This window comes from Leptospira yasudae, from assembly GCF_003545925.1.
Lineage (GTDB): Bacteria > Spirochaetota > Leptospiria > Leptospirales > Leptospiraceae > Leptospira > Leptospira yasudae.
Genome location: NZ_QHCU01000002.1, coordinates 229,872 through 287,542 on the forward strand (window position 1 = coordinate 229,872; position 57,671 = coordinate 287,542).

Below are 57,671 nucleotides of genomic sequence, written 5' to 3' on the forward strand. Positions count from 1 at the left end.
TTGTAAATTATCTTCTCATTGTGCGATGTTATCCGCTCTCGACACTGAAATTATAACTTCGGAAAGAAAGAAAAGTCTGGAATCGATGATCGCAAGCCTTGATAATCCACATAGAGTCACACGGAGAGATAGAATTTCAAAATGAAAGTGACGCATTCTTATCTGGAATTTGATTCCATTGAAGACCTGATCGATTTTACGAAAGAATTCGAAACGGGATCGATGATTCGTTTTCTTTCCCCGATCGAAGACAATTCGGGAAACGTTCTCGTAAAGGAAGAAGTGCAGGTAAAAGAGTCCGCGCTCGCCCGGCTGAAGGACATCAAAGGACAATATACTCCTAAATTCGAAGTAAAGTTAAACAAAGAACTCGTAGAACAGATACAGAATATTCTCGCGATCAAGATCGTAAATCAGCTCAAGATTTCGGAAATGAAATTCCTGAAATTCATGTATGAGAATACTACTTATAACTACAAAGGCATCATCCGAAATTCTCTTCTTTCCAAAAAGATCGTTCTTGCTCTTTTAAAAGTATATAATCAAAATATAAACTTCTTTCGATATATCAGCGAGCTGGGGCTTTTGACCCTCGGAATCGTCATGATCCCCGATACGATGAAATTTCGTCTTCTTCGAAGATACGCCTTTACCGCCGGAATTCTGATGGATATTCCGCGGATCAATGCGGACCGATTCACGAAACTTCCCGCAGAAGACAGCGAAAAAGTCCGCGTTGCTCAAAAGTGTTCCGATATATTACAAAAATTGGATCTTGTTGAATTCAGTTACAGCGCGATTTCCAGCCACATGCCGCTCGGAATGATGGATAACCCCGATAGACCGATTTCGATCGATAAGTCGGGTCAAGAGAATCCGGACGAAGCTTTTTTTGACGATATCATTTCGAACGACGGAGAAAGCGATTCGAAAGAAAACGATAAATCCCGAGAAGACGCAATTCCCGAAAAATCCTACGACTTTTTCCAGGCGCTCTTAACAGACGCTCTGAAATTGGCGCGTTACATCGCAAACGTCAGCCACAATGCGGCTGACAAGGATTATGTTATGGAAGAGTTAGTGTATTACATAGCATACAACACTTCCAAAAAATATTTCGACGAACTTCTCGCAAATCCTCTGGTTTCAATTTTTAAAGAATTCGAAGTCAACGTAAAACGAATGAGAAAGATCGCGGAAGTGGAGATGAAATGTATGTATCCTCCGTCCGCCTGGGCGTATCCGAAGCCGAAATCCAGTCAGGTTCTTTGCAAAAATAAGGTTTGGGGTTGCCCGAACATCGTTATGGGTTGGGACATTCACGTAATTACTGCCCAGGAAGCGTTCGGCTGGGTCGGAACAAGTCTTCCGATCGATAATTATCCGAAATGCAAGCTGGAAGAAGAATTGGATTCGATTCACGTCGAACCGGAAAAATCGAAGAAAACCTGAATTATCCTTTGATTTAGGGCATTTTTTCTGGAAATTAGTTTTATCTGTGGTATAACTAAATCTGAATTCTTGCAATTTTTTTCTTGTAAGCCTGTTGTTTAGAATGCAATCTTTTTACAGTTCGGGGGTTAATATGAATCGTTCTCTATGGATTGCGGTGACTTGCGTATTTTTTACGTTATCCATCGCTTGTAGCACTAATAAATCATCCGGTACGGACCAAGTAAAGACCGAGTCTGATACGGCAGCAGCGAGAATCGTATGGGTTCTCGGTGATGTAAAAATTCTTTCCGATGCCGGTGAGAAAAAAGCCGAACTCGGAACCGCGCTTGCTTCCACCGACCGCGTTGTAACCGGATCCAACGGCGGAGCGGAGATCATGGTTGCGGACAGCGGTATTATTAAGATGTCCAAAAATTCCGACATCGAGATTTCCACTCTCATGAATCCTAATGGATCGGACACAAACGTTCAAGTGAACTACGGAAAAATCGTGACCATGGTCAAAAAAGGTCAGAAAAGCACCGAGTTTACCGTTTCTACTCCGACCGCACTTGCAGGTGTTAGAGGAACTTCTTTCTTAACTTCCGTAGAAAGTCCAGAAGGATCCAAAATCAACTGTGCAAAAGAAAATTGCACCGTTCGTTTTGCCGTGATCGAAGGAACAATCGCGGTTTCTAAAAAGGGAGAATCATCCGAAGTCATTCTCAGCAAGAATCGCGAACTTAGAATCGAGAAGAATCAAAAACTTACGGACAAGTTGATTCGTTCTCTTCAAAAAGATTCTTTAACCGAAATGAAGGAGCTGATCGTTCTTCATAAAAACGAAACCTTCGAATACGGAAAACTTGTGGAAGAACTGAAATCTTCCAGCGAAGAACTGAAAATTTTGAGCCAATCCGGTTCCGTCGAAGAGGCGAAAGCCGAACTTCAAAAGCGTGAAGCGAATCGCAACAACGCCGATGAAGTGACAAAGACCGCTAAGGCAGTCAATGAAACCAAATACGTTCAACAAGACGTACAAAAGGAAAAGCTGAAATTAAACCCGAAAGAAACTTTCTAAGTTTCAGCCCACCCTGAACACCGCATAAACCGGGGAAATTTCCCCGGTTTTTTTATTTTTAGCCGGATCATCGAAAATTACGGATGATCGATCCCCCGAAAGTTTTTATAATGGATTTCTCATTCAACTAGGTGGAAAATTATTGACTCCTATGAAATTTATTTTTAACCCAAAACGACTCTTCGTATTCTATATTCTATTCTTATTAATCCTTATAGATTGTTCTTCCGTTCAAAAAATCGAAAATTTCAATTCCGTTTTGCAGGAGCCCGTCTTCAAAGCCCTCAAAGAGGAAGAGGCGATGTTGGGAGGAAGCTCCGATACGGACTATAAGATCCGTAAAACGGGGAACGCCGTTCCTATTTTCGCGTTAGCTCCCATTAACGTCCCTAAAGAGATGGATGCGAAACTCGCTTCGTTTTTGAGCGACGAGGTTCGTTTGATCTGGGCCAAAGTAAAAGGCAAGCAAGCGCGCATAACGGATGCGTCCTGGAAGAATTCTTCCCTGCTTTCTCAAGAACTGAAACGTTTGAACGTCGACGCGGTGATCAAAACCGATATCCGCGAAGTTTCCGGAAAGTGGGCCGTAACTCAAAAAATCACCGACCCGGTTAAGGAAATCGTATACGGAACCGTAGACGCTTCCTTTCAACCTCCTCAGATGCAGGATGATCTTCAGGCCAATCAAGTTTATTATCTGAAACACGGTTCGGGAGTTCTCGCGCTGGATCCGAAGTCTTCTTTGGTCCCGATTTGGGAAAAATCTTTGAGTTCCGGCGAGATCGATTCTATCCTTAAGAAATCGATTCAAGGTTATCTTTCTTTCAGCGCCTCTTCCGCGGATACGGAAGTTACGTTTCAAGGTGAGAAGATCGGAATCGCTTCGTTTCGCAATTATCCTTTACCGGAAGGTTTGCAACAGATTCAAATCACCCGTCCCGGACAAAAGGATATCGTCAAATCTTTGCAGATTCGTTCGGGACAAACCGTTTCCATTTATCAAGAATGGAAAGAAGATAGAACTCTCGGCGGCTTGAGAATTTTGAGTTTTCCGGAAGCGCTTCAAGTCGCGTTAGACGGCTTTCGAACCGGAGAAACTCCGTTTTACAGAAGTAACCTCTCTCCAGGCGCGATGCAGCTAGAACTGGTGCGTGATACCGAAAACGGTCCTCTCGTTTATTACGAAGGACAATTGATCGTCGAAGCGGATAAGATCACCGAAATTGCGTTGCCCTATAAAACGGACAATCTTGTTTCCGAACCCGAATTCTGGAAACTTTCCGGGGAAAAAGGATTTCAGGCATTTTCCGGAAAAGCATTAGATTTTCAGAATGTTTCTTCCTCTTTGCCTCCGGGTTGGTACGGAGTTTTCTCGGCTCCGTTCGTTCCGGAAAATCTCGAACTGGAAGGAATTCTTCCGATCAGTTCCGAATTGGATTCCGGAATTGTTGCGATCTCGTTTCACACTCCGAAAAAGACGATCAGTCTGGAATACGAAAAGGAACGATTGAGCGTTTATTCCTTTCCTTCCACCGGAAATAACGTAGGAACCTATAAATTCAAACAAGAAACGAAAGAAGACGGGCGCCCCTTCCGAATCGTAACGGATACGAAAGAAGGAATCATTCGGTTGTATCTGGGTTATTCCAAAGTTCTGGAAGATAAGTTCGAGCCGAACGGCGGCGTCTGGAGAATTTCCGTTCTCACCCGAGGAGAAAAGTTTTCGAAACGTTCTCCACTTAGAAACCTCAAGATCGAATACAAGGGATACAAATGAAAGGTCTGAATTCCATGAAAAAGAATGTCGTATTAATTTCCATTCTCGTCCTGATCGGCGGACAATTCACCGTCAACTGTTTGAGCAAGGATTTCCGCAAGTCTCAGACGCAGGATTCCATTTTAGAAAAGGATTCCGCGGCCCGCGAAAAACTCAAACGAGTATCAAAGATTTTGAATGAAGGAAATTCCTTTTTTCAAAAAGGAAACTTCGAGCGATCTCTTGAAAAAGCGAACCTCGCCATAAACACGTATCCAACCGCGCCCGGTTATTATCTCGCCGGGATTTCCGAATATAAACTCGGTAAAAATCAGGACGCGCTCGTTTCACTTAAAAAAGGAACCGAGGTCGATCCCGAAAACGAACAGATTCTTCTTACGTTAGGAATCATTTATACTGCGGAAGGAAAGAACGAGGACGCGATCGAAGTCTACGGAAAATTGGAATCCCTTCCCGTTAAAGAGAAATACAATTATTCCTTTAAGAAGGCGGTTCTTTTAAAGAATCAAGGTAAGTTCGAACAATCGTATGCGACTTTGAAAAAGATTCCGGTAAAGGAATTCGCGTTTCCCGCTCAATTAAATATGCAGCTCGGTGATGCGGCGGTTCAGCTTAAAAAATACGAAGAAGCCGAAGTTTATTTCGAAGAAGCAAGAAAGAATGATCCTGAGTTGTTGTCCGCGAAAAAATCCGCTTCTGTGACCCGAGTCGCTTCGGCTTTGGAAAACGGAAATCAAGCGATGAGAAAGAAGAATTATAAGGAAGCCGCTTCTCATTTTCAAAGCGCGGTTCAAAACGATCCGAAAAACCCTGCGCCGTATATCTTTCTTGGAAACGCAAGAATTCTTACCGGCGAATACGAAGCCGCATTGAAGTCTTTCGAAACTTCTCTCGCGCTTAAGCCGGATTATCAGGAAGCGATTTCCGGAATCGCCGCGGTACATTACAAAACCGGTAACTATCGAAAATCCGTTTCCGTTTTGGAAAAGGCGATCTCCGTATTTCCGAACAATGCGGTTTATCAAAATCAGATGGGTTTGAACATGAAGGCTCTCGGCGAACCCGCAAAGGCCCTCGTTTATTTTACAAGAGCCCAGGAACTTGATCCTGCGTTCGCGGAACCGGTGGCAAACTTGGTCTTTCTTTTAATCGCGGAAAATCGTTATAAAGCGGCGAGAAGGGAAGTCGAATCGTTAAAATCCGAAACCGATAAAAAACAAATCCTCGCGTTCATCGACGTTTCCGAACAAATCTATGAAGGGGATCGGCATCTCCGAAAAGGCGATTTCAAAGGAGCAAAATCCTTCTACGAAAAAGCGAAGAAGGCTTCCGCGGAAGAACCTTCCGTTTACAACGCGTTCGGACGATTGTATTTCGTGTCCGGCGAACCGAAGTCTTCGGAGGAGAATTTTAAAAAAGCTCTTTCCATCGATAAACAGAACATTCCCGCTCTTCAAGGATTGATTCGTCTTTATTCTTCCCAAAAGAATCAAACGCTTGCAAATCAATACACGAAAGAACTAGAAAATTTAACCGGTAACGATCCCTCTGCGGCGATCGTTTTAGGAAGAACATACGAGGATAAAAAAGAATACGAAAAGGCCGAAACGGTTTATAAAAATCTTCAGAAAAAATTTCCGACCAACGAAGCGGTCAACTTCCGTCTTGCGATGTTGTATTATAAGATTTCTCTCGAAGAAAACGAAAAGAGCAATCACGACGCGGCCTTGAATTGGATCGGAAAAGCGGAGAAGCTGTCCAAAGATATTCCCGAAATCGCGGAAACAAGAAAGACGATTCAGGAAAACCAAAAATTCGCGATCGTAATTCCGACCATTCAAAAGGCAAACCGGGCCTTCGATTCGCATCAATACGAAAAAGCGATTCCTCTTTATCAGGAAGCGTTCCAAAAAACCGGAAAACTTACTTTGTATATTAAGATTGCTGAATGTTATTTGGCCCTCGGAAACGAAGAAAAAGGGATTTCCATGCTGGAAAATCCGCCTCAGGGAACCCGTAATATTCAGACAAGAGAAGCGATCAATGCGTTCTTGCTCCGAAAAGGGGAGATCGACAAAGCGGAAGAAGGATTTAAGGAGATTCTCTCCAAAAAACCGGATTCCTATTACAGCCATTATCAGATGGGAATCATTCATCTTCAAAGAAAGAAATACGAAGCTTCGATCGATTCGTTTGATCGATCTCTTCTGTTGAACACCGACTTCGTTGCGGCGAGAATCGGAAAGGGAATTTCCACTTATCATTCCGGAAACAAAAAACTCGCTAAGGAAGAATTTGAAACCGCGATGCAGCAGGATTCCGAAAACGAGCTCGCGCCGTACAACATCGGGATCATTTTGTTCAACGATAATCTTTACAACGAGGCGATCACGATCTTCAAAGAGATCATCCAGAAAAATCCGGAATTCTCTGACGCTCATTATCAGATCTCTTATATCTATTACAAACGCGGCGATCTCGAGCAGGCGGAAAAAGAAATCCGTAAAGCTCTCGATCTAGAAAGAAACGAAAGAAATCTTTTTGCTTTGATCCGAATCCTTTCCGAACAAAAAACGAAGATGGCAAATCCTACGTTTAAAAAGGAAGTTCTGGATTTAGGAAGAGAACTCGCGGAAAAATTCCCGGCTTCCCCACACGCCACACAAGCCGAACGATTGGTGATTGCAGACGAAGATACTCCGGTCATTCTTCAATCCTACCAAAGCAGAGGAAAACTGATCGGAGTTCCGTTGTTAATCAACAATTCCGTAATCTTGAATTACGGCACCAGCGTGGAATCTTTGGATAAGGACCGCGGCGTTCGTCACTGGAGAATTCAAACTTCCGTTCCTTATAAATTCCTTCTCGTGGACAAACGTTTGATCGGAATTTCCGAAAAGAAAATCGAAGTAATGGATTTAAAGACCGGAATCATTTTGAGAGACGTGAAGCTACCCGGCGGTGAAGTCAAAAAGGCGAATCTTTCCGGTGAAAACATTTTAGTCGAAGTCGTTTCCGGAAAAACTTCCAAGATTTATAGTTACTCGGATCAACTTGAGTTGAACGGTTCGATCGCTTTCGAAGGAACGTTCTGGTCGGCTATCAAATCAGGAGCATTGTTCTCGGTAACTCAAAAAGACGGAATCCAAGCACAAGTATATGATTCTTCCTTAAAGGACTTGAACGCAAAAAAGATTTCTCAAAAAGGAAGCGGAGAACTCCGTTATCTCGGTTCGTATGAAACGGGACTTTTCTTTCTTTCCGGTAAGAAGATCGTTTCCATTGATAACGACAAGGTTTCTTCGATCGATCTACCGAGCGAAAATGCTTCTCAGTTTGTAGTTCGTTCTCCGTATCTTTGGTTCCATGCGGGCAAGCAGGTCTATCGGATCGAATCCGGTTCGCTCAAAGTGACTTCGTTTACGGTGGAAGCGGCGGACATCGAAGGGATTCTTCCGGGTAAAAAAGACGACGGGATCGTTCTTTTCAAATCGGGCAAAGCGATTCGTTACGGAATCGACGGCAAACCGATTTGGACTTATCCTCTCAAAGACGAGGAAGGTAAGGTTTATTCTTTGGTGTATCGTTAAAACGTTAAGCGAAGAATTTCGATTTTACCGAGCGCCGGATTTTCCTTTGGAAAGTTCGGCGTTTTCTTTTGTAAGCGGGATGCGTTTATCGTTCCGAAGTTTTTACGAACTTACTTTTCCGACCCGCGTCTTACGGTTTGTTGGAAATTATTTTTTGATGAGAATCTGGTCGATGTAATAGATTCTTTTTCCTTCTTCCCGTTTCTTTCTTTCAAAGTGAGAAACCGGAATTTCACTCCGTTCCAATCTTAGTTCCGCCGTTTCCGGGCGGAAAAGGTCCGAGTCGCGGAAAAGCCGGATGGCCTTTCTTGCGTACGGACCGTAGTCGGTGGCAAAGGAAAACTTGCCTCCTTCCGGAAGAAGGATTCGAAGCGATTCCAAGAATTTTGCGTTCATCGTTCTTTTCTTATGATGTCTTCGTTTGGGCCAAGGATCGGGGAAGTTCAGAAGAATTTCGGAAAACGTGTTTTCTTCAAACACGTCTTCCAGAAACCAATTGAAGTTAACGCAGAGAATTTTCACGTTTTCGAGGGAGTGCTTTTCGATTCCGCGTATCGTATGACGGATTCGATCGAATTTCTTCTCCATCAAAACGAAACCGGTGTCCGGTCTTTGACGCGCCAGAGAGATTGCGACTTCTCCCCAACCCGAACCCAGCTCTAAAAAATATGTCTCGAACTCTTTTGAGAATAAATTTTCTTTTTTCAGTTTCCTTACAGGGCTAGCTTGCAAAAAATATTCCGAAGCGAAAGGAATACCGCCTGCGATCGACCAAAGTTTTTGTTCGAGATCTTGGATCATGGTTTATCGTCAGAGAATTTTACACATTTTGTTTGTCTAATATAATACAGTGAAAGTAAAACTATACGGCGTACGGGGTTCACTCCCCACCCCACTGAGCGAATCGGAATACAGGGAAAAAATCCTCAAAATTCTGAAAGCGGCCCATACTGCAATCAAACAGCAAAACGGAAAGTTTTCAGAGGAAGAGTTCCTAAATTCACTCGATCCGTCTTTATCACGCACCGTGGGGGGAAACACCACATGCGTTTATATCCAAGCTCGATCCGGAGATCGTTATATCATCGATTGCGGTTCCGGAATCCGTCAATTGGGTAACGATCTCCTTGCGGAAGGATTGAAGCCCGGAGATAAGATTCATATCCTGATCACTCACACACACTGGGATCACATCCAAGGTTGGATGTTCTTTAAACCCGCATATTTTCCCGGCGTCGACATCCACTTTTATTCTACCATCCCCAATCTTCAGGAACGCTTCGAAAGACAACAGAATGAGGAAAATTTTCCTCTTCCTCTCTCGGGGATGATGTCCAAAAAAACGTTTCATCTTCTCGAAAAGAATCAAAGCGCTCAGATCGGCGCCGTTCGAATCACTCCGTTTCTTTTGAGACATCCGGGGAATTGCACCGGATTTCGATTCGAAGAGGATGGTAAGAGTTTTCTATTCTGCACGGATGTGGAAGTTCAAGAACCTGACTTGGAAGAATTTCAAGATCTCAAAAAGTCCTTCGGCAGGACGGACATGTTAATTATAGACGCTCAATACAGCTCTGAAGAAGCTGAAAAAAAAGTGGGTTGGGGTCATACTTCCGGAAAAGTCGCCGTTCGCTGCGGAGAAATTTTGGAAGTGGAACGCTTGGTGCTTACGCATCATGAACCCGATCACAAAGACGAAGACATTCTTAGAATCTTTCATCAGGAATCGGGCGCTTCCGTTAAGATGCAAGTTTTGTTGGGACGAGAAAACGATTCGTTTTCTCTCTAAAGACTTTCCGGTTTTTTTAGATCGTTTCGTATTTAAGAATTCTTCTAAAGAGAATTAGACTGTGTTATTCGGCACTTTCGTAAAAATTTTCTTTTCTTTCATTTTATTTGAGTTATGCTGGATCGGCTATGCACACAGAGATGGGACAACAAAAAAAGAATGCGAGCGATGCGTTGGATGATAAACGTTTTTATAAACGTTTTCGGAAGAACAACCTAGTGAAGATGGTTCTTGGTAAGAATGAGATATTGGGAAATCTCGAAGACATAAGTATGATTGGAGCTTCGATCAGTTCTAGGGAAGAAATTCTTCTCGGTGAACGCATTAGATTTATGTCTCCAATACTTTCCGTAGAAATCGAAGCGGATATTATCCGAAGGGATTTGATTCAAGAGAAGTATAAATACGGACTCGTATTTCACGATCTTTCGGATGCTGCCATCGTTGAAATTTTAAACAAGATCGCTTGTACGGATTAAACGGGTTTATTACGATTTCTTTATCTATTTTTTCCGAAGAATCGAAACGATTTTAGAAATATTTTATATACTACCCTTAACTTAGGTATGTACAAGCCGACACTAGTAGTAGAATGAGAATCGGCGGAGAACATAGAATGCAGCTCGGAATTCCCCGAGATGAATCTTTGCATTATATCGGTCACGGACAACTCGAAAGTTCTCCCGCGTCCACTTCCGTTCTTCACGTAATCTCGCACGAACTCGGTCACGTAGCCGAATTTCGCTCCGAAGCGATGAGAGACCGGGCTGAAATTCGTTCGTTGGATATGAAGATCCATTACGAATTTCGAAACGGAAAACTCGTCGCGGTTTCCGGTGAAACTCAGGCGGTCACCGCAAAGAAGTCCGAAGAAACTCCCCGGAAAAACGAAATCTCCCCACCTCAGGAAGAATCACCGGAGGAAAAGGACGCCGTTCAGAAAGAAGAAAAAGCCGACGCTTCCAAGACTCGTTTGGAAGATAAGGAAAAACAGATTCTTTCCGAAATCCGCAGAATCGAATCCGAACTCAAGACGTTTGAAACGGAGAATCAAGGCGCCGAACAAGAAAAAGACTTCGATTCCACCCGTAAAACGGAACTAGAAGAAAGAAAAAGAAAACTCGAAATGGCGCTCAATCAGGAAAAATTGAAGTCGATTTTAGAGGATACGATGGAGACGTTCCAGGAGTTGGTGGATAAACAAACTCAAATGAGTTTACGAATTTTGAATGCGAATTCTTCCGATAAACTCGGAAACCTTTTCGACGCGAAGGCCTGATTTTATTTAAGAGATTTCCTCGATCCGTTCCGTATAACTTTCCGACGTAGTTCCGACCGCACTAATCAAAGAATCCACGATTTTTCTCAGTTCGAGCAAACCCTTTCCGGACTTATTCGATACAAGAACCGTTTCGAGCATCGGATATAATTCGTGAATATTCTTCATTTTCTTTCTTAGTTTGGAAAGATCGCTTTGATTGAGTTTATCGATCTTCGTTCTTACTAAAACGGGTTTGATGTTCCGTTCAAAACAAGTTCCGATTAATTCCAGCTCCTCTTCGGGAAGTTCTCTTTGCGAATCACAAACCAAGAACAAACATTTTAGATCTTTTGCGAGATTCAGATAATCCATCAAAAGATCCATCATCGCTTCGTGATCTTTGTGGGAGTTTGCGGAATAACCGAACCCGGGTAAGTCGACAAGATAAACGGAATGATTTACGAAAAAGAAATTCAGTAATTTTGTTTTACCGGGAGTGGAAGAAACTTTTGCGAGGGATTTTCTTTCAAGAATCGCGTTGAGCAAAGAAGATTTGCCCGCGTTGGAACGGCCTGCGAACGCGATTTGCGGAACCCCTTTGGCGGGAATCTTGTTCGCTTCTCCGTAAGACGCGCTGAATTCTACGTCTTTGAAGAATGGTTCGTCCTTTTTTTGAGGATCCTCACTCATCATCCGGGCTCCAGAAGGTCAGGTAAAATCTCAACTTCTCTGTCTGCTACGATATCGCTTATCCTAGTATCCCAAAGACTCAGACAGATCACATCAACTTTCCCTTCCCCGTAAAGAATGGGTAGCATTTTTCTAACCGGAACGGGAATCTCTTTCTGTCTAAAAATTTCTGAAATTTCTATACTCATCCCGTTTTTGCGAATTTTGGCCCCGGGAGGGCATAAATCGGGAATCAATCCGGGAGGAATCTTTTTCTGATTTCCGTTCCATCGGAGAATCATCTCTTTCGGCTCGAATCGGAATTCCTTTAACGCTAACGAATTTTTAGGAATGATATACAAATCGGAGGAAGTAGATTTCCAAAACCACGCTTCCTTATTTTCGATTCCGAAAGAATTCTCCCGTTGAAGACAATGAGTAAGATCCTCGAAAAAATTTCGAGTGATCGGATGTAGATCCAACGAACGCAGATAACGGTCGATGAAAAATTTTCTTTCTCTTTGTGAAAGATCGTTTAAAACCCAGATATCGATTTTCAAAAAAGAAGGAATCTTTTGCGGACTTGTTTCGGCTTCTTTCGGAAAAAGTTTCGCCGCAGGTTTTTCCATCCGATGAAAGTTCTTATAAATCCGATCCGGATCGGCTCCTTCGCTTAACAATAACGGAACGATATCGTTCCGAATTCTGTTTCTAAGATATTCGTTGCTTTGATTGGATTCGTCCTCGAACACGGGCCAAAATTCCGTTCGTAACACGGTTTTGATTTCTTCTTTCGTAAACGCGAATAGAGGTCTGAATCGATTCTTCTCGTACCAACCCAAGGTGCGCAAGGAACTCCAACCGCCTCCGCGGATCAGATTCAACAGAATCGTTTCCAAATAGTCGTTCGAATGGTGGCCGGTAACGATATAACCTTCGTAACGATCCGAAATTCGTTTCAGATCCTTATAACGAAAAGCCCTTCCGGTTTCTTCGAGCGTCTTTCCTAACTTACGCGATAAGAGAGGAACGTTTTTTTTTTTAAAGATTCTCGGAAACGGAAAAGTGGTTTCCGCATATTCAAGAATTCGTTTTTCCTGTTCCAGATTGAAACGGATCGAATGATCCAAATGATAGATGCAAGGTGCGGGAATTTTTTTTTCGACCCAAAGCCAAAAGTAAAAATGAAGTAAAAGGGAAGAATCCTTTCCGCCGGAATACGAAAGAATTGCGGGGCGGGACAGAATCATTTCTTGAAAGGGAAGAATTCTTTCCCATACGGTTTCAAAAATTTTTCGAGTGGATTCGGAGATCTTATCTCTCATGGCAATTCGCAAATGCAGGTTTAACGGATCCTCCGGATTGCTGCAAGAGTAATATCGTCCATCTGTTCTTGGTTTCCCGTAAATTTACGGATCTCGGAAACGATTCCATCCAACATCGCCTGCAAAGGTTCGGTTTGAAAACGGAGAATGGAATTCTTAAATCGTTCCGCTTCGAACTGGATTCCGTCCCGATCGGAAGCTTCTAAAACTCCGTCCGTACACATGATTAAAAGATCGCCCGGCTGCATTCTAAATTGGTTTAGATTTTCGAATTTGGAAACGTCCGGATCGATTCCCAATATGATACCGCCCGTCGCAATCTCTTCGATTTTTTTGGAGGCCGCGCGATAGAGATATAGATTTCCTTGCCCGGCGCCGCTGAACGCAAAGTCGTTTCGGTTCATTTCCCATTTGATGACGGTCATCGACATGAATCGGGGGGAAGGGGAATCGTTGTAATTCTGAAAGATATAAGTGTTTACCGTATTGACGATATCCCAAGGACTTACTTTTTTTCGAACGAGAGAATGGATTATGGTTCTTACGGTTGCCATGACGATTCCCGCAGGAACTCCCTTGCCGCTTACGTCGCCGATACAGATCACCGTTTCTGTGTTAAACGGGTCGGTTATAAAATCGTAGTAATCCCCTCCGACTCCTCTGGCGGTTACCATCGTTCCCGCGAATTCGTATCCGGGATGTTCGGGCATTTTGCGGGGAAGAAGCGATCTCTGGAGTTCCTTCGCGATTTCGATTTCCTTATCAAGTCTTTCCTTTTGCGCCCTTTGATCGAAGAGGTGATAGTTTTGGATCGAGATTCCCGCTTGAATCGAAAACGCATTCAAAACTTCTAATTCTTCAGCGTTGAATTGAAGTCCTTTTCTTTTTCCGAGAATGACTACGATGTCCGATTTGTCCGTATGAACCACGGGAAGAATTGCGAGATTCAATCCCCACATTCCGAATTTTTCGAGTTCGGGAAAGTCGGAGGATAGGGCGAGTTTGGATTCGGTAAGTTCGAAAACCTCTTTGAGAAAGAATTCGTATCGATCCATAGGAAGGGACATTTCTCCGGGAATCGGTTCCAATTCTTTTCTTGTGATTCTTTTTTTGAGCGCTTCAGCCGATTCTTTTTCTTCAGAAGTCGTTTGGATACGGACCTTAAACGTGGATTGTCTTGCTAAATCGACATCCATTCTAATTTCAGGACTCGTAATATTCCCCGTAAGAAAATGACCGAACAAAGTATGATTGTCTTTGTTCCATTCGAAGAGAGAATAAAGATCGTTTTCCGAAAACTCGGTCAAAGACAAAAGGATGACGCGAAAAATTTCCACCTTGTATTTGAATCCTAAAGAGGAGAGTCGCAGCGCCGCGGAATGGAGCGATCGAAAATTGCGGGATTGAGTTTGCGAGACCTCGAATAAGATTCGGTTCTTTAAAGTGACGGCGAACTGAGCCGCGATCAATTCCAGAAAATACCGGTCATTCTCCGCTTTCTCGGGATCGTCCGTTTTATAATCGACGGAGATGATTCCTAAAACTTCTCCGTTGAGATGGATCGGAATCGCAAGAGAAGCGACAGTTCGGTTCAGCCGCGCGTATTGTTTGAAGTGTTTGTGTTTTTGATCGGCGAACCGGTAATAAATCGATCTGCAGTTTTCGATACATTCGGTCAAAGCTCCGTTGTCTTCTCCCTTTTTGATTTCGAAATGAAGAGCGACTTTGGAGAGGGAAGTTTTCTGATTCTTGACCGACATCACGGTCATACGATCCAGCTTCGGTTCGTAAATCATCACGCTCACGCCCGGAATTCCGAGTTTGTAAAAGGCGAGAGAAGTAAAACTTTCCAACAGGTGATTTAGATTCGGACTCGTATTGAAAAGAGAAAGAAATTCGAGCAAAACCTCGTTGCTGAATCTCGTATCCGTTGGGGGTTGCAGTCTTGGATTCTTCCTTTTTTCTAAAATCCATTCTCGGCCGCAGGATCTGCAAAAAAAACGACCCCCATGAAACATTCCGTCCGGAGTTTTAAATTCTGAGCAGAATGCACAGGTCATACGCGTAAAATTATAAAGAATATGGTTTGTACTGATACAAAATTATTTAGGATTTTCTTTAAAATTCACTTCTTTCCATACAGAAAGGCCAAATTCAGCAAGGGACGGAATCTTATGAAATCAAATCCGTCATAGGTACGGATTTGATAGGTATAAATGATTATCAGCACTTCTTAAAAAAACGTTCCAAAAATAAGCGAAAAATAAAAATTAGATTGACCCCAAAAGTATCAAATCGCAAAAATTTTAAGCATGTCAGGATATGTGAAGCCAAGTCCATTAAGATCTATACAAGAAGTTGCAACCGCTATGAATTCAACGTTAGATCCGGATAAACTTCTGGATTTGATTCTAGAGCGTTGTATTCAGATTTGCGAAGTTGGTTCGGGCTCTCTGATGCTGATCAACGAGAAAGAAAATGTTTTGGATATCGTTACCTTCCGGGGAATGAATCCATCGATCCGTACGAAAGTAAAACTCAAGGTTGGGGAAGGAATTACCGGAATCGTGGCCGCTTCCGGAGAAGGGATGATCGTCAGTGACGTAACTGCGAACCCGCATTATATTTCCATTAAGGACGATATCATGTCCGAACTCGCGGTTCCGATGATTGTGGAAGACGTCGTGATCGGGGTGATCTCCTTGGATTCGAGCCGGAAAGGCGCCTTCAACGATGAACACTTGGAAATCATTTCAACGCTTGCCAATCAGGCCGCGCAGATTTTCAAGAACCTACAGATTTTCAGACAACTTGAACAGAAGAATAAAATTCAACAGGTGTTGATCGATATTTCCAGAACCGTGACTTCCACTTTGGTTCTTCAGGAAATTTTCGAAGACATTATGGATCGACTTGAAAAATCCCTGAACTTGGAAAGGGGAAGTATCGTTCTTTTCGAACCCGAAAAGGCGATTTTAAAACTGGAAGCCGCTTCCGGTTTGACCGCCGAAGAAATGGAGAAGGGCGTTTATCTTCCCGGAGAAGGAATCACCGGCAAGGTTTTTGAAACGGGCGAACCGATCATCGTGGAATCGATCGCGAACGACGAAAACTTTTTGAACCGCGTCGGAAACGCCGCGCACTTTAAGAACAATCCGGAGAACGTTAGCTTTCTCGCGGCGCCGATCAAATCGGATACGGACGTTCTGGGGGTCGTAAGCGTTTACTTCGTTCATAAGAAATACATAGATTTAAAAACTTATTTAGACTTTTTACAAGTAGTCGCTTCGGTGATCTATCAGGCGATCCGGATTCAAAAGCTGATCGACGAAGAAAAGAGGGAAATCTCGAGAGAAAACGTTCTTCTCAAACGCGAATTGAAGAATAAATACAAGTTCGGTTCGTTGATCGGTAAATCCAAACCGATGGAAAAACTTTTCGAGATGATTCATCTGGTTTCCGATTCCCGTGCTTCTGTTTTAATCACGGGAGAATCCGGTACCGGTAAGGAGATGATCGCGTCCGCGATTCATTACAATTCTTCCCGCGCCGATAAGCCGTTTATCAAGATCAACTGCGCTGCGATTCCGGAGAACTTACTGGAAAGCGAACTTTTCGGTCACAAGAAAGGTTCCTTTACCGGAGCCGTTGCCGACAAAAAAGGAAAGTTCGAGATGGCCGATACGGGAACGATCTTTCTGGACGAGATCGGTGAGATGGATCTGAATCTTCAGTCCAAGCTTTTGCGGGTTCTTCAGGAAAAGGAAATCGAAGCGGTGGGTTCCGTTAAACCGAAGAAGATCGACGTAAGAATTATCGCCGCTACGAATGCGAATTTGGAAGAGTTGATCACCGAGAAAAAATTCAGACCGGATCTTTTTTACAGACTCAATGTAGTCAATATGGTGACTCCGCCTCTTCGTGAAAGGGCCGATGATATTCCTCTTTTGATCAATCACTTCATCGCGAAATATGCGGAAGAGAACGGTAAAAAGATCACCGGAATCACGAGAGAAGCGCATAAACTTTTGATGAACTACAGTTGGCCGGGTAACGTTCGGGAACTGGAAAACGTGATCGAACGTGCGGTGGTTCTTTCTCAATTGGAGATGCTCGACATTCAGGACTTTTCCGAAATCAATGGACGACTTCTTTACGGTGACGAGGAATTCGATCCTGAATCGGGCGATTCCGAAACGTCGGTCGAAATCGCGAACTCACGATTCTCTTCTTCGCATTTGGACGCTTTGGACGGAAGAGCGATCGAAGTCGTGGTTGGGGAAGTGGAAGCACGTTTGATCAAATACGCGATGAAGAAGTTCAAATATACGAAAACCAGAGTGGCAAAGTTTTTGGGAATCAACCGAAATACTTTGGATAAGAAGATCAAGGATCTGAAGATCGATTATTGAACCTTCGTTAAAAACCGTCGAGTTCCGACAAGAAGACAAGATTCTGGGCGACTTCCGGGGATTTTCTGTTATAGGAAAATTTGTTCGAATATTTCCCACGAAGCCCGCCACCACCACCCAATTCGGGTGGGGGCCGCCTTTGTTTTACGGAAGATTTGTCGGAGCTTTGATAGGTTTATGTCGCTCTGCTCTACCTTTCTTCTACGACAAAAAATAAGTATGAAATTCTTCAAAAACGTCTAAGAATAGTATTTCGGTCCATGGAATGCAGCTCGAACCAGATCGAATTTTCGACATTCTTCCTTTCCATTTTTTGATCGATCGAAGATCGTTTTCAAAATACTTTTTTCTAAAAAATATAAACCCGATTAGGTGAACTAGATGATCGAAACTGCGGATAAAAAACAAACTCTCAATACTCACAACTTTTACAAATATCTTCCTGCGCTGTCTTCCTTTCAGGAAATCATAGAACCTTCGAATTATTTCACCGTTCCCGACGATTGGAATCTTGTGATCACCGATGTCGTGAATTCCACCGATGCGATCCGCAACGGAAACTACAAGGACGTAAACATTGCGGGCGGCGTTACGGCAATGGCGGTTTCGAATCTGATGGGGGATATGGATTATCCGTTTTTATTCGGAGGGGACGGAATGACTCTTCTTCTTCCGGATAGCGTTCTTCCGGGGGTAAAAGATATTCTTTTTTCGATCCGTGAGTTGGTTAAAAACAATTTCGGATTAAAACTCAGAGCCGGAATCGTAAACGTAGGCGAGTTAAAAAGAAACGGAAAAGAATTAAAACTTTGTAAACTAAAGATCTCCGATTTTTACAATCAGGCGATCTTGACCGGAAACGCATTGGAAGCCGCCGAACGTTTCGTAAAGAACGACGATTCCACGAATCCTTATATCATTCCTCTCGGTCATAAAACGAAAATCAAACCGGACTTTACGGGTTTCACATGCCGTTGGCAGGATATTCCTAGCCACAGAGGGGAAACGGTTTCCTTCATCATTAAAACGAATTCACCCACGGTTGCGGGCGATCAGGAATTGTTGAAAATCATATTAGATAAAATAAATGTTCTTTTGGGGAACGACTCGGAGATTCATCCTTTAAAGGAAGAGGACATCAAGGTGGACTTTTCCGGAAAGTATTTTGATAAGGAAGCGACGGTTCACGCCGGAAACCGGAAAGGCTTTTTCCATTTCTTAAGAATGCTGAAGATTAAGATCGAAGGATTTGCGGTGAACCTCGCTATCAACACGCAATGGAAGTTCGGTCCGAAAGTCAACGGAATGGAACTAAGAGAATTAAGAAAATCGCAAGTGATTGCGTCCGATTTCCGCAAATACGACGGAACCTTGAAGATGGTGGTCGCATGCGATTCGAATTCCAGAGAATTATTTTTGAAATTTTTGGAAGATCTGCATCGGGAAGGAAAACTATTCTACGGGTTTCACGTTTCGGATCGTGCATTGATGACCTGCGCTTTACACGAAGGATCGGTTCGAGAAGTGCATTTCGTAGATTCGGCGGACGGAGGTTACGCTCTTGCCGCCGTTCAACTCAAAGAGCAGATCAAAAATTCAAGAAGCTGATCCGAGTTTGATCGTCCAGTTATCGTCGAAGAGTTTGTAATTGCAGGTCAGCTCTTCTCCTTTGAGAATCAATCGAGTCGCGCTGTCCTGTCCCATCGGGTTCGTTTCATCGCCCGTAAAATCCTCTTTCGTATTCGGATCGTCGCTGTGGTTCATAAACTTCGAATTATCGGAACAATAATACCAATTGCCGTTCGTTTGATACGAATACGTGCGGAACATTTCTTGAACGGAAGGAGGAAGAGAATTCAGCTCTTGATCGGTTAGAACCCAGACCGTCTTCGGATGATATTTCCAAATCAATTCTCCTTTTTGAATATCACGTCCGGCAAAGAGACCGAAGCCTCCGATCGGAGAATTGTCGATGTATGTGGGAACTAAGAGCATTGGAAAGAATGTAAATTAGCCGGGAAAAAAATTGCAAGTAAGAAACGAAATTCCTTAGAGAACCATCGCTTGTTGTTCCGGCTCGGGAACGGAAAATCTTTCCAGCTTACCGTTGCGCATTTGAAAGACTTGATCCGCTTCTCGAATCGTGGAAAGTCTGTGCGTAACGGAAATCACGGTTCTTCCCTCGCGCAACAGCGAAAGAGTTTTCATGATTCTCGCTTCGGTGACCGGATCCAAGGAGGAAGTAGCTTCATCCAAAAGAAGAATCTGCGGATTTCTAAGGAACGCCCTTGCGATCGCGATTCTTTGTCTTTCTCCGCCGGAAAGCTTGGTGCCGCGATCACCCGCGTTCGTTTCGTAACCCATCGGCAGGGAAAGAATCATCTCATGGATCTCCGCCCGTTTGGCGGCTTCGATCACTTCTTCCAATGTCGCGCTCGGTTTACCGATACGGATGTTCTCGAAGATGGTCGTATTAAAAAGAAACGTTTCTTGGAACACGACTCCCACAAGCGATCGAACCGAACTTCTGGACAAAGAATTCAAATCCGTTCCGTCGAACAAAATTCTTCCTTCATTCGGCTGGACCATTCCCAAAAGAAGTTTGATGAACGTGCTCTTTCCCACGCCGGAACCGCCCACGATTGCGGTATAACTTCCCTTCGGAATCGTAAGAGAAATATCGCTTAAATTCTTAGAGCGTCCTTTGTAACGGAAATGAACATTCTCGAAATGGATCGCTTCCTTCAATTCGGGAATCGAAGATTCTTCCGGGTCGGATTCGAATACGGGAGCGCGCAGCAATTCTAAGATTCGTTTTGCCGAACCGCTCGCGTGGTTCAACGCGGGAAGATATTGCGAAAGATACAATAAAGAATAACTCAAATTCAGGAAAGGCGGTAAAAACGCAGCCAAGGTCCCGATGCTAAGCGCATTATGATATGCGAATGTTGTTCCCACGAGCAACAGAATTCCCTGTAGCAAAAGAATTCCCGAACCGGCGGATCGTTCCAAATACGAATTCGTCAAACCGAGTCGCAAAGAAACTTGAAATAACTTCTCGCAGTTGTTCTTAAACCGAGTGAAGAAATAATCCCCGAGGTCGTATGCGCGGATCAGGTTTTGCGCGGAGATGGATTCTTCCACCAAACTGAGTACTTGCGCTTCTTCTAATTTTCTAGTGTAGCTGATCTCGGTCGATTTTCTGGATAAGAATCCGGGACCTAAAAAGCTGATCGGCCAAATCAACAACGCAATGAGCGCCAACTTCCAATCCAAAAGAAAAAGAAGAATGGTTCCGAAGATCGCTTCCAGCAAAGGCCCGAGTCCCCAAGGTATAAACGCAAGAAGCGCGTGTTCCAAAGAGGCAAGGTCGTTGAAAAATCGGGAAAGAATATCTCCCAGTTTATTATTCGAGAAAAAATCCAAACTCAACCGATCCAAATGTTCGTACATCTGTAAACGAAGGTCTTGGATGATTCTCGCGGAAGCCCAGTTATAAAGATAATCGCGTACGGTTCCGAGAATAGCGAAGGTGATCGTTCCGATCGCGAGATATGCGCCGATCCAATAGAGTGCGCTTTGATTTCGATTGATCAGAGCTTCGTCGATCAGATATTTAAAACTGAAAGGGATACTCGCATAAAATCCGATTTCGAAACAAAGAAGTCCGATGATAACGAAAATTCTTCCCTTGTACTTCTTAACAAAACGGAATAGACCGAATATGAGAAGGCCCGGAGCGCCTTCCGTTTCCGAACTAGGTTTTTCCTTTTTCGGATTCGGAGCCTTCCATTTTTTAGCCGAGCCCTTCTCCTTTTCCAGGGGCAAAGGATCGGACTTTTGGATCAGTTCCGGGTTGTACTCGAGGGGTCTTTTCATACCGTTCGGGAAAATTATTGTCCTTTTATTTTCGGCAAATATCTTTCATTTCCACTCTACTTTGACTGTTTTTCCCGGAAATTCCGAGGCAAGAATTTTTCGTAAGTAAGGAGACAGAATGTCCCCGGAAAAGAGTCGTTTTTTTTGAAACAGGCAATTATCTTTGTAACTAGGTCGAAAGAATGGTTCATTTTCACTATAAAGAGAACGACGGGCTTTACACGGTTACTTTGAAAACGTCCGAAACGGCTCCCGGTACTCTTCACAAAATGGTGAAAACGATGTTCTTCATGGGATGGGAAATCGTTTCGGGGGATATCGAGACGATCGAAGAAAACGGTCAACTTTTCAGTTACGACGTTTTTACGTTAAAGTCGGACGAAACCGATTCTAAAATTAAGGCTTCCAAACTGGGGATTTTGATGTCCTCGGTTTTTACGGAAGATTCCGCTTTGGAAGAAATCATTCATCATTCGAGCGAGATCGATCTTAGAAATACGTATCATCTCAGCGCGGATTCTAAACTGGAATTTGAAGATATCGAATCCGGAACGAAAACGAAATTCACGCTCGAAGCTCCGGACCGGAAAGGCCTTCTCTATTTTGTGACCGGAGTTCTCAAAGAAAACGGAATTAACATTCATTCCGCAACAATTCGGACGGATCGTACCGGAAATCGTGCGTTGGACACGTTTATACTAACGGATGCAAAAGGAGCCGGCTTTGCCGGTTCTTCTTTGGAAGATCGCATAAGCAGAAATATACTCGAAATCAGTTTGAATTCTTCCTGGAAATAAACTTAGGAAAATAATTTTTTCGTCTCAACTATAAAATATTCGGTGCAAACTGTCCATTCTCGCCTTTTAATGGATTAAGAATGGAATTCTTGAGCGGGTATTTCACTCTACGTTAGTTAACATTCAAAACTTACAAACCAAATTCCCTAATATACGACTATTCTCATGGATGCTCAAAAAGACTTACAGAAATTCGACTTCACGGAAGAAATCATTCAGCACTTTAAAATCAACAGCGTCATCCCGGTTGATTTTTACAATAAGAACGGCCAGATCCTAATTCATAAAAAAGAAAGCGCCAACGGCGAAGACATTACGAAATTATTAAAGTTCGAAAGCCAGGGGATTTACTTCCTCAAATCGGAATTCGAAAAAATTTCGGGCGGGAAACAAAACGCGGGTCCGAATTCGGTCAACGGGCGCGAGGTTAGTTTTGCGAAACTCGTAAACTCGGAATTGACCGTTGATCTTGCAAAGAACGCTTCGACCTTCCTATCCGAATTGAAGAAGTTTCCTTTAAACGGAAGTCAAGTCCGCCATCTCAACAAATCCATCGACGGTATATTAGAGGATTTTAAATCGACTCCCGATATGGAAAACGGACTGGTCAACATCATCGAAGTCATGAGCAGCGCTGGCGTTCCTATGGATTCCGAGATGCTCACCAAACGTACGGTGATTTCCATGGCGATGAAAGTACGAGCGGGAAAGGCTTTTACCAAAGTCGATATGGAACAGAAAAAGATGGATCAGATGAATCTGATGATGTCGTCCTATCTTGCCGATATCGGTTATACGCAGATGAAGATCCCGGTTCAGAAGGATCTTAAAACGGAAGAATTCGAATACATCAAAAACCATCCGATCATCAGCTATTTAATGGTCGCGAATCTTCCGGATTTGGACGACAACATCAAGACTCTCGTTCTAAACCACCATCGACCGCATAAAGGCGAGGGAATGAACAATAACTATCCTCAGCCGAAGACTCTCGTTCAAAAACTCAACGTTTATAAGGACAAATACAAGGACGATCCGAAGAGAACCGTTTTAGTAAGCGATATTCAAAAACAAATTCGGAATATTCTCACCAACAACCTGCCGATGGAGGACATAGGAGTGATTTCCATCGCGGGAGAATTCGCGTCCCTCACGACGAGACAGGAATGGAGAGAGCCGTTCGATCCGTTGGTTGCGATGAAGTTGATCTTGAATAACAGTTTTTTTGCATATAATGAAAAGACTCTGCGCGATTTTTACGATCATATCGGCCTTTCGCTCTGCAACAATCAGCCCTTCATCCGTGAAGGTGATTTCGTAATCGTGGTTACTCAGGATTCCAACCAAAAGGTCTTTTTCGAAGTTTGTATTATTCGTGAAATGTATCGGACGCAGATTCGTCCTATGCTGGAACGAGTCGGGACGATCCGGCCTAATTTCAGCAATATGGGTAAATTGAGAATTTCCGGTTTCGATCTGAGCTCGTTAAAGTTGGACCGCAGGAAAGCGATCTTCAATTTGGAGAAGAATCAAGATCCGAGAAGAATCGTCTATATCCTCGATCCGAATATGGACGCGCGTCTTTACGAAGAGTTATCCAAGCAAACCGGCGAAATTCCGAAAGAAACCGCATAAGGTGCGCCCCTTCTCGAACGATGCGTCGTAATCCACCGAAGACGAAGTAGGTTCCTTTTACTTTTAGTTTGCTCGCGGGAAGCGCATAGGGTGGAATACCCTATGCGAAGCTTTGACCAAAGGCTCCGTTATATCCAACCATTTAACTAAAGAATGATCTATTCCTTAAGCGCGAAGAGCGTGGACGAGAATTTTTGCTAACATCCACTTCGGTTATCTTAATGAAATAATTTATTGATTACTTTTTCTTGAATCGTCCCGAAATTGAGTTAAGATGTACGTTTCGTAAATAATTTTTTTCCAGTCTTATCCGTACAATTACGGAGAAAGGATTGCTAAAAGATTCTATGGTACGTGATTCTTTTCCGAAACGCAAATAACGGTATTTATCCAATGAATTCTAATATGAGTAATAGCTCACATACTGTAAATCGGGACCTTCTGGAAAAATTCGAATTCAACTCGGACGTGATTAAAAGTTTCATCAGTCAAAGCGAGATCCCCGTGGACTTTTACAACAAGAACGGTCAGATCTTGATCCATAAAAAATCGGACGCATCCGAAGAGGATGTAACGAGACTTCAGAAATTCGAAAGCCAAGGGATCTATTTTTTGATTTCGGAAAAGGATAAGTTTGCAAAACCGAAAAATCCCGACTCCGTTCACGGCCGCGAAGTTTCGTTTACGAAACTCGTAAACTCCGATCTTACGGTGGCTCTCGCTCGAGAAGCTTCCGATCTTTTGGAAGAACTCAAACATTATCCATTAACAAACCATAATATTCGTTTGGTTCAAAAGGGTATCGACGATATTCTCGTGGACTTTAAGGCGAGTTCGGATATGGAACTCGGTCTTGTGAACGTTATCGAAGTGATGCGGCAAGCGGGTATTAAAGCGGATTCCGAAATGATGACCAAACGAACCGTGATTTCGATGGCTATGAAACTCAGAGGGATGAAGGCGCTCAGCAAAACCGATAACGATATCCAAAAAACGAAACAGTTAAACGTTATGCTCGCTTCCTTTATGGTGGATATCGGAAAATCCAGAATGAAACTTCCGAATCATCCCGATCTTCGTCCCGAAGAATTCGATTATATCAAAAATCATCCGATTATCAGCTATTTGATGATCGGAAATCTCAACGGAATCGATTCGGACGTCAAGGCCGCCGTTCTCAACAGCCACAGAACGTTCCGGGGAGAAGGTCTAAACAACAATTATCCTTCTTCCAACGTGATTCTCCGGAGGCTGACCGAATACCTCCAGAAATACAAAGACGATAAGTCGAAACAGATTCTTATCGAAGACATTCAAAAACAGATTCACCATATTCTCAGCAACTCGTATACGGACGAGGATCCAGGAATCATTTCCATTTCCGGAGAATTCGCTTCGCTCAGTTCGGATCAGGATTGGCGTCCGGCGTACGACGCTCTTACTTCCATGAAGTTGATTTTGAACAACAGCTTTTTCTCATATAACGAAAAGATCGTACGGGACTTTTTCGATTTGATGGCGCTGAGCCTTTGTGAAAACCGAAGCGTTCTCAACCCGGGCGATTATATCATCGTCGTTTCGATGGATTCTCAAAAAAAGGTTCACTTTGAAACGTGCGTGATTAAGGAAATTTTCAGACATCAGACGAGACCGCTTCTCGAAAGAATCGGAACGATTCGCCCGATCATCACGAATAAAGGTAAAATCAAAATCGAAGGTTACGATCCGCAATCCTTCCGCCAAGACAAACGAAAAGCGGTGTTCGATTTGAACAACAGCATGGACCCGAGAAGAGTGATCTATATCATCGATCCGGAATTGGAACCGAACCTCTATGAAAAAGTGGATCAGAGTTTCCGGGGAACGGCGCCGCGTTCTGTCGCTTAAGTCCGCATAAGAAAACCAAAGGATTCTTTTAGAAACGCGCTTTATCCCTGGGCTTTACCTTGTTTTCTTGGTATTATGCCTTCCAGTTGGGGAAAAGTTTTTAAAGTCAGCACGTTTGGAGAATCCCACGGTGAATCCGTCGGGGTCGTCGTTGAAGGAGTTCCTGCGGGAATTCCCATTCGCTTAGAAGAAATTCAAAAAGATCTAAACCGAAGAAGACCGGGCCAAAGCGATCTTACAACTCCTCGAGACGAAACCGATACGGTTCGAGTCGTATCGGGGGTTTTTGAAGGAAAAACGATCGGTTCTCCGATCGCCTTGATCGTGGACAACAAAAACACGATCTCCAAAGATTACGAAAATTTACGAACTACATTCCGACCTTCTCATGCGGATTACACCTATCAGGTGAAATACGGTTTTCGCGCTCACGTGGGCGGCGGTCGTTCTTCCGTCCGCGAAACGATCGGTCGTGTCGCAGCAGCCGCGATCGCAAGAATGATACTCAAAGACGATTTAGGAATCGAAACGGTAGCCTGGGTGGATTCCATCGGCACGGTTCAATCCAAGATAGGAGAAAAATATCCCAAGTCCAGGGAAGAAGTCGATCAAAACGAAGTACGTTGTCCGGACGCGGCCAGCGCCGACGAAATGCGTTCTTTAATTCTCAAGATGAAAGAAGCCGGGGACAGCGTCGGAGGAACGATCAAGTGCGTGTCTTACAACCTTCCTCCCGGTCTGGGCGATCCCGTTTATGACAAATTAGACGGAGATCTCGCAAAGGCGATTCTTTCCATTCCTGCTTGCAAAGGTTTTGAAGTCGGTTCCGGATTTTCGGGAACCCTTTTGACCGGAAGCTCGCATAACGATGAATTCTACGTGGAGGAAAAAACCGGAAGAGTGAGAACCAAGACGAACAACTCCGGCGGTCTTCAGGGCGGAATTTCAAACGGAGAAGAACTCGTTATCCGAGCGGCGTTCAAACCTACTTCTACGATTTTTAAAAAACAGAATACGGTAACTCTGAAAGGAGAGGAAACCACTCTGGAAGCAAAGGGCCGTCACGATCCTTGCGTTCTTCCGAGAGCGGTTCCAATCATCGAGGCTGTGGTCAACTTGGTTTTGGTCGATGCGTATCTCTATCAAAGAGCGATCAACCCTTTGTGGTTTCAGAAGTGGGCGCAAGTTCCCGATTATTACAAGGACTTAGAGCTTTAAGAATCAGTCTCAAAATCGGCGTTCGTGGAAGTTTTTAGAAACGGGTTGCCAGAATGAGAATGGTACGTTTCTATAGAATTGTTTCCCAGTACCGGGTTTAATCAAAAGGATGATTCCATGGTAAAAATCAAGATCGACGGAATCGAGTATGAGGTGGATGAAAAAAAGAACCTCATATCAGCGGCTAAAGATGTCGGAATCGATATTCCTTTCTTCTGTTATCACCCAAAACTTTCCATCGTAGGAATGTGCAGAATGTGCCTCATCGAAATCGAAGGGGTTCCTCGACTTCAGGCCGCCTGCAATACCAAGGTTACGGAAGGCCTCTCCATTTTCACGAAAAACGATCGAATCAAAGAGGCGCGCGAAGGAACGATGGAATTCCTTTTGGCAAATCACCCTCTGGATTGCCCCGTCTGCGATAAAGCCGGAGAATGCCAACTCCAAGACAACGCCTTCCAGGAAGGGAAAGGAAATTCCCGATTTACATTAGAAAAACGGAATGTTCCTCAGGAAGAAATCGGCACGAACTTAATCATCAATCATAATCGTTGTATCGTTTGTTACCGCTGCGTCCGTTTCGAAGAGGAGATCGTGGGAGAATCCAATCTCGGTCTTTTCGAAAGAGGCTATCATTCCATCATCGGACTTGCAAAGAACGAACCGATCCAACACAACTTTCAAGGAGCGCTTGCGGATCTTTGTCCGACCGGCGCGCTTCTCAATAACAAGACCTTATTCAAATCGAGAGTTTGGTGGTATAAAAACGCGGAATCGATCTGTCACGGATGCAGCACCGGTTGCAACGTCACCACGAACGTGCGAGACAATAAAATGTATCGTTATATGCCCCGCATCGACGAGGAGAAAGATATGTATTTCCTCTGCGACAAAGGACGTTTCGACATCGATTGGCTGAACGAAAACCGTCTATTCGCTTATTATCAAAACGGGAAGGCTTCCGAAAGTACGGTCGTATTGCCTGCGATCGCGGATAAAATCAGACAATCGAACAAAATTGCGGTTCTCGGCGGTGCCAAAGAATCCAACGAAAATCTGAAAGCGATCCTGCAAAGCGTGGAATCTTTCGGAAAATCGGTTATCGTAGAAGCGAGGGTCGATGCGGTTCAATACAAGGCGCCCGAACAAAAAGACTTTTTAATGACCACGGATTTACGGCAAAACACGAAAGGCGCGGTGGACGCGGGGTTCGTTTCTTCTCAAGGAATCGAATCGATCCGTAAATCGATCGAATCGGGAGAAATCGATTTGGTTTTCGTCATTCAGGAAAATCGGAAAGAATTCTTACCAACCGTTTCTTCCAACACGACGCTTGTGGTTTTGGAAACGAATGGAACGCAGGACGTAGCGGACGCTTCGTATGGAGTTCCGATTCAAACGTTTGCGGAGCAAGCCGGTTCGTTTACGAACAAGAACGGATTGAATCAACGTTTTCAAAAAGCGATGGAACCGCCGAAAGGTTTATTGAGTTCCGGCGCCGTTTTTCAAAGACTCGCGGAGTTGGTAAAAGAATCCGCGGATTCTCGCAAGGAGGTCGGCGTTGGGAACCGTTAACGTAGTACGCGTCGCGAGCCGTCATAAACTTTCCTGGTATGAAAAGTTTTATTTTTATTCGATCGGAAAGGGTCTTTGGATCACACTCAAACACTTTATCAAAGCCGCGATTTTAAGAAGAGCAGTGACGATCGAATTTCCGGAAAAGAAAAGAAAGTATTCCACGCGCTTTCGCGGAATGCACACGATGAAGCGCGACGAACAAGGCCGCGAAAGATGCACGAGCTGTTTTTGTTGTATGTGGATTTGTCCCGCGGATGCGATTTATATCGAAGCGGGAGAAGTTACTCCCGAGATTCAACATCTTCATCCGGAAGATAAATACGCGAAGAAGTTCGAGATCGATTTGTTGCGTTGTATTTTTTGCGGAATGTGCGAGGAAGCTTGTCCGAAGGGCGCGATCTACTTGGATGGCCCCGGTGAGATGGCGACCGATAACAGAGAGGACTTGATTCTTACCAAAGAAAGAATGATGCAGCTCGTAGGCGGGCCGATCATCGGCGAAAGAAAATAAAAAATCTCAGATGCAAAGGCAGACGATCTCTTTGTAAGAACGTCTGCCTATAAAATTCTTCAGCTAACTTTTTGATTCAGATATTGATTCTGCCTCGCGATTTCCAATTTAGATTCCAAAAATGAAACCGCCGAATCGATATCGTCGTTGGAAATTCCCGGATATTCCCGTAAAATTCCCTTTCTCGACATTCCCGCTAAAAGCAGATCTAATATTTCTAAAACGCGAACCCCAGTTCCCTTAATGAAAGGTTTTCCTCCCAGATAACCTGGGATTGTTTCTATCGAAGTAAATATTTCGTTACTCATATATTCCTATAACAATAGGACCCTGTAAAAATTGTAACGGAAAATTTTTTTTGCAGGAACGAACGTATCTTTTCCAAGAACAAGTAAGAGCGAGTATACTGCTTCTTTTTTAAATTTTAGAATTTTTCCGTTGCAAATCTTTGGAAAAGACGTCGCGCCTTATAGCGTAAATTCCAATTCATAAATTGCAATCAATTCGAAGAGCTTCCAGAGGATTGGGATGAAGAAGAGGAGGAAGGGCATCCCGGATAAACTATCATACAGGAAAATAAAAGCAGCACGGGCTGACTCGTGCAAATCGTGTTTAAAGGTTTATCCGTACTCGCTTGGCTGAATGAACAGTAGGTGATAATTTTTTCGATACACTCGCTTTGTCGTTTTGAATCATAGGAGCAGCTTCTGTCATTGGCCTTAAAATCTTCTTGAGAGCACTGGAGCGCCGCTAACAAGAATGGGAGAAGGGTCCAAATAATAAAATCTGCCTTTACCAATCGTAAAAACCGCTGAATGGGAGGAATCGGAGGAAAATCTGACATAGTTTTCAAGCAAAGAAGCAATGAATGACCGGGTTTTTAATTTCTTTTTGTGCTTTTAGAATCAGAATTTACCTGAAAAACTGCAAAAAGCTCCGGTTCACCGGCATTTTTCTCCATGGTTCAATCAGATTCTACAGATTTTTCAAGTTTATACGAGGAAAACCACCGAACCGTATATCACTTTCTTTTAAAGATTTCAAGCGATCCCGAAGTTGCGGAAGACCTGACGCAGGAAGCCTTCTTAAAAGCGTTTACATTTTTCGATAAATTCGATTCTAAGATCGCTTCGTTCAGTACCTGGACATGCTCGATTGCAAAAAACTTGTATTTCAAGCATTATAATAAGCAGAAAAAAGAATTCGGGAACCTAAGCCTTGGTGATCTGGTCACCGATATAGAAGTGAATCCGGAAATTCCGGAAAATTTAGAGAAAGCTTTTTTAGAAAAAGCGATAAAAGATTCAATTCAGAGTCTTCCTGAGCCGGAAAAAAGTATAATATTATATAAAGAACTCGAGCGGAAAACTTTGAAAGAAACCGCTCAAGCTCTTGGAATTTCCGAAAGAACCGTAAGCAGAAGGCTCATTTCGGCCGTCTCTTTACTTAGAGAAAAAATGGAAAAACAGGGACTGCAATTCTAAGACTCTATCATGAATATAGAAGCAGATAACATAGAACGTTTTGAAGACCTACTGGGGCAATACCTATACGGCGAGCTGAACGCCGAGGGAAAGCGCGAACTACTTCAATATATTCTCAAAAATGAGAAAGCCCGTTCTTTGTACGAATCTACTACGAGAGTAAGTTCCGTTGTTTCGTATGCGCTTCATCCGAACGAATCCGTTTCTTCAAAGTCCGCTCCCGCTTCTTTAGGGAAGATATTAGAATTTCCAAATGTCCTTTTTAAGTCCCGTCCTCTAACTTCCGGTCTTGCGGCCGCCGCCGTTCTTTTAATCGCGGGTGTTGTGGTTTGGCTGAGTTACGGATCTTTTTCGGATTCGAAGCTGGAACAGGCTTTTATCAATTCATACGGCGATTGTAAGATTGACGGAGAAGCTTCTCAACCGGGAGCGAATCTGCTCAATCGTAAGCTCGTATCCGGTAATTTTTCGATCTGCGAATTTCAAGTGGAAGGAAATAAAAGTGTCGCGGTTCGAGTGCTTCCCGATACGGAAGTTTCCCTAAACGGAAATAGAAAGTATTCCTCTTTGAACGTGGCAAGAGGCTCCGTACTTGTGGATTCGATTCAAAACGAATCCGACGGTTTACTTGAAATCCTTTCGCCGGACGTGCGTGCGCTTCTGGTCGGTACGAAGGTCGTGTATTCCCGAGAAGTGAGCGAATCCCATTCAAAACTCGGATTAGACGTGTTAGACGGTAAAGTCGAAATCGAAACCGGTCCTTTGATCGCTTTTGAAAAGACCGCAAACACTCTGACAGGCGAGGAAAAAGAATTTTTAAAGATGAATTTTCCGATTCTTTTTCAGAGTAAGAAGGTTCAGATCAATCGCGGACAATCCTTGTCTTGGAAAGGAATTCCCGAATCGAGCTTAATGAAGATCCGTTCACTTGAAAAAAGTATCGAAGAGGCCAAAGCGAAAGGCGTCAAACTCGAAGAAAATTTCGTTTTCGCATTAAATTCGGACGTTCGTAAACTCGGGGACGAAAGCGTAACCGCGATGTTTGCGATGGACGACGATCTTAGCAAGAAGATCAAAAACATTCTTCCGAGTCAGGAAAAAGACTTGGAAGAGAAATTCAAATCGATGGTTCGTTTTGCACCGACCGATCTAAAAAAGGTCGAAAAATTGAAGTCGTTGGTCGCAAAACTCGACAATACCGCCTTAATTCAAATTCTCAAAGATAAAAACCAACCCGACATTGAGAGGGTTATTCATTTCAAAGACGGGTCGCAGGTAAAAGGTTTTGTCTATCAGCACGAAAGTTTTTACATTCTTTTGAAGAATGACGGAAACCTTTTATTTCCGATCGACGCGGTCGATTCCATCGATTTCGAATAACTTGAATTCCTATTTTTGAAACCGGATAAGAAAGCCTTTGACTTCTTCGGCGGTTTCTGAATTGATTAAAATCGTTTAAACTTCTCCAAAAGCTGAAAGTCCCTTGCAAACGATCCGTCGCCGATTCATTCAATTTCCCTTAACTTATCTTTTTATAATTCTCTTGGTTTATTCGAACTCCGAAAGCGTTTTTGCGGATATCGTCGTTTTACGAAACGGAATCGAGTATAAAAACGTCAAAACCGTTTTGGGAAAATCGACAGTAAAGATCGAAACGGAAATCGGCACCATTTTGAACGTTCCGATTTCTTCCGTTAAATCGATTAAATCCGTTCCGGTTCAATGGCAAAATAGATCGAAGGAAACCGCAGTGGACGAGGTCGGAACCGAAGAATCATCAACGGACAAGCCGCAAACCGAACTCTCAATGAAAAGCAGATCGGCGATTGCAAAGCGGGCGATCTTAGAATCGCTACCGAGTTTGATTCCGGGCTGGTCCAATTTATTCGTGTTAGGTTATCCGGCCGTAGGGGCTTTGTTTTCCGTAACGGAATTATATCTCGTCCAATTGATATCCGTCTATTCGAAACATTCTCCCGGTTATTATCAGGACCCGGTAAATCTTTTGATCGCTTATAACAATTTAAGTCCGAGCGTTTCTTCTTCCAATCCGCAATTTGCGAGTTTGGTTTTCGCTTATGAAAATCTTCCTCTCGTCAAAGATCCGATTAGCGGCGGTTATACGACCCGCGATAAAATTTTGGAAGGAAGGGAACGATCGATTTCGGGTTTGATTACGGTTCTGTTGCTGGATTTTTCGATTTCCCAGCTCGTTTCCATGACTTCAAAGTTGAAGGCGCAAAGTCAAAGCAAGGTTGAAAAAGGTTCTTTTGATATTCGATTGGGAAGTAAATTTCGTCCCGAAGTCGGCGGAGAACTGGAATCCAGACTTTCGTTCGTGTATCATTTTTAAAAGGACGCAAGAGCTGCCGATCGATTCGGCAGCTCGATGAGAATCAAGCGGCTACGGAGTCTCTTCCGATTTTTCCTACGAAGTAGAGAATGACGCCTACGACTATCAATCCGGCTCTGATTGCCCAACCGGTTGCAGTTCCCCAATTGTCGATCCACATTAGGATTTTTAAGTTGTAATTGAAAAAGCTCAATGCCGAAGAAGCAACGCCTGCAAAGGAAAGGAACGCTCCGAACGAAGAAATTTTCTCTTTAATTTGATCCATGAGTAATGCACCTCTTTGTTATCGTATTAGTTAAAAAATTAACAAACGACTTCGGGTTTTTTCCCGGAATTTAAACTAGAATCTTTGTTTTCGGGAAAATTCTCTCTTTGATAAAAAACTTGCGATAGAAGCTTTGTTTTTTAGTTTTGACAGTCTAACTAAAGAACAGCAGGGGACGAAATTGGTTTCGACTGTTGTTGCCAGGGATTATGTGGCGTGTAGAGGTTGTAGGCTCCTCTCAAAACCTTCAAACAATAACCGCTAATAACGAATTAGCTTTAGCAGCTTAATCTCTGCTACGGAACCTTAGTTTTTTCTCCTGAATTCTAAACGTTCTGACACTTATCGGGAGGCGGCTCTTTTGGCTTTCGGTTCCTAAAAGAGACTGTATTCGGACCGGATAGGAAAGAGAATCCTGTCTGTGGGTTAAACTCTTTCCAAAATTTTATACATAGACTACACACGTAGAGGCTAATTTGGGGCGCAATAGGACGCGGGTTCGAACCCCGCCGTCTCCATAGTTCTTTCCTTCTTCTTTTTCCCGTTTTTCTTTTTTTAGGAGAATCCTTCCTTTTCGATACTTTATGTTTGAACCAAGCGGGCTTTCTCCAAGTCTGAGTGATTAGAAAGATTTCATTGCAATCATTTCGAAGATTCATTCCTTTTGGTTGCGTTTCATTCTTTTTCTGGAGTAGGTTAGGTGGAAACTAAGATCGCGGTTTATTCGGACATGGTTTGTCCGTGGTGTTATATCGGAAAAAAAAGATTAGAGGACGCCGTCGAACTTCGAAAAAAGTCCCATCCTGATGATACGATTGAAATCGAATGGAGAGCGTTTCAGCTCAATCCGGATCTTTCTCCGGAAGGCGAGGACCGCGTTCTTCACATGACCCGCAAGTTCGGTTCGATGGATCGGATTAAGATGATGGTTCAACGAGTCGCCGATATCGCGACTGCGGACGGGCTTCCTTTTTCCGTCGAACAAGCCGGTCATCAACCCAATACGTTCTTATTACATGCGCTTGTTCGCAAGGCGAAAGAATTCGGAAAGGATTCCGTTCTTTCGGAACTCTTTTTTAAGAAGTTTTTTGCGGACGGTAAGAATCTTTCGGATCCGAACATCATTTCCGAAACTTTAAAAGAAGCCGGGTTGGACGAGAACCTCCTGGAAGCCGTAAAAAACGACGACGCGCTTTTACAAGAAATTCAAGAAGTCGAAATGAGAGGCCGTCAACTCGGAGTTTCAGGTGTTCCGTTTTTCGTGTTCAACGAAAAATACGCGGTTTCCGGAGCGCAGGAAACGAATCTCTTTTTACAGGTTTTCGACCAACTGGAAAAAGAGAATTCGTAATCTGGAATATTCTACTTTTCTAATTTTTAGAATTTTCTTGAACGAGTTTGTAAGCCGGATCTTCCTCTTGGGACCACGGGAGTTTGAAGGGAACTTTTTTCACTTTCATTCCCGAGGTTTTCAAGTAGTTTCGGATTTCTCCGTCGCGAAAGATCGCTTCGGAAAACGCGATTTCCCCTGCGTCGGTGATTCCCTGTAATTTCGACGCGTAGTTCACCGTATTTCCGAAGTAGTCGATATTGCTGTTTAAATTCACGGCAAGACATTGACCAGAGTGGATGCTGATGCGGATCTGAATCCGATTTTCCGGCGTTACTTGAAATACTTTTTGCAATTCGATCGAGGCCAATAAAGAATCCAACGGGCTGGAAAAAGACGCCATCACCGCGTCCCCGATCGTTTTTACCACGGCGCCTCTGTGTTCTTTGATGATTCGGAACGCTTGTACGAAATGTTCCCGTACTTCTTTAAACGCACCGTTGTCCCCTTCGGTCAGGTAGAATCGGGTCGAGCCCACGATGTCCGTAAAAAGAATCGTCTGAACCCCGATGTCCAGCTGCAGATCCGATGCGATCGCCTGTTCCGAAAATAAATCCCTAAAATCCTGAAAGTTGAACAGCTCGACCGGTCTGAGTCCGATCGCATCCTCTTTTCTTTCTTCGATGATAAAAGTTCGAGGCGAATTTTCCGCGTTGAAGATTTGAACCGTAGGCATCGGTTTTGCGGTGAGTTCTTCCGCCGATTGATCCACGGTCCATCGGATCGATTCAGCCGAAGAGGGTTGCAGTTCCAAAAGATTGTATTTTTTTTCTCCCGCGATCCGCAGACGATATACGCCGTCGTTCAACAATAAATTCGTAATATACTCGCTTCCGGGTTGAATCGTTCTTTGAAATCGGATATGCGTTTTTGTCGACGGTTCCGCCGCGCAGAAAAATCGCTTCTGCACTTCCCGAATCGAAGGATGAACGTGGAACGTAACTTCGATCGAGTTGAGTTTCGTGGATTCGAAATCGATTCCGCAAACTTCGCAGGAATCCTGCGTGGGAACGTCGCCTAGATTGAACAGCTCGGATCGAACTCCTCTGCAATGCGGACAGATTACGTCCCAGGAAAGCGTGAACAAACCTTGTCTGCAACCGTGTAAGAATAAAAGGAGAAGACTTTCGACCGGAATCTTCCATTCCATCGCCAACTTTTTAATCCGAATTCGATAGAGTTCGTTTTCGTCTTCGGAGAGAATATAATGAATCACTCGATCAAGCAAGGCTTCGTCGATTCCCTCGCGCAAAAGATTGGTTTTGATCTGCTTTAACTTCAGGCTTTCGGCGATCGGAGAGGATTGTTTCGAATTTTTATTCAGAAGGAGCGCGGCTTCGTTTTTCTGTCTCGTTTCAATGTCTTGTAAAAGTCCCGCGAGACCTTTTTGATATTCCTGATACATCTGTTTCATTCCGTACGGAAGAATCAGCTTTCCGACGATTCCTCTCGGAACCCATCCGAAGTAAACGATGAGTTTCGTCTTTTCTTCGGAAAGTTTTTCGAGAACGTATCGGGTGCGGACGTAACGCGCCAAACCCTTGCTGTAGATTCTGGCGTTGTTGATTCCTTTGCAGTATTCCCATTCCCAAGGGACTTCTTCCCACTCCATTAGAATTCCTGCATTTTTGGAACGGCCGAAAAGTTTTCCCTCCTTTTCGACGAATTTCATTTCGGGAATTCCGATCCTTTTGTTAAACGAAGAGGTATCGATCAGCCATGGCCAAAGCGTTTCGACGTTCACGTCGAGTTCGAATTCCCACAAAGTGTCTATCGTCTTTCCGAATCGTTTCCATTCTTCCGGCCAAGGATATCGGTTTAAAAAATCGGTAAGGTCCGATATTTCCGACGCTTTGATTTTACTCTGATTGATTTCCATATAAATTCTATGCTTCCCGATTTTTGTGTGTTTATGTTTTGGAATTCTTCGAAAAAGAATCCACAAAATTTATTCTTCCGTTTAGATTCTAGTTCCTGGTTTAGAGTTCGAAAGAATTTTGGTACGATATGCGATATTCTCTTTTTGGAAACAAATTTTCGAGACAAACGGGAATCGGGCAGCTCATGGACGATCTCGGAAATCCGCCTCCGGGCTCTTGTCTTCTGGGGGGAGGGAACCCTGCCTTGATTCCGGAAGTGAACGAGGTCTGGAGGGAAATCGTTTCCAAACTACTCGAATCGGGGAGCATGGGAAGAATTCTCGGAAGTTACGAATCTCCTTCGGGCGTTCTCGAATTGAGAGAAACGATCGCATCGATTTTATCGGAGGAATCCGGAACCGTTATCGACAAGGATCAAATCGCGATTACGAACGGAAGCCAGAACGCTTTCTACTTTTTATTGAACTTTTTTTCGGGAAATTTCGGCAACGGAAACCGGAAGAAAATTCTCTTTCCGATTCTACCGGAATACATCGGTTATACGGATCAAACTTTGGAGGAAGATTCGTTTTTGTCCTTTTCTCCCGTGATTCGGGAAATCGGAGATCGGTATTATAAATATTTTATCGACGCGGAAAAGTTCGACTCCGTTTCGAAATGGGCCGAACAAGCGGGTTGCATCTGCGTGTCACGCCCCACGAATCCAACGGGCAACGTAATCACGGATCAGGAATTGGAATTTTTGATCACAAAGGCGAATAACGCAGGAATTCCTTTGCTCGTCGACAACGCGTACGGGTTTCCGTTTCCAAACGTCGTCTTTGGGAAGAATTCTTTCGTGCATAAACCCGGAATGATTCAAGGATTCAGTCTTTCCAAGCTGGGCCTTCCCGGAGTCCGCACCGGTTTCGTTTTAGGAGATCCCGAGACGATCTCGATGTTGCAGAGGGCCAATTCGGTTATCAATTTAACGAGCGCGAGTCCCGGACAATTTATCGCATTGGATCTTTTTCGAAGCGGTAAATGGAAAGACCTATGTGAAAAAGTGATCCTTCCTTTTTATCAAAAGAAATCGCTTTTCGCGCAGGAAACGATTCTAAACCGCTGGAGTTCCAAGATCGATTACCGAATTCATCAAAGCGAAGGCGCTTTCTTTCTTTGGATCTGGGTTAAGAATTTATCTTTGCCCTTTAACGATCTTTATCCGATTCTTAAAGAGGCGGGAGTGATCATCGTTCCCGGAAAAACCTTCTTCCCCGGAGCCGATCCGAGTTGGAAACACAGTGAAGAATGTTTTCGATTGAGCTTTGTTCGAGACGACAAAGAGATTGAAGAGGGTATCATAAGAATCGGACGGGTATTGGAAAAATTCTCCAAATAAAGGTTTCGTCCAGCCCTTGAAAGTGGAACACTGGATACTGAGAACGGTTCAACCGAAAAGAACCGCTTTGTTGATTGAATAGGAAGCATGGAAGACACGGAACAGGACATAAGCTTTGAGGAACTGGCGGCGAGTAAGCCGGTTGAAATCCAGTCCCTCACTCCGGATTACATTTTTTTAAACGAAGGCGCCGTAGGATTATCCGCGACCGCCCGTTGTATTCTGGACGAACTTAGGGACTGGCATAAAAAAACGGAAAAGCACGGTTCCAAAAGCATTCACCCTTCTTACCTTCTCACGTTAGACAAGCTTGCCGAACTCTTAAATAAATATAGAAACCTAAGCGAACAGGCCAAATCCCCTCCGAGCGTAGACATGGCGTTGCGTCAATTGGTCGACTACGAGAAAAAAGGGAAAAACAAATCCGCGTATATCTATCCGTTTTTGGTTCGAAACGGTGCGAAGGTTCTTGCGCGCATCGCGATCGCAAGTCCGCAAAAGGAAGCGAAGACGGACGTAACTCCGTATCGAGTCGCGTGTTTTGAATTCTCCGAAGAGATGATCGATCTCATTCTTCAGAACCGCGCTAAAAGACCGAAACTTCCCGATGAAGATAATCCGGGCGCGTTTCTGCTTCATAAAAATAAAGCGGGCAAGAATTGGCTTTTTCCGAAGCTGGCTTCGCTCGAAGCGGAATTCTCGACTTTGTTAAAACGCGGTTTTCAACCTTACAGTTATATTCCGATGATGGATTTTTTACGGGACTTTCTCACGTATGCGAATAAGAAGAATTACGTGATGAAGATTCTTCCCGACTACCATCTTATTTTGGACGATCTTCAGTTGAATCCGGACGGTTCTTACGTGAATCAACCCGAAGTCATCGCGCATTATCGTTGTCAGGCGGACGCTCTTGAAAAATTCGCGATTCCGTATTTGAAGGAACTCAGTGCGAGAGCGGGTTATAGTTTATTCGGAACTCGAATCGCAGAATTCGAACAGACTCATATTCAAATGGTCGAACCCGGAAGAAAACAAAACAGCGAAAAAGTCAAAGCGCTGATTTCGTTGATCAACGATTATCCGTTCGATCGCGAAACGGACGAGTTGGGCAAGAAGGTCTCGGAAACTTGCAGACTCTCGATCCAAATTCTTTCCAAGTTGATGGAAGAAAAAGACAGACTTGTCGAACGAAAAGAGGAAAACGTTTTTAAATCTTTGAAGTCGAGACTCCTGAATAAGATCGCGGAAAACACTCTCGAACAGCAAACCTTATACCGTTTTTCTCCCGAGCAAAAATTGAAATCGTCCGGGCTACTCGACGAGTCGCGTTATCCGTCTTTGATCGAAGAACTGAAACGCGATATTACCGCTCAATACGCGATGAAGGAAGTTCAAAAACCGGATCAAACCGTGGAAATCTACGCGGTCGATCCGGGTTATATGGCCGCTGTTCTTCATAAACTCAGCGGTATGGCCACGAGCAATCCGGCGTATCAAAAGGATCTCGAGATCGCGCGGGAAATCAACGCAAGCCTGAGCAATCCGAAACATCCCGGATTAAACGCAAAACTCAAAGCGGAGAACATCGTAAAACTGCAGCAAGGCATTCAAGCGATGGAACAATTGGAAGCGGAAAAACAACGCTCCCAAGAGTTTGCGAAGAAGTTCAATCTTCCGATGGGAATGCTCGGTTTTGTCGCGAGCATGATCTTATTCTTGATCGCTTCCGTACATTTTAAAACGACCGGAATCTTATTCGTGGGAATTCCAGTAAGTTTGTTTCTCGGTTTGATGATCGCGTTTTATTTTAGAGACAAGGAAAAATCGGACATTCTCACCAACGGAAGTTCTTCGGCGTCGCTCGGTTCCGGCTTTAAGGGAGAATACGGTTCGATGACTTCCTCTTCTTCGGACGGCTATTATTCCGGAGACGATTCCGAGGACGAACACTTTCAATCCAAAGGCGAAACTCCGAAAGAAAAGAAAGTGAGTTTGATCGCAAAAGGCGCAGAACGTTTCGTATTTCCGAGCAGATTTACGAAGATCACCGATAAGATTCATGATTCTCGCTCGCTGCGTAAAAAGATTTTCGAAAACCTCGATAACATTCGAAACAGTGTGGCTCATCTCAAAACGGAGAAGGACGACGACAAAGTGGCTTCCACGATCGAATACGCTTTGTTGCAAAACTCCGCTACGATCCTCATTCCGGACGATATCGTGCCGCAAGGAATGCCCGGTTCCATCATTCTCAGCCACAACGACTTAAAAGCTCCTTTGATCCGCGATCAGATTTCCGAGTTTTTGCGCAACGAGGCTCAGAAGAAAAAATACGATAAGAAGCTCGTAAAATATTATACTTTTCTAATTAACACGATCGAAGTCGAATATTACAAATATCTGCCGAGCCGGAAGAAAAAATAATACGACAACATCGTCCGAGTCGTTCGATTTTCGCTCTTTAGAGGCTCTAATTTTGGAATAAACGATCCGTTGCGGATTGTTCCGTTTTGTCTTTGTCGCACTTGTGCCATGAATATTTATTGACTAAAGGCCGCAACGATTTTCAGATTTAATCGTGCAGTTTCTATCCGTTCGTTTTAAGCTGAAAAATATTATAATGAATTCCCTTTTGGCAATTTTTCGACAAACGTCTGTTAGACAATTTCAGACGCATCTTCGGTTCTTCGAGGCGAATTCTTCGCTTTTCGCCAAACAATTCAACATCCTTCTTTTTTGCTCGATTCTTTTTTTGTTCGGATGCGATCGCATAAAAAGTTTTAATCCGGGAGATATGAGTTCTTCTCCCTATTATGAAAACGTAATTCTTCAATGTATGATGGGACAAACTCCGGGATGTGCCGCGCCTACGATTCGGAACGTTCAAAATATGGGAACGCTGCATTCGGGGTTTCTGACGGGAAATACGGCTCCATTCGCATCAACGGCGGAAGTTTCCGTGGACGGAGGGCCTTTTTTACCGGCGACCGTTTCCGGAACGACATGGACGTTTGCGCTTCCTACCGGTTCCGCGATTTGGAAACAAAATACGAAACATTGGATCGCGGTTCGATCCTCGCTATTCGCTTCTATCAACGGGATCACGGTCCGAAAAGGAAACAATCAGGACGTAAACGGCGACGGCTTTCCCGATTTGATCGTAGGAGCCAATCAATACAGCGGAGGCAATGGGAAGGTTTATATCTTTCACGGCTCCGAACAGGGAATTCTTTCACAGGCGGCGACGGCAGCTAACACGAGTTTATCGTCCGTCGTGGTGGGAGGGCAATACGGCTGGTCCGTAACTCTGGGGGATGTCAACGGAGACGGTTATGGGGATGCGATCGTGAGCGCTCCGAGTGCGGGAGCCGATGCGGTTTACATTTATCATTCGGGTGGAAGCTCGGGAATCGCAACCGGAGCTTCTCCTACTTCCACCTTGACCGCCGGATCCGCCGTTTTTTTCGGCGGTTCCATCGTGACGGGAGACGTCAACGGGGACGGGTTTGAAGACGTCATCGTCGGTTCGTACGGTTACAGTACTTCGCAGGGAAGAGTCGATGTCTTTCATTCTTCCGGAAGCGCCGGAGTTCCGACCGCGGCGGTCGCATCCGCACAGACAACCTTGATCGGAGCGGCCATCAACAATCGATTCGGAATAGCGGTTTCTTCGGGAGATATAAACGGGGACGGTTATTCCGATGTCTTAGTCGGAGCCGATGGAATTTCCAGATCGTATATTTTTCATTCGAACGGCGCCTCGGGAATCGCGAGTCAGAACTTAGGTTCATCAGGAATTTCTAATACTCTTTTGATCGGAGAAAGCGCGACGCAGTTCGGAATTTCCGTTGCAGTCGGAGACGTCAACGGGGACGGTCCCGAAGACGTGTTGATCGGCGCGAGATCGTATTCCGCAAATCAGGGCAGGGCTTACGTGTTTCATTCGAACGGTCCTTCCGGAATTGCAAGCCAAGACCTTTCGGCAACAGGAACCGCGAATACAGTTTTTACGGGGCAAGCCGGTGCGGGTTTTTTTGGAATCGCCGTTGCCTTAGGCGATGCAAACGGCGACGGATATCAAGACGCGCTGGTAGGCGCATACGGATTGTTGCAAGGGAACGGATTCGTATTTCATTCTTCAGGAGCTTCGGGAATATCGACTCAAAATCTTTCCGCAGGTGGAACGCCAAACACGATCTTTAACGGTGAAAACGCCGGCGATCAATTCGGGATTTTCGTTTCGTTTGCCGATCCGAACGGAGACGGATATTCCGACGCATGTATAGGAGCCTACGGTTATTCCACAAACCAAGGTAGGGCGTATTTGTTTTCAGGAACTTCGGCAGGCATTCCGAATACCGCGGCCGTTTTTGCCTCCACCATTCTCAACGGAGAACCTCTCAGCCAATTCGGCTATTCAATCGCTTCGAACATAGAATCAAATTTTCTCCGATGGAGGATAGAATGGATCGAATTCATAGAGCCGTTTTTATTTTGGCGAAAAGAATTCTTTGAACTTTTTTCTTAAAATTAGGTTGACGGCAGATATCGGTACGCGAACCTGACCTCAAGATTCCCGGTGACTATAGAGAGAGGGCCACACCCGTTCCCATCCCGAACACGGAAGTTAAGCCTCTCATCGCTGATGGTACTGTGTGGTTCGCTGCATGGGAGAGTAGGACGTTGCCGGGTTTTCTTGTTCTTGGACAGAGGATTGATTCTGACAATTCTCCTCCGGTCGTTCGGGCCTTCCCTCAGGGCGGTTTCCTTTCCCTGAATTTCAAAGAATAGAAATCCCGATTCGGACAAACTCACACCGATCGTGTGAAATAGGTTGACTTGGACCTTTTTCAGAAAGCTTCTGTATGGAAAGAGCATTGGATTTTTCCCGAAAGAAGAAAAACGCAATCATTAATGCCAATCAGGGATAATTATGAAAAGAAATTACCAGCCCAGCCGAGTTAAAAGAGCGAGAACCCACGGATTTCGCGCGAGAATGGCGACTGCAGGTGGAAGAAAAGTTCTTTCACGCAGAAGAAAGAAGGGCAGATACAAACTGACTGTATCCGACGAAAAACTCGGTAAAAAATACTAAGAATTAAGTCATCGAAGAGACGTTAAAATCCAGGAAGGAGATCCAATCTCTTTTTAAGGCTGGAAAAAGAGTCTCCCGCTTCCCGATCGTTCTAGTATATCTTCCCAATTCCTTATCCAAGAATCGTTTTCTTTATTGTCCCGAGCGTACGGTAAAGACTGCGGTTCAAAGAAATCGGATCAAAAGGAAACTCAGATCGGTCATATACGAGGAAGAGAAGAACTTTCTTAAAGGCTTTGATATCGCGATACTAGCCAAAAAAGAAATTTTGGATCTCAACCACGGGGAGCTGGTTAAGATTCTGGTCTCTCTAATCAACCGAATCTGATGAACCGACTTGCAATCAAACTGATTCAGCTGTACAAAAAGCTGATCTCTCCTTTACTCCCGCCCGCCTGTCGTTTTACACCCTCTTGTTCCGAATATGCAGCGCAAGCATTTCAAGAATACGGATTTTTCCGCGCATTGCAGTTGAGTATTTGGAGAATTTTGAGATGTAACCCTCTCTCCAGAGGGTTTGAAGATCCCTTACCACCTAACACTAAAAGGACGAACCTGACTCATGGAAGATAGACAAAGTAGATTGTTTTTAGCTTTGATTCTCAGTATGGGAATCTGGATGGGAGTGAATTATTTTTTCTTCCCTTCCAATCCTCCGAAAAAGACTCCGGAAACAAAGGAAGCGAATTCCGATAAACCTTCCGAAACGAAAAAGACGGATCCTGCTCCGAACGAACCGAAAAAAGAATCCCAAATAACCGCTCCCGTTAAGGAGACGAAGGTAGTTCCTTCCGACGCTAAAAAGACGTTAGTCGTAACCGATTCTTATATCGTAGAATTCAGCTCTTTAGGCGGTAGAATCTCCAAGTTTTATGTGAAAGACTATGTGGGTTCCGACGGACATACGGTCCAAGTCGCCCGCAAAAATCCCGAAACTCTCACCATCGACGGCAAAACGTATCAAGGCGTCGAATTATCCAGAGAGAAAGGTTTTGATTTCAACTTTACGGATTCCTTAAACGGTCTTCCCGATTCGGAATGGAATCAGGTTTTGTTTTCTATGGAAGAAAATAAAGCGAATCAATCCGTCGTGTTCACCGCGATCTCGCCCGACAAAACGCTTCAGCTGAAAAAAACGTTCCGCTTTTTTAACAACGAAAACTACTTCAAAGTTTCCTTTTCCATCACGAACTTAACCAGGGAGAAACTGGCTTTCGCTTCTCCGAAAACGACTCAGTATTTAAGAACGTTCGGAAGTCTCGGGCCGTTTCCGAAAGACAGACCTTTGAACGACAGAGACACCGCCAACTTCTTCCGTTTCTACCATTTGGGCGGTTCGTTTAACGATACGTTAGACGGAAGTTCTTCGGTAGGATTTTGGTCTTCCGTCGGAAACTTCTTTACCGGAAATTCCGGAGCGGACGAATCCTTCAGTTTAAAAACGAGCCCGGAAGGCGTGGACTTTGCGGGAACCGGTTCCCGTTATTTTATCGCGGTGGCCGATCCTCTCGATCACAAAGCGCAAGGCGTGGTTCTGGACAACAGACCGAAAAACGAAAGCGGAGCCGTATTAGTATATGATAATATTTCTCTGAGTCCGGGAGAAACCTACGTTCTTGATTTCGCTTCTTACGTTGGAATCAGAGAAAGTGTGGGAATGGTTTTTAAAAATCCCGAACTGGACCCGAACCAAGCCAAGAATAGTCCGTTTGCCGGTCTGAGCTCCGATCTGAACAAATCCTTCAATCAAGGGATCACCACTCCTTTCCGAAACGGAATCATCTGGGTCTTGAAACAAATCTACCGTTTTACCGTCCCGAACTACGGATGGAGCATCATCATCTTCGCGATTCTTTTCAAACTCGTCTTCTATCCTTTGAATCAGAAACAAGCGGATAGCATGAAGAAGATGCAGGAACTCAGTCCTCAACTCAAGACGATCAACGAAAAATTCGCGAACGATCCGAAGTTGCGTCAGCAAAAAACCATGGAGCTTTATAAGAAGAATAACGTAAACCCTGTGGGCGGTTGTCTTCCTATGGTGATCCAAATTCCGATTTTTATCGCACTTTATACCGCGTTCTCTGATACAATAGATCTTTGGAACTCACCTTTCTTATGGGTCAAAGATCTCAGCGAACCGGACGTAATCTGGACTTCACCGGCGATTCCTTATTTCACTCAAACAGGAATCGGCCTGAACCTTCTCGCTCTTTTGATGGTCGGAACACAGATTTTTCAAACGAGAATGACTTCCGTATCCATGGATCCGAATCAAAAGGTTCTTCTTTACGTAATGCCGGTGATGATGCTTTACATTTTCTGGAACATGCCTTCCGGAGTTACTCTCTATTGGACTTTCCAGAACATTCTTTCCATCGGTCAGCAGTGGATTACAAATCACTTAAAGAAAACCGAAGAAAAGAAAAAGGCGAAGGCCTGATCGCGGATCGCGACACAACGAACTCATTATCGAGGATAAACACATGGAAAATTACATCTTTGAAGCCGAGGCTAAATCGAAGTCCGAAGCCGAAGAGTACACTCTCAAAACTCTCCGATTGAATTCGGACGAGGTTCGTTTTGAAACTGTCGATTCCGGAAAAGGCGGCTTTTTCGGAATCTCCCAAAAGAAACCCGCGGTCGTTCGGGCTTACGTTACTTCCCGGGATCTTCCCGCGGAGAAGATCATTCACGGAGTCGTCCTCACCGTTTTGAAAAAGATGGGAATCGAAGCCGAAGTAGTCGGAATGGGCGACGTCGACGGAAAGATCTACGTCGAAATTGCGAGCAAAGAATCCGGACTCGTGATCGGTAAAAGAGGAGCTACGTTAGACGCTCTTCAATTCATTTTCAACCTGATGGTCGATTCCAAGATCAGACACGGAAGAAAAATCGTTCTGGATATCGAATCTTATAGAGACAAAAGAGAACTTTCTCTCGTTCGTCTCGGGAAATCCGTGGCGGCAACCGTCGCTAAAACCGGAAAGTCGAAACTTCTGGAACCGATGAATCCTTTCGAAAGAAGAATCATTCACATGGCTCTTCAAGAGAACGAAAAAGTTTTCACAAGATCCGAAGGAAACGGCACTTACAAAAAAGTAAGGGTCATTCCTATGAAAGACAAACACAAATACAAAGACGTTGCTGAGAAAGGTCCGAACAACGACCTTCTCGAAGAAGCGAACTTTGAATGATACGATAGCTGCAGTATCAACAGCTTCCGGGTCCGGTGCGATCGGAATTATCCGAATGTCCGGGCCGGAGGCGCTCACGATCTCTTCCTCTTTTCTTTTTTCAAAAAACAAATTTCTTTCTCCTTCCGATATTCAACCGAGAACCGCGATTCAATGCGTTTTTCAAATCGGCGATCGCAAGGTCGACCAAATCCTGTTCTTTTATTTCAAGGCTCCGAATTCTTATACCGGCGAGGATCTCTGCGAATTTCATTTTCACGGTAATCCGATTTTGTTAAGAGAAGCGTTAGACGCCATCTTCCGCGCGGGTGCGCGTCCCGCTAAGCAGGGAGAATTTTCACGCAGAGCATTCTTAAATGAAAAATTGGATCTAACCGAAGCGGAGGCGATCGGAAGATTGATCTCCGCGCGTTCCCGTTTCGAATTGGAACTCGCGCAAAAAAACGTGTTCGGAGAAGTTTCCCGTTTCACTTCCAATCTGAGAAGTCAGTTGATTTCTCTCAAAGCGGAATGTGAAGCGGAGATCGACTTCTCCACCGAAGATCTTACTTACGAGTCTTTGGAAGAAAGAAAGGCGCGCATCGATAAAGTCAAAACTCTTTGTCAAACCGTGATCCGCAAATCCGACTCCGCGGAAAAATTGATTCAACAACTTCGAATTGTTCTTTATGGAGAACCGAACACGGGCAAGTCGAGTTTGATGAACGTCCTTCTCGGAAAGGACCGTTCCATCATCTCCGAAATTCCCGGAACAACCCGGGATTATATCAGCGAAGAAATTCTTCTCGAAGGAATTCCGGTTCGTCTCGTCGACACGGCCGGTGTGCGTGAAACGACGGACCGCATCGAAAAGCTCGGTATCGAGCGAAGTGAGAAAGAATTTCAATCGGCGGACATTCGCCTCTTCCTCGTCGATACTTCTAAACAAGAGGATTGGAAAGAATTTATAACCAAGACGAAGGATCGTCTCCAAGGATCGATTCTTGTCGCAAACAAAATAGACATTCGAAATTCTTCCTGGAATCCGAGTTTGTTTTCGGAAGTGCGCGATTTGACGATCTGCGAAATTTCCTGCAAAACCAAAGAGGGAATTTCGATTCTTCTCGGGGCGATCAAAGAAAGGGCCGGAACGATGGGGCATTCGGAAGATTATGTCCTTTTGGAAGAAAGGCAGCGTTATCATTTCGAAACCATCGTTCGTTGTCTCGACAATACGCTTCGTCTGATCGAAGAAGGCGCTCCCGCGGAAATTTATATCAAAGAAATAGACTATGCCCTTTCCGAAATCGGAGAGGTGAACGGTAGAGTGGACACCGAGGAAATTTTGGGGAGAATCTTCAGTAAGTTCTGCGTAGGCAAATGAAATGTTATGGTCGCACTGCCTGATTTCAAAAATATGGGAAATATCGTATGAGGGAAAAATCGTTACAATATCACGCGCTTCATCCTAAGGGAAAAATTGAAGTAGTTCCGACCAAACCGACTCAGGATTCTTACGATCTTTCCCTCGCTTATTCTCCGGGCGTCGCTTATCCTTGTTTAGAAATTAAGGATTCTCCCGAGCTCGTTTACGAATATACGAATAAAGGAAATCTTGTCGGCATCATCACCAACGGAACCGCGATTCTCGGTTTAGGCGATATCGGCTCTCTTGCCGGTAAGCCCGTGATGGAAGGTAAAGCCGTCCTCTTTAAAAAATTTGCGGGGATCGACGTGTTTGATATCGAGATCGACACGAAGGATCCGGACGAATTCATCAATGCGGTAAAACTTCTCGAACCTACGTTCGGCGGAATCAATCTCGAGGATATCAAAGCTCCCGAAAGTTTTTATATCGAGGAACAACTCATCGAAAAGATGAACATTCCCGTTTTTCACGACGATCAGCACGGAACCGCGATTATTACCGTTGCGGGACTTTTGAATTCTTTCGAACTTACCGGAAAAAAACCGGGCGATGTGAAAGTCGTAATCTGCGGAGCAGGTGCGGCCGGAATCGCAATCGCGGAACTCATTCAACAGATCGGCATCAAAAAAGAACAGATCTTTATCGTAGATACGAAAGGTGTGATTCATCACAAGCGCACCGATCTCAACGAATCCAAAAAGAAATACGTTCAAACGACCGAAGCAACCACGCTTAGAGACGCGATGAAAGATTCCGATATCTTTATCGGAGTTTCCGTCGAGAACATGGTGGACGAAGACATGGTTCGTTCCATGGCGAAAAATCCGGTGATCTTCGCATTAGCGAATCCTAATCCTGAAATTCCGTATCAGGTCGCAAAAGCCGTCCGTTCCGATTTGATTATGGGAACGGGAAGAAGCGACAATCCGAATCAGGTGAACAACGTATTAGGATTTCCTTTTATTTTCAGAGGCGCTTTGGACGTCAGAGCCCGTCATATTACTCTCGAAATGAAACTCGCCGCCGCTCGCGCACTTGCCGAGCTTGCACGTTTGGAAGTTCCGGATGCCGTGAGCAAGGCATACGGCGGAGCGAAGTTCGAATTCGGTCCGGAATATTTGATTCCTAAACCGTTCGATAAACGAGTTTTGTTTCACGTGGCTCCCGCCGTTGCGGAAGCGGCCGTAGCAAGCGGTTCCTCCCGTATTCCTTATCCAGGAAGAGAAAAATACCTCGGCTTCCTCGAAGGTATTATCCGGAATTGAAACGCGACTGATCGAGCGACCTTAAAAGCGAGATGCTTCGTTTAGGAACGTCTCGCTAAGTTTAAAAGCAATCGAACGCATTTGACAGCCTATTAAAAAGATAAAAATTCCTTTTGAAAAATCCGATATTTATAAGGATAATATCCCTTTTCAAGAATGGAAATTCTGCTTTTGACTCAAATAGGTTTCGACTTTTGTAAATTTCTACAGTCTCCTAAAACTATAGCCTTAGGGGCGCGGTAGATTATGTCCAAGTCCGAAAATCAAGTCCCCACTCCGGAAAGTTTCGTATTAAGCTCCGAAGAAATTCAGGATATGATCGGAGATCAGGAACTCAAAGTACTGATGCTTCAGTTCAATCCCGGAGCTTTTAAAGATATCGATCTTGTGGAGAAGGGTGTAGAAAATTATTTCCTATTCAATCAATCTCCTTTCGCGCTTACCAAGATCGAACAACTACAACATCTCAAACTTCACGACTTGAAATTTTTGGAAGAAAGAAGAGGGATTCAATCCTATCAATATCTTCTGTTTCAAAAAGAAATCCGCGAACTTCAGATCGTAAACGTAATCATTCGTCCCGCTTCCTTAAAAGCGGATCAGATCGTCAAAGTGAAACGCGGTTGTCTTTTGCAGAGCGTCGCAGCGATTTTGGAGATGCTTCACGCAAGAGATCAGTTCATTCTCAACGTTTCCAAAAACAGCGAAATCGAGGATTGGGTTCATCAGAATTATCTGAACGTGGATGAAAAAGGAATGCCGATCAACTTGGCCGATTCCAAATTCCTCGAAAAGTCCATGCAGAATTTGGAATCCCTTTCTTTGGAAGCTTTGCTTTCCCGTCTGCAAGTACGCGGAGATCTTTTCAGCAATATTTTTCAGATGCTCAATCAAAAACCGGGAGAGATTTTAAATCAGCTTTCTCTGATCAAAGTCGAACCCGAAGTGCTTCCCGTTCTTGAAAAAAGAGGATCGCGCGCCCCGCTTCTTCAGTTGCATCCACGTTTTCATTTGTTCCAACCTTCTTTAGATGAATTGCTCAGTTTCAGACATGCTCCAAAAGAAAAGGACGAGCCGGGAAAAATCACGGAGCTCGAAATCATATTCGATTTGTTTACCGTGATTGCGCGCAAGATTCTTCTGCAACTTCTTCCCGGAGAAGATTCTACTTGGATCGAGTTGACCGGAAATTCTCAAGCGGAACGATACGTGCAGGAACTGAAAAAGCATCCCGCCTTTACTTCCGGAAAAAATTGGATGGGCGGCGGAGATTTCATCAAAGCTTACGAAGTTCTTCTTCAAACCGTACGCACTCTCGAAAATCTCAAAAAAGAATCCCTCATCAATCTCATCACGGGCGAAAATCTATTTCGCTTTAAAGAATCGAAAGAACCCGTGAACTTCGATCTTGCCAATTTCGAAGCGGAAGACGCTGAGATCAAAAGCGTCGGCATGAGCAGAACGGAATTGTTCCGCGAAGTTTTGGAACGCATCCGGGCAAGAGAGGACTTTCTCAAAAAGGAAAGAAAGGCCGCGGGCGGCGAAGTAATGGGCCTTATGATTTTGGCGAAGAGTATGATTCTCCGCGCTTTTACCGAAGTTCGTCAAAGAAGAACTTCGGTTCATAACTTAATTCGTCAGAACGGTTATCCGCGCGGTATCTACGAATTTTTGCGGGAAGTTACGGACGTAAAAGACGGACAGGCCGCCGTCGACGAACAGATTCGTCTGAGTAAGGCGATCGCCGAATGGGAAGAGGACACGGAAAAGGAAAGAATTCGTTCCGAGCGCGCCTCCAAATCGATTCTAGAAAGAATCATAGAATTTATCCTCGGTTTATTCGGAATAAAACTTACGCCCAAGGAACGTGAAACACCGAGCAAAACACAAGCCCGCAAAGAAACGAAATCTTCGGATTCCGATTCATCCGCTTCCGAACCCGTTAAACCGAAAAAGAAAATGTCTTTAGGGGTGATCGTCGGACCGAAAGAAAAGGAAATGATTATTCCCGCCCGAGTTCAAAAGGCGATCGACTATGTGGACCGAAAAAACAACGGATTGATCTGGCTCGACGAAGTCGTCGTCGCCGTTTCTTCGCCCGAATTCGGAAAAGACAAAGTGGCCGACCTCATATACTATGACCAGAAGCGGAGATATCTGGAAATCCGAGCGATGAACCAGGTGCGACACGTCTTTATACGAAGAGAATTGGAATCCGACCCGAGTTGGATCCAAACCACGCTGGATTATCTCGACAATGTTTCCGCCAAAAAACCTGAGTTCTCCGCTCTTGCGGACACTCTGAGAAGATTCCAAAACGAATAAGAATTTTCGTCGATTCTAAATACATTAGAATTTCATAAAATTCCGTTTTCTCTTTGGAGAATATAATTTTTAATCAATCAACACCTTTCGGAGGATCCATGAAAACCAGAATCGAAACGGATTCAATGGGCGAAATCGCCGTAGACGATTCAAAATATTGGGGCGCGCAGACCGAACGCTCTTTACATCACTTTCATATCGGTAACGATCGTTTTCCAAGAGAAATGATCCGCGCTTTGGGAATCTTGAAAAAGTCGGCCGCGATCGTAAACGCCGAACTCGGATTGTTAAGCGAAGATAAGAAGAAGCTGATCGTTCAAGCCGCGGACGAAGTGATTTCCGGCAAATTGGACGAACACTTTCCTCTTTCGGTTTGGCAGACCGGTTCGGGAACGCAAACGAACATGAATTCCAACGAGGTCATTTCCAACCGCGCCATCGAAATCGCGGGCGGAGTCAAAGGTTCCAAGAAGCCGATTCATCCGAACGACGACGTGAATAAAGCTCAATCCTCCAATGATACGTTTCCGACCGCGATGCATATCGCAGCTGCGGAGCAGCTCAATCAAAAACTCATTCCCGCTCTGACTCAACTCAGAGACACTCTTAAAAAGAAAACGGATGAATTTCAGAATATTATAAAAATCGGAAGAACTCACCTTCAAGACGCTACGCCTTTGACGCTTGGTCAGGAATTTTCCGGTTATGTGCAGCAGCTTGATTACAATATCGCAAGAGTAAAAGCGGTTCTTCCTGCTGTTTACAGACTTGCGTTAGGCGGAACAGCGGTTGGAACAGGTTTGAATACGCATCCTGAATTTGCCGTTAAATCTGCGGCTCAAATTTCAAAGGAAACGGGGCTCCCGTTCGTGAGCGCCGAAAATAAATTCGAAGCTCTTGCCGCTCACGATTCTCTCGTCGAGACGAGCGGTGTTTTGAAAACGATAGCGGCTTCTTTGATGAAGATCGCGAACGACGTGCGTTGGTTGTCTTCCGGTCCCCGTTGCGGAATCGGAGAAATCAGCATTCCTGAAAACGAACCGGGTTCTTCCATCATGCCGGGGAAAGTCAATCCGACTCAATCCGAACAAATGACGATGGTTGCGGCGCAAGTGATCGCGAACGACGTCGCTGTGAACATCGGTGGCGCGTCCGGAAACTTCGAGTTGAACGTTTTTAAACCGTTGATCATTCACAACGTTTTGAACTCCATTCGACTTTTATCCGATTCCTGTGTTTCTTTCGAGGAACACTGCGCCCGCGGAATTACGCCGAATAAGGAAAAGCTCAACGAACACTTGAATAACTCTTTGATGCTCGTAACCGCTTTGAATCCTCATATCGGATACGATAACGCGGCTAAGATCGCAAAGAACGCGCATAAAAGAGGAACGACTCTGAAAGAATCCGGAATCGAGTTGGGACTCTTAACGAGCGAACAATTCGATCAGTGGGTTCTTCCGGAAAAGATGATTCACCCTTCGGTGGATTAAGAATAAAAGGGGCTGAAAGGCCCCTTTTTTATTGGATAGGATGCGCAGCAAGGTTTTGATTCCCGGATTCAAAACTTTTTCTATTTTAGAGTATTCTGTTTTTCTAATGTTTTGTTCCATTTGGACGTGATCCGAATTGATTCGCTCTCAGCGATTTTGATCCCCGTCGTTTTTCGATTTGAATAAAAGCCGGAGGAAATACCACAATGCGGCGGTCGTCGCTCCGATTAAAAACCAAACAAAGAAGCTCCAAAAAGCGGTGTATTCGAAAACCAAAAGAAAAATGTCCGATGCTTTCAAGGCGCCACCTCCCATTCTTTCGTTTCATCCTTCGGCTTTGCCGAAGATTCTCCGAACCAACGAACAAACCGATATACATAGGCCGCTCGTATAGAATTCATCCCGTCTTCCAAACAGATCCTTTCCAACAACCTGTCTGCAACTTCGCGGTATTCGTTTCGATCCAGCTTCTCTTCGCGCATCAGCTGATACAGAGCGTCGTGCAGTAAAGAACCCCGCATAAAAGTTTTCGTATCGAACGTCGGGCCGCTGGGTCCGTCCCAAGCGTATCCTGCCTCTATCCGCAGTAAACCGTCCGAATTCATATTCACGAAAACCTTTTCGTTTTTGCTTCCGATCCGAACCGTTCTGTTCGTTTTGATTCCGGTTTCGTAACTATAAGATTTGACGAGTTGATATTTATAATTTTTCAGATTTCTATATACGATTTGATCCATTTTATTCCCTCCCTACATCCGATTTCTTGAATGCGTTATGCGGATTCCCTCCGTTTTTTTGGCGATTCGCGTTCTTCTTTCTTTTTAGGAACCGAAAACCGTGAAGCTGAATCGCCGTTTAAGCGGCGCTTTCCTCATCCGCTTCGATTTCAAGTTCTGTTTCGTTCGGAGCGATGTAGAGACGTTCCGCTTCTTCGTTGAATTCGATTCCGATCTTTTGCATCGCTCTCAACGGTTCCGCGAGAATTTGTTCTTTGTTCAGCTCCAGTTTAACCCTGAGATAAACGTTGCTCAACTTCGCGATGAGGTTGCTGAACTTTTCAAGGAGACCGTTTTCGCTTAGAATTCTTTCGAAAAGTTTTGCGGTCCCTCTAGTTTTTACGGAAGGGGGAACCCTTCTGAGTTTCAAAACTCCCGTTGCGAATTTACACGTTCTGTATTCGGGATCCGGAAAAAGTTCTTTCTTATGATGATCCACGAAGAATTTGATTCCGGATGCGATATGCTGGATCTTTAGATCGAACGGAAAAATCTGATCTTGAAGGTCTAACTGAAGTTTGGCGATTTCGTCGTCCGTTTTGCTTTTGATCCGTTCTCTTTCCCGTTTGGTTTCACCGAGTTGCTGAATTGCCTGCGCGATTTCGGCAAGATCGCGATAACGATTATCCGGTAGATCGACTAAGATTGTTTTGTTAAGCGAATTCTTGGTTTTAGACATCGTTCCTCCTAGTTAGACGATTTTGAATTTTGCGGAGTCATTTCCACAGTGATTCCGTTAGTCGAAGAAGAGAGGATCGATACCGAAGGAATTTTCGAAACCGAAGTTTTAATCTTCTTCTTTGGGGCGGAAGTTTTTTTGTTTGCTTTTGATTTTGCCGCTGTCGTTTTCATCGTTGCTCCTGATTTTTACCGTTTAGGCCGCGCCTTGGGGTTCGCTTTGAATCGTCGAACGTGAGTCGTTTGCGTATAAGGAAAGAATTCTGTCCGAAATAGGAATCAATGCTTTAAAGGTTCGGATCAGACAATCCTCGCAAAGATCGGTCTGTTTCATCGCTTCTTTCGTATTGCACTGTGCGCAGGAATCGGTTTGCATATTCTTAATTCTCCCCTTTGGTTGATCGTTTTTCTGAGTTGACGCTGATCTAAATTCCGGATTACGAAGGGTCGTCATTCTTCGAATTCCTCTTCCAAAATATATTCAAGAATTCTGATAAACTCCTGAATCTTATTCGGGTTCCTTTCGCAGATTTGTGCGATGTCGTTCTTGACAAGAAAAAGCGAAGTGACCGCCTTATCGTGCATTTCGCTGTGGTCGTCCCATCTCCAATCGAACGTAGGAAATTGTTCCTTAACGTATTCCGCGATTTGAACGATCATCTTTTCTTCGATGTCGGAAAGAACGATCGGATCCAGATTGTTTCTGTTGACGATCGGATTTTTTTCCGCGATTGCCGTTGAACTTACTGATTTCATTACGCCGCTCTCCTGCTTCTTCGTTTTGAATAGGACCGAGGTATGCGGTCCATCTTGTACGGAACATTCCATTTTTTGAATGCTTCTCTGATCTCCGTATAGGAATGTTGTCCGTTTAAACTTTTAGAAAGATAATCATAGTTTACGTCCGCTTCCCTGGCGAATTTCGCAAGTGTCTTCATGCGCAGCGTAATACAGATGAAATCCTTACACTCGTCTCCGTTGATGATGATCATCGGAACCTCCTTTTTGTGATTGCGATTTCGCTTCCGTCTGCGACCCTTGGGTGGTGCGCAAGATCGAGTTCGGTCGCGAGATCGACTTTGATTTCGGCGGGTCGTGTCCCGCCAAAAATGACCATACGTTAAAAATGTATAAATGTCAATCATAAAATACGGTAAAAATGTATAAAGCGGATAAAAAATTTCCGGATCGTTTGAAGAGGCTCATCGAAACTTTGGGGATTTCCCAAGCTGAATTCGCGAGATCGATCGATTTAAAACCTGCGTTCATCAGTGATCTGATAAACGAGCGGGCGAAAAGTTTCTCTCAAGAGTCCATTCTTCGTTTAAGAACCGTTCACAGCGTAAATCCTCTTTGGCTGATTTCGGGTGAAGGCGATATGCTGATCAGCGCGGCAGAAGTGAAGAGCGACGCGGAAACGGATCGGTATCGATCTTTATTGAGAAAGATTCGAAATCGTCCTCAAATGGAAGCATTGGTGGAAAGTCTTTTGGATGTGCCTGACGGCGAACTGGAAGCGTTGAGCGTTGTTATAGAAAAGTTTCGAAAGAAGAAGTGATTATCGATTTTCTAAAGATTCGAAAACGAGTTTTACGATTTCTTGCGCGTATGAATGTCTGAGTACCTGAATCGGTTCGGGAGAAAACTGAAAATCGTATTCGAACTTTTTCAAAGCCCCTTCCACTTTCCAATAAAGCGATTCACGTAATTCTTCCGAAGTCTCCAAATTCTTGCTCCAACAAAATAGCTATATATATGTTTAGTATATTTTTTACCCCCGACAAAATCCATCCTAAATCGGAACGTGTGTCGGTTTTTTGTCCGAGCAAGTTTTGATTTTCACATTCTTTACGAATTGAAGATAAGAACGAACTGAAATGACAATAATTTCGATATGTCTCATTGTGCTTTCCTTCCGTTTGAAAACCGGTTCATAAAGAATCGAAACGAATTTTTCGCCAAGAAAAACAATAGCACGACCTCCCGACTTTTTAGTAGATTCAAAAAATTGAATCTACTTCAATGCGATATCTTTCGTTAAAGAGAAGGAATTGATCTTACTTCTTTCGTTCGTACGACATCGTGAATATTTCCGATATGATAAGGGGCTTGACAAAAACGAGCCTACTTGTTGAAACCTGACTCTATGTCTACAATCAAAGGTCATGCAAGAAAAGGTTCTTTGCTGAAAAACGTTCAGCCTTCCGTTTCGGTCAACGAAAGACCGAATCGCGACGATAGAGAATCGCCCACAACAAACGATAAAACACAAATTTTAAAAACAAAAGAAGCCGCAAGTTACCTGAATCTTTCCGTAAGGACGTTCAATCAATACGTGATCGATCACGAAATTCCGTTCATAGAATGGAGTCCTCGAGTTAGAAGATTCATGATCTCCGATTTGGAAAAAATCGCTCTCTCGCGTAAAACGAAAAAACAGATCTATTGATTTATTCTTATTCAATGAACGACTAACGTTCTTTGTTCGTTGAATTAGAGGCAGAATCGACGGTTAGAACCCGGTTCGGTTCTTGGACTTGAAAAGAACTCGTGTTATTCTCTGCTCACAATCGGAAGCGATTGAGTAGTCATTTAGCCCGCCACAGTGCGGGTCTTTTTTTGCGGGGAAGAATGGAGAGTTCAAAAATAAGTCAGATCAAGCTCGGGATCAAGGATTTTCTTGTTATACTAGGTTTTGTAATTTCGGGCGCAATTCAATACAACACGATGTATAAGGATCACGAGATCCGAATCGTAAAAATAGAAACGGAGATGGCGTCCATCGCGAAGGATTTATCCGAAATCAAAGCCGACGTCAAGGACTTGATTAAACTTACTTCTTCCAGAGGTAGGAGGTCCGAATGAAATTCTTATTCCGCGACGATCGAACCGGAAAACCTTCCGATACGACTCTTCGTACTTGGATCGTATTTTTCCTTGCGATCTCCTATTTGACAGCTTTATCCGTTTTATCGATCGTTTCGCCGGATTCATTGAGGCCGCTTCACATGGATTTGATCCAATGGCTGATTCTTTTTTACGGAACGGTGGGAAGTCTTTACTTAGGCAAACGAATCAACGAGGACGTACATTCCAAAAAAAGAACCTTGGACGATGTTCTCGATTCGTTTCAAGAATCCAAAGAAATGAATTCATCCTCCAAGCCCGTTTCGGGGAGCAGACAATTATGAATTCTCTGCTGCTTTGGTGGAATATCCTCGAACTAAAAACGAAAATCAATGCGGTTTTAATATTCGGATTTCTGATCGGATCGATCGGAGCCAGAGGAGTTTTCATTTTTAACGAAATCGTTTTTGAAACGGATTCTTCGCCTTGTTTGTTAAGCGAAGGAGGAAAACGATGATCGCCCATATTTCCTATCCGATAGCTCCTTGGAATCCTCAGCGAAACGATCAAATCACGCCGCGCTTGTTTTTACGGGATTATCAGCAATGTATGGGGAACGTATTTCAGGATTTTATTATATACATAGGCTTGATGTATCGTATTCCCGATTTTATTCATCTTACGACTTATAACTACTATGCGCTCCTGGAAGACTGGGTAATCAAAAACAGAAGGAACGTGTACGATTCCGCGGATCACACTGAACATTTCAATCTCCTAATGGAAGCGAACGAAATCCCCGTTCGAATCGTGAAACGAAAAGGGGATAAACGTGAACTTTGCGAGTATTTTGAAAACGGAAAATATCCTTGCGGCCTCGGAACCTATCTTACTAAGAAAGGACATATCATCCGAGGCATCGGAATCGTAACTACGGAAGACGGTCGAAGATTCTTGAAAGCTTCCGATCCGTACGGAGTCGGGCCTC

General features: G+C 44.1%; 53 protein-coding genes, 1 rRNA gene and 1 other RNA gene (2 of these 55 cut by a window edge). 40 read left to right on the forward strand and 15 right to left on the reverse strand.

The window, feature by feature from the left end; genetic code table 11:
* The 5 genes from rsgA to DLM76_RS06270 all read left to right on the forward strand — a co-directional run.
* Positions 1-145, forward strand: partial view of a ribosome small subunit-dependent GTPase A gene (gene rsgA, locus DLM76_RS06250; protein WP_118964691.1) — the 3' end only. The gene continues 812 nt to the left of window position 1, outside the view; only the last 145 of its 957 coding nucleotides appear in the window; the start codon falls outside the window, past its left edge; the stop codon is at positions 143-145.
* Entirely contained in the window at positions 142-1,452 is a 1,311-nt protein-coding gene (locus DLM76_RS06255; RefSeq protein WP_118964692.1) for a hypothetical protein, read from the forward strand. The genes rsgA and DLM76_RS06255 overlap by 4 nt, the downstream gene beginning before the upstream one ends.
* 133 nt (positions 1,453-1,585) lie before the next feature.
* Positions 1,586-2,515 (forward strand): FecR family protein, encoded by a 930-nt coding sequence (locus DLM76_RS06260; protein ID WP_118964693.1) that lies wholly within the window; start codon positions 1,586-1,588, stop codon positions 2,513-2,515.
* Positions 2,516-2,666: 151 nt separating this feature from the next.
* Positions 2,667-4,292, forward strand: coding sequence for an LIC10124 family lipoprotein (locus tag DLM76_RS06265; RefSeq protein ID WP_118964694.1), 1,626 nt, complete (start codon positions 2,667-2,669; stop codon positions 4,290-4,292).
* Positions 4,289-7,882, forward strand: coding sequence for a tetratricopeptide repeat protein (locus DLM76_RS06270; RefSeq protein WP_118964695.1), 3,594 nt, complete (start codon positions 4,289-4,291; stop codon positions 7,880-7,882). Before DLM76_RS06265 ends, DLM76_RS06270 begins: the two co-directional genes overlap by 4 nt.
* 147 nt (positions 7,883-8,029) lie before the next feature.
* Here the strand turns inward: DLM76_RS06270 and trmB are convergent, their stop codons facing one another.
* On the reverse strand, positions 8,030-8,683 hold the full coding sequence (gene trmB, locus DLM76_RS06275) for a tRNA (guanine(46)-N(7))-methyltransferase TrmB (RefSeq protein ID WP_118964696.1): 654 nt from the start codon (positions 8,681-8,683) through the stop codon (positions 8,030-8,032).
* A 49-nt stretch (positions 8,684-8,732) separates the two neighbouring features.
* On the opposite strand from trmB, the gene DLM76_RS06280 reads away from it, so the two are divergent.
* The 3 genes from DLM76_RS06280 (at position 8,733) to DLM76_RS06290 (ending at position 10,950) form a co-directional block, all read left to right on the forward strand.
* The gene (locus tag DLM76_RS06280) at positions 8,733-9,671 is read left to right on the forward strand and encodes an MBL fold metallo-hydrolase (RefSeq protein ID WP_118964697.1); all 939 of its coding nucleotides are present in this window, start codon (positions 8,733-8,735) and stop codon (positions 9,669-9,671) included.
* A gap of 128 nt (positions 9,672-9,799) precedes the next feature.
* A complete protein-coding gene (locus DLM76_RS06285; RefSeq protein ID WP_118964698.1) occupies positions 9,800-10,150 on the forward strand; it encodes a PilZ domain-containing protein in 351 nt (116 codons plus the stop codon).
* Positions 10,151-10,263: 113 nt separating this feature from the next.
* On the forward strand, positions 10,264-10,950 hold the full coding sequence (locus DLM76_RS06290) for a hypothetical protein (RefSeq protein ID WP_118964699.1): 687 nt from the start codon (positions 10,264-10,266) through the stop codon (positions 10,948-10,950).
* 6 nt (positions 10,951-10,956) lie between these two features.
* Here DLM76_RS06290 and yihA read toward each other — a convergent pair whose 3' ends face one another.
* From yihA to DLM76_RS06305, 3 genes are read right to left on the reverse strand one after another with little or no spacing between them, the layout of a single operon-like run.
* The gene (yihA, locus tag DLM76_RS06295) at positions 10,957-11,622 is read right to left on the reverse strand and encodes a ribosome biogenesis GTP-binding protein YihA/YsxC (protein ID WP_118954621.1); all 666 of its coding nucleotides are present in this window, start codon (positions 11,620-11,622) and stop codon (positions 10,957-10,959) included.
* Positions 11,622-12,926 (reverse strand): tRNA lysidine(34) synthetase TilS, encoded by a 1,305-nt coding sequence (gene tilS / locus DLM76_RS06300; protein WP_118964700.1) that lies wholly within the window; start codon positions 12,924-12,926, stop codon positions 11,622-11,624. The genes yihA and tilS overlap by 1 nt, the downstream gene beginning before the upstream one ends.
* A 20-nt stretch (positions 12,927-12,946) precedes the next feature.
* Complete coding sequence (locus DLM76_RS06305; RefSeq protein WP_425528925.1) at positions 12,947-14,830, reverse strand: GAF domain-containing SpoIIE family protein phosphatase; 1,884 nt, start codon at positions 14,828-14,830, stop codon at positions 12,947-12,949.
* A gap of 465 nt (positions 14,831-15,295) precedes the next feature.
* Here DLM76_RS06305 and DLM76_RS06310 point away from each other — a divergent pair, with 465 nt between their 5' ends.
* Both DLM76_RS06310 and DLM76_RS06315 read left to right on the forward strand, forming a co-directional pair.
* Positions 15,296-17,338 (forward strand): sigma-54-dependent Fis family transcriptional regulator, encoded by a 2,043-nt coding sequence (locus DLM76_RS06310; RefSeq protein ID WP_167450733.1) that lies wholly within the window; start codon positions 15,296-15,298, stop codon positions 17,336-17,338.
* Between the two features lie 381 nt (positions 17,339-17,719).
* Complete coding sequence (locus DLM76_RS06315; protein WP_118964701.1) at positions 17,720-18,946, forward strand: DUF3095 domain-containing protein; 1,227 nt, start codon at positions 17,720-17,722, stop codon at positions 18,944-18,946.
* Here DLM76_RS06315 and DLM76_RS06320 read toward each other — a convergent pair.
* Positions 18,935-19,333 carry an SET domain-containing protein gene (locus tag DLM76_RS06320; RefSeq protein WP_118964702.1) on the reverse strand — a complete coding sequence of 133 codons (399 nt, stop codon included), beginning with the start codon at positions 19,331-19,333 and terminating at the stop codon, positions 18,935-18,937. The genes DLM76_RS06315 and DLM76_RS06320 overlap by 12 nt on opposite strands.
* Positions 19,334-19,387: 54 nt before the next feature.
* On the reverse strand, positions 19,388-21,217 hold the full coding sequence (locus tag DLM76_RS06325) for an ABC transporter ATP-binding protein (RefSeq protein WP_118964703.1): 1,830 nt from the start codon (positions 21,215-21,217) through the stop codon (positions 19,388-19,390).
* Between the two features lie 182 nt (positions 21,218-21,399).
* Between DLM76_RS06325 and DLM76_RS06330 the strand changes: the two genes are divergently transcribed.
* The 6 genes from DLM76_RS06330 to DLM76_RS06355 all read left to right on the forward strand — a co-directional run bounded on the left by DLM76_RS06330 (position 21,400) and on the right by DLM76_RS06355 (position 28,843).
* Positions 21,400-22,014 carry an ACT domain-containing protein gene (locus DLM76_RS06330; RefSeq protein WP_118954385.1) on the forward strand — a complete coding sequence of 205 codons (615 nt, stop codon included), beginning with the start codon at positions 21,400-21,402 and terminating at the stop codon, positions 22,012-22,014.
* Positions 22,015-22,179: 165 nt separating this feature from the next.
* A complete protein-coding gene (locus tag DLM76_RS06335) occupies positions 22,180-23,649 on the forward strand; it encodes an HD-GYP domain-containing protein (RefSeq protein ID WP_118964704.1) in 1,470 nt (489 codons plus the stop codon).
* A gap of 393 nt (positions 23,650-24,042) precedes the next feature.
* Positions 24,043-25,536 (forward strand): HD-GYP domain-containing protein, encoded by a 1,494-nt coding sequence (locus DLM76_RS06340; protein ID WP_118954620.1) that lies wholly within the window; start codon positions 24,043-24,045, stop codon positions 25,534-25,536.
* A gap of 75 nt (positions 25,537-25,611) precedes the next feature.
* Positions 25,612-26,754, forward strand: coding sequence for a chorismate synthase (gene aroC, locus DLM76_RS06345; RefSeq protein WP_118954383.1), 1,143 nt, complete (start codon positions 25,612-25,614; stop codon positions 26,752-26,754).
* A 117-nt stretch (positions 26,755-26,871) separates the two neighbouring features.
* Positions 26,872-28,329 carry an NADH-quinone oxidoreductase subunit G gene (locus tag DLM76_RS06350; RefSeq protein WP_118954382.1) on the forward strand — a complete coding sequence of 486 codons (1,458 nt, stop codon included), beginning with the start codon at positions 26,872-26,874 and terminating at the stop codon, positions 28,327-28,329.
* Positions 28,316-28,843 (forward strand): NuoI/complex I 23 kDa subunit family protein, encoded by a 528-nt coding sequence (locus DLM76_RS06355; RefSeq protein ID WP_118954381.1) that lies wholly within the window; start codon positions 28,316-28,318, stop codon positions 28,841-28,843. The genes DLM76_RS06350 and DLM76_RS06355 overlap by 14 nt, the downstream gene beginning before the upstream one ends.
* A 59-nt stretch (positions 28,844-28,902) precedes the next feature.
* On the opposite strand, the gene DLM76_RS06360 is transcribed toward DLM76_RS06355, so the two are convergent.
* Positions 28,903-29,151, reverse strand: a complete 249-nt coding sequence (locus DLM76_RS06360; protein ID WP_118954380.1) for a DUF433 domain-containing protein — start codon at positions 29,149-29,151, stop codon at positions 28,903-28,905.
* Between the two features lie 651 nt (positions 29,152-29,802).
* Between DLM76_RS06360 and DLM76_RS06365 the strand changes: the two genes are divergently transcribed.
* The 3 genes from DLM76_RS06365 to DLM76_RS06375 all read left to right on the forward strand — a co-directional run bounded on the left by DLM76_RS06365 (position 29,803) and on the right by DLM76_RS06375 (position 32,680).
* Positions 29,803-30,327 carry an RNA polymerase sigma factor gene (locus DLM76_RS06365; protein ID WP_118954379.1) on the forward strand — a complete coding sequence of 175 codons (525 nt, stop codon included), beginning with the start codon at positions 29,803-29,805 and terminating at the stop codon, positions 30,325-30,327.
* A 9-nt stretch (positions 30,328-30,336) separates the two neighbouring features.
* A complete protein-coding gene (gene rsx, locus DLM76_RS06370) occupies positions 30,337-31,707 on the forward strand; it encodes an LIMLP_03685 family anti-sigma factor (protein ID WP_118964705.1) in 1,371 nt (456 codons plus the stop codon).
* 103 nt (positions 31,708-31,810) lie between these two features.
* Positions 31,811-32,680, forward strand: coding sequence for a hypothetical protein (locus DLM76_RS06375; protein ID WP_118964706.1), 870 nt, complete (start codon positions 31,811-31,813; stop codon positions 32,678-32,680).
* A gap of 43 nt (positions 32,681-32,723) precedes the next feature.
* Here DLM76_RS06375 and DLM76_RS06380 read toward each other — a convergent pair whose 3' ends face one another.
* Complete coding sequence (locus tag DLM76_RS06380) at positions 32,724-32,945, reverse strand: hypothetical protein (protein WP_118954376.1); 222 nt, start codon at positions 32,943-32,945, stop codon at positions 32,724-32,726.
* 171 nt (positions 32,946-33,116) lie between these two features.
* Here DLM76_RS06380 and ssrA point away from each other — a divergent pair.
* Positions 33,117-33,466: a transfer-messenger RNA gene (gene ssrA / locus DLM76_RS06385) on the forward strand.
* 179 nt (positions 33,467-33,645) lie between these two features.
* Complete coding sequence (locus tag DLM76_RS06390; protein ID WP_118964707.1) at positions 33,646-34,296, forward strand: DsbA family oxidoreductase; 651 nt, start codon at positions 33,646-33,648, stop codon at positions 34,294-34,296.
* A gap of 19 nt (positions 34,297-34,315) precedes the next feature.
* On the opposite strand, the gene DLM76_RS06395 is transcribed toward DLM76_RS06390, so the two are convergent.
* Positions 34,316-36,214, reverse strand: coding sequence for an adenylate/guanylate cyclase domain-containing protein (locus tag DLM76_RS06395; protein ID WP_118964946.1), 1,899 nt, complete (start codon positions 36,212-36,214; stop codon positions 34,316-34,318).
* Between the two features lie 128 nt (positions 36,215-36,342).
* On the opposite strand from DLM76_RS06395, the gene DLM76_RS06400 reads away from it, so the two are divergent.
* The 13 genes from DLM76_RS06400 to fumC all read left to right on the forward strand — a co-directional run bounded on the left by DLM76_RS06400 (position 36,343) and on the right by fumC (position 52,382).
* Positions 36,343-37,596 (forward strand): valine--pyruvate transaminase, encoded by a 1,254-nt coding sequence (locus tag DLM76_RS06400; protein ID WP_118964708.1) that lies wholly within the window; start codon positions 36,343-36,345, stop codon positions 37,594-37,596.
* Positions 37,597-37,683: 87 nt separating this feature from the next.
* Positions 37,684-40,023, forward strand: coding sequence for a hypothetical protein (locus DLM76_RS06405; protein WP_118964709.1), 2,340 nt, complete (start codon positions 37,684-37,686; stop codon positions 40,021-40,023).
* A 370-nt stretch (positions 40,024-40,393) separates the two neighbouring features.
* Positions 40,394-42,127: an FG-GAP-like repeat-containing protein gene (locus DLM76_RS06410; RefSeq protein WP_158586371.1), complete on the forward strand. Its 1,734-nt coding sequence runs from the start codon at positions 40,394-40,396 to the stop codon at positions 42,125-42,127.
* Positions 42,128-42,174: 47 nt separating this feature from the next.
* Positions 42,175-42,291, forward strand: a 5S ribosomal RNA gene (gene rrf, locus DLM76_RS06415).
* A 241-nt stretch (positions 42,292-42,532) separates the two neighbouring features.
* Positions 42,533-42,694, forward strand: a complete 162-nt coding sequence (gene rpmH, locus DLM76_RS06420) for a 50S ribosomal protein L34 (RefSeq protein ID WP_000828326.1) — start codon at positions 42,533-42,535, stop codon at positions 42,692-42,694.
* A gap of 40 nt (positions 42,695-42,734) precedes the next feature.
* A complete protein-coding gene (gene rnpA / locus DLM76_RS06425; RefSeq protein ID WP_241548206.1) occupies positions 42,735-43,022 on the forward strand; it encodes a ribonuclease P protein component in 288 nt (95 codons plus the stop codon).
* Positions 43,022-43,267 (forward strand): membrane protein insertion efficiency factor YidD, encoded by a 246-nt coding sequence (gene yidD, locus DLM76_RS06430; protein WP_118954371.1) that lies wholly within the window; start codon positions 43,022-43,024, stop codon positions 43,265-43,267. The genes rnpA and yidD overlap by 1 nt, the downstream gene beginning before the upstream one ends.
* Positions 43,257-45,137 carry a membrane protein insertase YidC gene (gene yidC / locus DLM76_RS06435; protein ID WP_118964711.1) on the forward strand — a complete coding sequence of 627 codons (1,881 nt, stop codon included), beginning with the start codon at positions 43,257-43,259 and terminating at the stop codon, positions 45,135-45,137. The genes yidD and yidC overlap by 11 nt, the downstream gene beginning before the upstream one ends.
* Before the next feature lie 43 nt (positions 45,138-45,180).
* Positions 45,181-45,891 carry an RNA-binding cell elongation regulator Jag/EloR gene (gene jag / locus DLM76_RS06440; RefSeq protein ID WP_118954369.1) on the forward strand — a complete coding sequence of 237 codons (711 nt, stop codon included), beginning with the start codon at positions 45,181-45,183 and terminating at the stop codon, positions 45,889-45,891.
* Positions 45,884-47,254: a tRNA uridine-5-carboxymethylaminomethyl(34) synthesis GTPase MnmE gene (gene mnmE, locus DLM76_RS06445; RefSeq protein WP_118964712.1), complete on the forward strand. Its 1,371-nt coding sequence runs from the start codon at positions 45,884-45,886 to the stop codon at positions 47,252-47,254. The genes jag and mnmE overlap by 8 nt, the downstream gene beginning before the upstream one ends.
* 47 nt (positions 47,255-47,301) lie before the next feature.
* The gene (locus DLM76_RS06450; RefSeq protein ID WP_118954367.1) at positions 47,302-48,564 is read left to right on the forward strand and encodes a malic enzyme-like NAD(P)-binding protein; all 1,263 of its coding nucleotides are present in this window, start codon (positions 47,302-47,304) and stop codon (positions 48,562-48,564) included.
* Between the two features lie 246 nt (positions 48,565-48,810).
* Complete coding sequence (locus DLM76_RS06455; RefSeq protein WP_118964713.1) at positions 48,811-50,889, forward strand: hypothetical protein; 2,079 nt, start codon at positions 48,811-48,813, stop codon at positions 50,887-50,889.
* Positions 50,890-50,987: 98 nt separating this feature from the next.
* A complete protein-coding gene (gene fumC / locus DLM76_RS06460) occupies positions 50,988-52,382 on the forward strand; it encodes a class II fumarate hydratase (RefSeq protein ID WP_118954365.1) in 1,395 nt (464 codons plus the stop codon).
* Between the two features lie 296 nt (positions 52,383-52,678).
* On the opposite strand, the gene DLM76_RS06465 is transcribed toward fumC, so the two are convergent.
* From DLM76_RS06465 to DLM76_RS06490, 5 genes are all read right to left on the reverse strand, one after another.
* A complete protein-coding gene (locus DLM76_RS06465; RefSeq protein WP_118964714.1) occupies positions 52,679-53,119 on the reverse strand; it encodes a hypothetical protein in 441 nt (146 codons plus the stop codon).
* Between the two features lie 118 nt (positions 53,120-53,237).
* Complete coding sequence (locus tag DLM76_RS06470) at positions 53,238-53,837, reverse strand: host-nuclease inhibitor Gam family protein (RefSeq protein WP_118954363.1); 600 nt, start codon at positions 53,835-53,837, stop codon at positions 53,238-53,240.
* A 195-nt stretch (positions 53,838-54,032) separates the two neighbouring features.
* Positions 54,033-54,212: a hypothetical protein gene (locus DLM76_RS06480; protein WP_135581601.1), complete on the reverse strand. Its 180-nt coding sequence runs from the start codon at positions 54,210-54,212 to the stop codon at positions 54,033-54,035.
* A gap of 74 nt (positions 54,213-54,286) precedes the next feature.
* Positions 54,287-54,592 (reverse strand): LIC13344 family protein, encoded by a 306-nt coding sequence (locus DLM76_RS06485; RefSeq protein WP_118954360.1) that lies wholly within the window; start codon positions 54,590-54,592, stop codon positions 54,287-54,289.
* A complete protein-coding gene (locus DLM76_RS06490; protein ID WP_118954359.1) occupies positions 54,592-54,828 on the reverse strand; it encodes a hypothetical protein in 237 nt (78 codons plus the stop codon). Before DLM76_RS06490 ends, DLM76_RS06485 begins: the two co-directional genes overlap by 1 nt.
* 167 nt (positions 54,829-54,995) lie before the next feature.
* Between DLM76_RS06490 and DLM76_RS06495 the strand changes: the two genes are divergently transcribed.
* A complete protein-coding gene (locus DLM76_RS06495; RefSeq protein WP_118964715.1) occupies positions 54,996-55,394 on the forward strand; it encodes a helix-turn-helix domain-containing protein in 399 nt (132 codons plus the stop codon).
* On the opposite strand, the gene DLM76_RS21840 is transcribed toward DLM76_RS06495, so the two are convergent.
* The gene (locus DLM76_RS21840) at positions 55,395-55,562 is read right to left on the reverse strand and encodes a hypothetical protein (RefSeq protein WP_206610252.1); all 168 of its coding nucleotides are present in this window, start codon (positions 55,560-55,562) and stop codon (positions 55,395-55,397) included.
* Between the two features lie 420 nt (positions 55,563-55,982).
* On the opposite strand from DLM76_RS21840, the gene DLM76_RS06500 reads away from it, so the two are divergent.
* The 5 genes from DLM76_RS06500 to DLM76_RS06515 form a co-directional block, all read left to right on the forward strand.
* Positions 55,983-56,285: a MerR family transcriptional regulator gene (locus DLM76_RS06500; protein WP_118964716.1), complete on the forward strand. Its 303-nt coding sequence runs from the start codon at positions 55,983-55,985 to the stop codon at positions 56,283-56,285.
* A 182-nt stretch (positions 56,286-56,467) separates the two neighbouring features.
* Complete coding sequence (locus DLM76_RS06505; RefSeq protein ID WP_118954356.1) at positions 56,468-56,701, forward strand: hypothetical protein; 234 nt, start codon at positions 56,468-56,470, stop codon at positions 56,699-56,701.
* A complete protein-coding gene (locus DLM76_RS06510; RefSeq protein ID WP_118954355.1) occupies positions 56,698-57,027 on the forward strand; it encodes a hypothetical protein in 330 nt (109 codons plus the stop codon). Before DLM76_RS06505 ends, DLM76_RS06510 begins: the two co-directional genes overlap by 4 nt.
* Positions 57,024-57,200, forward strand: a complete 177-nt coding sequence (locus DLM76_RS21535; protein ID WP_158586020.1) for a hypothetical protein — start codon at positions 57,024-57,026, stop codon at positions 57,198-57,200. Before DLM76_RS06510 ends, DLM76_RS21535 begins: the two co-directional genes overlap by 4 nt.
* Positions 57,197-57,671: the 5' portion of a hypothetical protein gene (locus DLM76_RS06515; protein WP_118964717.1), read on the forward strand. Its footprint extends 95 nt past the window's final position; 475 of the gene's 570 nt are visible here — the first part of the coding sequence; it begins with the start codon at positions 57,197-57,199; the stop codon falls past the right edge of the window. The genes DLM76_RS21535 and DLM76_RS06515 overlap by 4 nt, the downstream gene beginning before the upstream one ends.

Coding starts and splice junctions, on each gene's coding strand:
- DLM76_RS06255 (WP_118964692.1), top strand. CDS start 142: ATGAAAGTGACGCATTCTTATCTGGAATTTGATTCCATTGAAGACCTG.
- DLM76_RS06260 (WP_118964693.1), top strand. CDS start 1,586: ATGAATCGTTCTCTATGGATTGCGGTGACTTGCGTATTTTTTACGTTA.
- DLM76_RS06265 (WP_118964694.1), top strand. CDS start 2,667: ATGAAATTTATTTTTAACCCAAAACGACTCTTCGTATTCTATATTCTA.
- DLM76_RS06270 (WP_118964695.1), top strand. CDS start 4,289: ATGAAAGGTCTGAATTCCATGAAAAAGAATGTCGTATTAATTTCCATT.
- trmB (WP_118964696.1), bottom strand. CDS start 8,683: ATGATCCAAGATCTCGAACAAAAACTTTGGTCGATCGCAGGCGGTATT.
- DLM76_RS06285 (WP_118964698.1), top strand. CDS start 9,800: ATGCACACAGAGATGGGACAACAAAAAAAGAATGCGAGCGATGCGTTG.
- DLM76_RS06290 (WP_118964699.1), top strand. CDS start 10,264: ATGAGAATCGGCGGAGAACATAGAATGCAGCTCGGAATTCCCCGAGAT.
- yihA (WP_118954621.1), bottom strand. CDS start 11,622: ATGAGTGAGGATCCTCAAAAAAAGGACGAACCATTCTTCAAAGACGTA.
- tilS (WP_118964700.1), bottom strand. CDS start 12,926: ATGAGAGATAAGATCTCCGAATCCACTCGAAAAATTTTTGAAACCGTA.
- DLM76_RS06310 (WP_167450733.1), top strand. CDS start 15,296: ATGAATTCAACGTTAGATCCGGATAAACTTCTGGATTTGATTCTAGAG.
- DLM76_RS06315 (WP_118964701.1), top strand. CDS start 17,720: ATGATCGAAACTGCGGATAAAAAACAAACTCTCAATACTCACAACTTT.
- DLM76_RS06320 (WP_118964702.1), bottom strand. CDS start 19,333: ATGCTCTTAGTTCCCACATACATCGACAATTCTCCGATCGGAGGCTTC.
- DLM76_RS06325 (WP_118964703.1), bottom strand. CDS start 21,217: ATGAAAAGACCCCTCGAGTACAACCCGGAACTGATCCAAAAGTCCGAT.
- DLM76_RS06330 (WP_118954385.1), top strand. CDS start 21,400: ATGGTTCATTTTCACTATAAAGAGAACGACGGGCTTTACACGGTTACT.
- DLM76_RS06335 (WP_118964704.1), top strand. CDS start 22,180: ATGGATGCTCAAAAAGACTTACAGAAATTCGACTTCACGGAAGAAATC.
- DLM76_RS06340 (WP_118954620.1), top strand. CDS start 24,043: ATGAATTCTAATATGAGTAATAGCTCACATACTGTAAATCGGGACCTT.
- aroC (WP_118954383.1), top strand. CDS start 25,612: ATGCCTTCCAGTTGGGGAAAAGTTTTTAAAGTCAGCACGTTTGGAGAA.
- DLM76_RS06350 (WP_118954382.1), top strand. CDS start 26,872: ATGGTAAAAATCAAGATCGACGGAATCGAGTATGAGGTGGATGAAAAA.
- DLM76_RS06360 (WP_118954380.1), bottom strand. CDS start 29,151: ATGAGTAACGAAATATTTACTTCGATAGAAACAATCCCAGGTTATCTG.
- DLM76_RS06365 (WP_118954379.1), top strand. CDS start 29,803: ATGGTTCAATCAGATTCTACAGATTTTTCAAGTTTATACGAGGAAAAC.
- rsx (WP_118964705.1), top strand. CDS start 30,337: ATGAATATAGAAGCAGATAACATAGAACGTTTTGAAGACCTACTGGGG.
- DLM76_RS06380 (WP_118954376.1), bottom strand. CDS start 32,945: ATGGATCAAATTAAAGAGAAAATTTCTTCGTTCGGAGCGTTCCTTTCC.
- DLM76_RS06395 (WP_118964946.1), bottom strand. CDS start 36,214: ATGGAAATCAATCAGAGTAAAATCAAAGCGTCGGAAATATCGGACCTT.
- DLM76_RS06400 (WP_118964708.1), top strand. CDS start 36,343: ATGCGATATTCTCTTTTTGGAAACAAATTTTCGAGACAAACGGGAATC.
- DLM76_RS06405 (WP_118964709.1), top strand. CDS start 37,684: ATGGAAGACACGGAACAGGACATAAGCTTTGAGGAACTGGCGGCGAGT.
- DLM76_RS06410 (WP_158586371.1), top strand. CDS start 40,394: ATGAGTTCTTCTCCCTATTATGAAAACGTAATTCTTCAATGTATGATG.
- rpmH (WP_000828326.1), top strand. CDS start 42,533: ATGAAAAGAAATTACCAGCCCAGCCGAGTTAAAAGAGCGAGAACCCAC.
- yidD (WP_118954371.1), top strand. CDS start 43,022: ATGAACCGACTTGCAATCAAACTGATTCAGCTGTACAAAAAGCTGATC.
- yidC (WP_118964711.1), top strand. CDS start 43,257: ATGGAAGATAGACAAAGTAGATTGTTTTTAGCTTTGATTCTCAGTATG.
- jag (WP_118954369.1), top strand. CDS start 45,181: ATGGAAAATTACATCTTTGAAGCCGAGGCTAAATCGAAGTCCGAAGCC.
- DLM76_RS06450 (WP_118954367.1), top strand. CDS start 47,302: ATGAGGGAAAAATCGTTACAATATCACGCGCTTCATCCTAAGGGAAAA.
- DLM76_RS06455 (WP_118964713.1), top strand. CDS start 48,811: ATGTCCAAGTCCGAAAATCAAGTCCCCACTCCGGAAAGTTTCGTATTA.
- fumC (WP_118954365.1), top strand. CDS start 50,988: ATGAAAACCAGAATCGAAACGGATTCAATGGGCGAAATCGCCGTAGAC.
- DLM76_RS06465 (WP_118964714.1), bottom strand. CDS start 53,119: ATGGATCAAATCGTATATAGAAATCTGAAAAATTATAAATATCAACTC.
- DLM76_RS06470 (WP_118954363.1), bottom strand. CDS start 53,837: ATGTCTAAAACCAAGAATTCGCTTAACAAAACAATCTTAGTCGATCTA.
- DLM76_RS06480 (WP_135581601.1), bottom strand. CDS start 54,212: ATGCAAACCGATTCCTGCGCACAGTGCAATACGAAAGAAGCGATGAAA.
- DLM76_RS06485 (WP_118954360.1), bottom strand. CDS start 54,592: ATGAAATCAGTAAGTTCAACGGCAATCGCGGAAAAAAATCCGATCGTC.
- DLM76_RS06490 (WP_118954359.1), bottom strand. CDS start 54,828: ATGATCATCATCAACGGAGACGAGTGTAAGGATTTCATCTGTATTACG.
- DLM76_RS06495 (WP_118964715.1), top strand. CDS start 54,996: ATGTATAAAGCGGATAAAAAATTTCCGGATCGTTTGAAGAGGCTCATC.
- DLM76_RS06500 (WP_118964716.1), top strand. CDS start 55,983: ATGTCTACAATCAAAGGTCATGCAAGAAAAGGTTCTTTGCTGAAAAAC.
- DLM76_RS06505 (WP_118954356.1), top strand. CDS start 56,468: ATGGAGAGTTCAAAAATAAGTCAGATCAAGCTCGGGATCAAGGATTTT.
- DLM76_RS06510 (WP_118954355.1), top strand. CDS start 56,698: ATGAAATTCTTATTCCGCGACGATCGAACCGGAAAACCTTCCGATACG.
- DLM76_RS21535 (WP_158586020.1), top strand. CDS start 57,024: ATGAATTCTCTGCTGCTTTGGTGGAATATCCTCGAACTAAAAACGAAA.